Origin of the sequence: Sphaerisporangium sp. NPDC051017 (genome assembly GCF_040683095.1) — a bacterium.
Taxonomy (GTDB): Bacteria; Actinomycetota; Actinomycetes; order Streptosporangiales; family Streptosporangiaceae; genus Sphaerisporangium.
Genome location: NZ_JBFBCI010000009.1, coordinates 1 through 57,671, shown reverse-complemented (window position 1 = coordinate 57,671; position 57,671 = coordinate 1). Strand labels below are relative to the sequence as shown.

General features: G+C 71.7%; 47 protein-coding genes and 3 pseudogenes (1 of these 50 running past the window's edge). 38 read left to right on the top strand and 12 right to left on the bottom strand.

The features are described from left to right. Window positions 1-1,191 carry the 3' portion of a hypothetical protein gene (locus tag AB0M95_RS10835; RefSeq protein WP_363761997.1) on the top strand. It extends 195 nt beyond the left edge of the window, so the window shows 1,191 of its 1,386 coding nt (coding positions 196-1,386); its start codon lies beyond the left edge, outside the window; it ends in the stop codon at window positions 1,189-1,191. Between the two features lie 8 nt (window positions 1,192-1,199). On the opposite strand, the gene AB0M95_RS10830 is transcribed toward AB0M95_RS10835, so the two are convergent. Both AB0M95_RS10830 and AB0M95_RS10825 read right to left on the bottom strand, forming a co-directional pair. After that, window positions 1,200-1,589 (bottom strand): SDR family oxidoreductase, encoded by a 390-nt coding sequence (locus tag AB0M95_RS10830; protein ID WP_363762210.1) that lies wholly within the window; start codon window positions 1,587-1,589, stop codon window positions 1,200-1,202. Window positions 1,590-1,713: 124 nt separating this feature from the next. Next, window positions 1,714-2,028 (bottom strand): annotated as a pseudogene (locus AB0M95_RS10825) (SDR family NAD(P)-dependent oxidoreductase); the annotation flags it as partial. Window positions 2,029-2,309: 281 nt separating this feature from the next. On the opposite strand from AB0M95_RS10825, the gene AB0M95_RS10820 reads away from it, so the two are divergent. From AB0M95_RS10820 to AB0M95_RS10725, 20 genes and pseudogenes are all read left to right on the top strand, one after another. Beyond that, a complete protein-coding gene (locus tag AB0M95_RS10820; protein ID WP_363761995.1) occupies window positions 2,310-3,221 on the top strand; it encodes an aldolase/citrate lyase family protein in 912 nt (303 codons plus the stop codon). Window positions 3,222-3,231: 10 nt separating this feature from the next. Continuing rightward, window positions 3,232-4,041: an aminoglycoside phosphotransferase family protein gene (locus AB0M95_RS10815; RefSeq protein WP_363761993.1), complete on the top strand. Its 810-nt coding sequence runs from the start codon at window positions 3,232-3,234 to the stop codon at window positions 4,039-4,041. Window positions 4,042-4,153: 112 nt separating this feature from the next. Next, the gene (locus AB0M95_RS10810; RefSeq protein WP_363761991.1) at window positions 4,154-5,026 is read left to right on the top strand and encodes a hypothetical protein; all 873 of its coding nucleotides are present in this window, start codon (window positions 4,154-4,156) and stop codon (window positions 5,024-5,026) included. A gap of 158 nt (window positions 5,027-5,184) precedes the next feature. Then, entirely contained in the window at window positions 5,185-6,177 is a 993-nt protein-coding gene (locus AB0M95_RS10805) for an Ldh family oxidoreductase (protein ID WP_363761989.1), read from the top strand. A gap of 67 nt (window positions 6,178-6,244) precedes the next feature. Beyond that, window positions 6,245-7,333: an LLM class flavin-dependent oxidoreductase gene (locus AB0M95_RS10800; RefSeq protein ID WP_363762208.1), complete on the top strand. Its 1,089-nt coding sequence runs from the start codon at window positions 6,245-6,247 to the stop codon at window positions 7,331-7,333. Then, window positions 7,330-8,850 (top strand): Gfo/Idh/MocA family oxidoreductase, encoded by a 1,521-nt coding sequence (locus AB0M95_RS10795; RefSeq protein WP_363761987.1) that lies wholly within the window; start codon window positions 7,330-7,332, stop codon window positions 8,848-8,850. Before AB0M95_RS10800 ends, AB0M95_RS10795 begins: the two co-directional genes overlap by 4 nt. Continuing rightward, window positions 8,847-9,848 carry a phosphotransferase gene (locus AB0M95_RS10790; protein ID WP_363761985.1) on the top strand — a complete coding sequence of 334 codons (1,002 nt, stop codon included), beginning with the start codon at window positions 8,847-8,849 and terminating at the stop codon, window positions 9,846-9,848. The genes AB0M95_RS10795 and AB0M95_RS10790 overlap by 4 nt, the downstream gene beginning before the upstream one ends. Next, window positions 9,845-11,146 carry a hypothetical protein gene (locus AB0M95_RS10785; protein ID WP_363761983.1) on the top strand — a complete coding sequence of 434 codons (1,302 nt, stop codon included), beginning with the start codon at window positions 9,845-9,847 and terminating at the stop codon, window positions 11,144-11,146. Before AB0M95_RS10790 ends, AB0M95_RS10785 begins: the two co-directional genes overlap by 4 nt. Continuing rightward, window positions 11,143-11,796, top strand: coding sequence for a PIG-L family deacetylase (locus AB0M95_RS10780; protein WP_363761981.1), 654 nt, complete (start codon window positions 11,143-11,145; stop codon window positions 11,794-11,796). Before AB0M95_RS10785 ends, AB0M95_RS10780 begins: the two co-directional genes overlap by 4 nt. Window positions 11,797-12,118: 322 nt before the next feature. Then, complete coding sequence (locus AB0M95_RS10775) at window positions 12,119-13,117, top strand: transporter substrate-binding domain-containing protein (RefSeq protein ID WP_363761979.1); 999 nt, start codon at window positions 12,119-12,121, stop codon at window positions 13,115-13,117. 29 nt (window positions 13,118-13,146) lie between these two features. Next, the gene (locus tag AB0M95_RS10770; RefSeq protein WP_363761977.1) at window positions 13,147-14,283 is read left to right on the top strand and encodes a CoA transferase; all 1,137 of its coding nucleotides are present in this window, start codon (window positions 13,147-13,149) and stop codon (window positions 14,281-14,283) included. Then, complete coding sequence (locus AB0M95_RS10765) at window positions 14,280-15,056, top strand: enoyl-CoA hydratase/isomerase family protein (RefSeq protein WP_363761975.1); 777 nt, start codon at window positions 14,280-14,282, stop codon at window positions 15,054-15,056. The genes AB0M95_RS10770 and AB0M95_RS10765 overlap by 4 nt, the downstream gene beginning before the upstream one ends. Further along, window positions 15,046-16,158: an aminotransferase class V-fold PLP-dependent enzyme gene (locus AB0M95_RS10760; RefSeq protein WP_363761973.1), complete on the top strand. Its 1,113-nt coding sequence runs from the start codon at window positions 15,046-15,048 to the stop codon at window positions 16,156-16,158. The genes AB0M95_RS10765 and AB0M95_RS10760 overlap by 11 nt, the downstream gene beginning before the upstream one ends. Next, on the top strand, window positions 16,155-16,643 hold the full coding sequence (locus AB0M95_RS10755; protein ID WP_363761971.1) for a PaaI family thioesterase: 489 nt from the start codon (window positions 16,155-16,157) through the stop codon (window positions 16,641-16,643). Before AB0M95_RS10760 ends, AB0M95_RS10755 begins: the two co-directional genes overlap by 4 nt. After that, window positions 16,640-17,692 carry an ABC transporter permease subunit gene (locus AB0M95_RS10750; protein WP_363761969.1) on the top strand — a complete coding sequence of 351 codons (1,053 nt, stop codon included), beginning with the start codon at window positions 16,640-16,642 and terminating at the stop codon, window positions 17,690-17,692. The genes AB0M95_RS10755 and AB0M95_RS10750 overlap by 4 nt, the downstream gene beginning before the upstream one ends. Further along, the gene (locus AB0M95_RS10745) at window positions 17,689-18,498 is read left to right on the top strand and encodes an amino acid ABC transporter ATP-binding protein (protein WP_363761967.1); all 810 of its coding nucleotides are present in this window, start codon (window positions 17,689-17,691) and stop codon (window positions 18,496-18,498) included. Before AB0M95_RS10750 ends, AB0M95_RS10745 begins: the two co-directional genes overlap by 4 nt. Beyond that, window positions 18,488-19,507 (top strand): ABC transporter substrate-binding protein, encoded by a 1,020-nt coding sequence (locus AB0M95_RS10740; RefSeq protein WP_363761965.1) that lies wholly within the window; start codon window positions 18,488-18,490, stop codon window positions 19,505-19,507. Before AB0M95_RS10745 ends, AB0M95_RS10740 begins: the two co-directional genes overlap by 11 nt. After that, entirely contained in the window at window positions 19,504-20,358 is an 855-nt protein-coding gene (locus AB0M95_RS10735; protein WP_363761963.1) for an ABC transporter substrate-binding protein, read from the top strand. Before AB0M95_RS10740 ends, AB0M95_RS10735 begins: the two co-directional genes overlap by 4 nt. Window positions 20,359-20,412: 54 nt before the next feature. Further along, window positions 20,413-20,889 carry a MarR family transcriptional regulator gene (locus tag AB0M95_RS10730; RefSeq protein WP_363761961.1) on the top strand — a complete coding sequence of 159 codons (477 nt, stop codon included), beginning with the start codon at window positions 20,413-20,415 and terminating at the stop codon, window positions 20,887-20,889. Between the two features lie 113 nt (window positions 20,890-21,002). Then, a pseudogene (locus AB0M95_RS10725) lies at window positions 21,003-21,608 on the top strand (molybdopterin-dependent oxidoreductase); the annotation flags it as partial. Between the two features lie 34 nt (window positions 21,609-21,642). On the opposite strand, the gene AB0M95_RS10720 reads toward AB0M95_RS10725, so the two are convergent. Genes AB0M95_RS10720 through AB0M95_RS10710 form a run of 3 tightly spaced genes read right to left on the bottom strand, consistent with a single transcriptional unit; the run spans window position 21,643 to window position 25,315 of the window. Continuing rightward, a complete protein-coding gene (locus tag AB0M95_RS10720) occupies window positions 21,643-23,472 on the bottom strand; it encodes a glycoside hydrolase family 15 protein (protein ID WP_363761959.1) in 1,830 nt (609 codons plus the stop codon). Beyond that, on the bottom strand, window positions 23,469-23,966 hold the full coding sequence (locus AB0M95_RS10715; protein ID WP_363761957.1) for a hypothetical protein: 498 nt from the start codon (window positions 23,964-23,966) through the stop codon (window positions 23,469-23,471). The genes AB0M95_RS10720 and AB0M95_RS10715 overlap by 4 nt, the downstream gene beginning before the upstream one ends. Beyond that, window positions 23,963-25,315 carry a molybdopterin-dependent oxidoreductase gene (locus AB0M95_RS10710; RefSeq protein ID WP_363761955.1) on the bottom strand — a complete coding sequence of 451 codons (1,353 nt, stop codon included), beginning with the start codon at window positions 25,313-25,315 and terminating at the stop codon, window positions 23,963-23,965. The genes AB0M95_RS10715 and AB0M95_RS10710 overlap by 4 nt, the downstream gene beginning before the upstream one ends. A 431-nt stretch (window positions 25,316-25,746) precedes the next feature. Here AB0M95_RS10710 and AB0M95_RS10705 point away from each other — a divergent pair, with 431 nt between their 5' ends. After that, window positions 25,747-26,733: an NAD-dependent epimerase/dehydratase family protein gene (locus tag AB0M95_RS10705; protein WP_363761953.1), complete on the top strand. Its 987-nt coding sequence runs from the start codon at window positions 25,747-25,749 to the stop codon at window positions 26,731-26,733. 31 nt (window positions 26,734-26,764) lie between these two features. Here the strand turns inward: AB0M95_RS10705 and AB0M95_RS10700 are convergent, their stop codons facing one another. After that, a complete protein-coding gene (locus AB0M95_RS10700) occupies window positions 26,765-28,162 on the bottom strand; it encodes a hypothetical protein (RefSeq protein WP_363761951.1) in 1,398 nt (465 codons plus the stop codon). 100 nt (window positions 28,163-28,262) lie between these two features. Here AB0M95_RS10700 and AB0M95_RS10695 point away from each other — a divergent pair, with 100 nt between their 5' ends. Together AB0M95_RS10695 and AB0M95_RS10690 are read left to right on the top strand one after the other, a co-directional pair. Beyond that, window positions 28,263-28,919, top strand: a complete 657-nt coding sequence (locus AB0M95_RS10695; protein WP_363761949.1) for a glycosyltransferase family 2 protein — start codon at window positions 28,263-28,265, stop codon at window positions 28,917-28,919. Beyond that, window positions 28,916-29,545: a TIGR04282 family arsenosugar biosynthesis glycosyltransferase gene (locus AB0M95_RS10690; RefSeq protein ID WP_363761947.1), complete on the top strand. Its 630-nt coding sequence runs from the start codon at window positions 28,916-28,918 to the stop codon at window positions 29,543-29,545. The genes AB0M95_RS10695 and AB0M95_RS10690 overlap by 4 nt, the downstream gene beginning before the upstream one ends. Window positions 29,546-29,626: 81 nt before the next feature. Here the strand turns inward: AB0M95_RS10690 and AB0M95_RS10685 are convergent, their stop codons facing one another. The 4 genes and pseudogenes from AB0M95_RS10685 to AB0M95_RS10670 all read right to left on the bottom strand — a co-directional run bounded on the left by AB0M95_RS10685 (window position 29,627) and on the right by AB0M95_RS10670 (window position 32,589). Continuing rightward, on the bottom strand, window positions 29,627-30,970 hold the full coding sequence (locus tag AB0M95_RS10685) for a DUF2398 family protein (protein ID WP_363761945.1): 1,344 nt from the start codon (window positions 30,968-30,970) through the stop codon (window positions 29,627-29,629). Further along, the gene (locus tag AB0M95_RS10680; RefSeq protein ID WP_363761943.1) at window positions 30,963-31,469 is read right to left on the bottom strand and encodes a DUF2397 family protein; all 507 of its coding nucleotides are present in this window, start codon (window positions 31,467-31,469) and stop codon (window positions 30,963-30,965) included. Before AB0M95_RS10680 ends, AB0M95_RS10685 begins: the two co-directional genes overlap by 8 nt. Window positions 31,470-31,499: 30 nt before the next feature. Next, window positions 31,500-31,611, bottom strand: a pseudogene (locus AB0M95_RS10675) (hypothetical protein); the annotation flags it as partial. 288 nt (window positions 31,612-31,899) lie between these two features. Then, window positions 31,900-32,589, bottom strand: a complete 690-nt coding sequence (locus AB0M95_RS10670) for a DUF2397 family protein (protein ID WP_363761941.1) — start codon at window positions 32,587-32,589, stop codon at window positions 31,900-31,902. A 396-nt stretch (window positions 32,590-32,985) separates the two neighbouring features. Here AB0M95_RS10670 and AB0M95_RS10665 point away from each other — a divergent pair, with 396 nt between their 5' ends. The 13 genes from AB0M95_RS10665 (at window position 32,986) to AB0M95_RS10605 (ending at window position 56,004) form a co-directional block, all read left to right on the top strand. Beyond that, the gene (locus tag AB0M95_RS10665) at window positions 32,986-34,419 is read left to right on the top strand and encodes an alpha-N-arabinofuranosidase (RefSeq protein ID WP_363762206.1); all 1,434 of its coding nucleotides are present in this window, start codon (window positions 32,986-32,988) and stop codon (window positions 34,417-34,419) included. Then, window positions 34,416-35,759, top strand: a complete 1,344-nt coding sequence (locus AB0M95_RS10660; protein WP_363761939.1) for an ABC transporter substrate-binding protein — start codon at window positions 34,416-34,418, stop codon at window positions 35,757-35,759. Before AB0M95_RS10665 ends, AB0M95_RS10660 begins: the two co-directional genes overlap by 4 nt. Next, window positions 35,756-36,688, top strand: coding sequence for a sugar ABC transporter permease (locus tag AB0M95_RS10655; protein ID WP_363761937.1), 933 nt, complete (start codon window positions 35,756-35,758; stop codon window positions 36,686-36,688). The genes AB0M95_RS10660 and AB0M95_RS10655 overlap by 4 nt, the downstream gene beginning before the upstream one ends. Further along, a complete protein-coding gene (locus tag AB0M95_RS10650) occupies window positions 36,685-37,524 on the top strand; it encodes a carbohydrate ABC transporter permease (protein ID WP_363761935.1) in 840 nt (279 codons plus the stop codon). The genes AB0M95_RS10655 and AB0M95_RS10650 overlap by 4 nt, the downstream gene beginning before the upstream one ends. 393 nt (window positions 37,525-37,917) lie before the next feature. Next, window positions 37,918-41,853: a Pls/PosA family non-ribosomal peptide synthetase gene (locus AB0M95_RS10645; RefSeq protein ID WP_363761933.1), complete on the top strand. Its 3,936-nt coding sequence runs from the start codon at window positions 37,918-37,920 to the stop codon at window positions 41,851-41,853. Window positions 41,854-41,873: 20 nt separating this feature from the next. Further along, window positions 41,874-43,160, top strand: a complete 1,287-nt coding sequence (locus AB0M95_RS10640; RefSeq protein WP_363761931.1) for a M1 family metallopeptidase — start codon at window positions 41,874-41,876, stop codon at window positions 43,158-43,160. 389 nt (window positions 43,161-43,549) lie between these two features. Continuing rightward, window positions 43,550-44,020 (top strand): hypothetical protein, encoded by a 471-nt coding sequence (locus tag AB0M95_RS10635; RefSeq protein WP_363761929.1) that lies wholly within the window; start codon window positions 43,550-43,552, stop codon window positions 44,018-44,020. A 672-nt stretch (window positions 44,021-44,692) separates the two neighbouring features. Continuing rightward, entirely contained in the window at window positions 44,693-50,392 is a 5,700-nt protein-coding gene (locus tag AB0M95_RS10630) for a ThuA domain-containing protein (protein WP_363761927.1), read from the top strand. 181 nt (window positions 50,393-50,573) lie between these two features. Continuing rightward, entirely contained in the window at window positions 50,574-51,272 is a 699-nt protein-coding gene (locus AB0M95_RS10625) for a TetR/AcrR family transcriptional regulator (protein WP_363761925.1), read from the top strand. A gap of 187 nt (window positions 51,273-51,459) precedes the next feature. Beyond that, on the top strand, window positions 51,460-52,575 hold the full coding sequence (locus AB0M95_RS10620; protein WP_363761923.1) for a hypothetical protein: 1,116 nt from the start codon (window positions 51,460-51,462) through the stop codon (window positions 52,573-52,575). Between the two features lie 36 nt (window positions 52,576-52,611). Next, complete coding sequence (locus tag AB0M95_RS10615) at window positions 52,612-53,778, top strand: toxic anion resistance protein (RefSeq protein ID WP_363761921.1); 1,167 nt, start codon at window positions 52,612-52,614, stop codon at window positions 53,776-53,778. Beyond that, window positions 53,775-55,388 carry a VWA domain-containing protein gene (locus tag AB0M95_RS10610; RefSeq protein ID WP_363761919.1) on the top strand — a complete coding sequence of 538 codons (1,614 nt, stop codon included), beginning with the start codon at window positions 53,775-53,777 and terminating at the stop codon, window positions 55,386-55,388. The genes AB0M95_RS10615 and AB0M95_RS10610 overlap by 4 nt, the downstream gene beginning before the upstream one ends. Next, entirely contained in the window at window positions 55,375-56,004 is a 630-nt protein-coding gene (locus AB0M95_RS10605) for a hypothetical protein (protein ID WP_363761917.1), read from the top strand. Before AB0M95_RS10610 ends, AB0M95_RS10605 begins: the two co-directional genes overlap by 14 nt. Before the next feature lie 128 nt (window positions 56,005-56,132). Here AB0M95_RS10605 and AB0M95_RS10600 read toward each other — a convergent pair whose 3' ends face one another. Together AB0M95_RS10600 and AB0M95_RS10595 are read right to left on the bottom strand one after the other, a co-directional pair. Continuing rightward, a complete protein-coding gene (locus AB0M95_RS10600) occupies window positions 56,133-57,074 on the bottom strand; it encodes an EamA family transporter (protein ID WP_363761915.1) in 942 nt (313 codons plus the stop codon). Window positions 57,075-57,397: 323 nt separating this feature from the next. Beyond that, window positions 57,398-57,544: a hypothetical protein gene (locus AB0M95_RS10595; RefSeq protein WP_363761913.1), complete on the bottom strand. Its 147-nt coding sequence runs from the start codon at window positions 57,542-57,544 to the stop codon at window positions 57,398-57,400. Window positions 57,545-57,578: 34 nt separating this feature from the next. Between AB0M95_RS10595 and AB0M95_RS10590 the strand changes: the two genes are divergently transcribed. Next, a partial coding sequence (locus AB0M95_RS10590; RefSeq protein ID WP_363762204.1) for a helix-turn-helix domain-containing protein occupies window positions 57,579-57,671 on the top strand: 93 nt, incomplete at its 3' end.

Sequence of the window (57,671 nt, the reverse complement as noted above, 5' to 3'; positions counted from 1 at the left end):
TACATCGCCGAAGCCAAGTCCGGCTTCTTAGGCCGCCCTGTCACCCCGGCGGACCTCGGATTCGCCGAGCAAGCCCAGCGTCCCGTTGTAGCACGCGCACTGACGTACCGTGAAGACGTGGGTGAAACGCTGCACACGCTCGCGGAACTGGGCTCCACGGACATCTCCCGCCGCAGCCTGCTGGGGGCGGTTCCGTTCGTCGCGAGCGCTCTGATGGACCCGCAACGGCGGTGGCTCCTCTGGCTGCTCGAAGACGAGCACGCACCCCGCCTCGCTGCTGTCGCAGGAGGCGGACCCGTCGACCAGGTCGAAGCCATGATCGAGATGTTCGATCTGATGGACAATCGCTTCGGCGGTGGCGGGGTCCGGGCAAGCATCGTGCACTACCTGAGCACCCAGCTCACCCCCATGCTCCAGCAGCGCACCGTGCCACCGCAGCAGCGCCGACTCCTCTGCACCTACGCCGCCAAGCTGGCGGCGATGGCCGGCTGGTGCTCGTACGACACAGCGGACTACGGCCTTGCAGAGCGGTACATGATCCAGGCGCTGCGGCTGTGTGCCGAGGGCGGCGACCGCGTTCTTGGAGGGCAGATCCTGGCAGGCATGTCGCACCTGGCCACCAGCCTCGGCAACCCGTCCGAAGGCGTCGCTCTCGCCCGCGCCGGCGTCGCGACGGCGCAGAGGGCGGGCAGTCCTCTCGGGCTCATGCGTCTGCACGCCATGGCCGCCCGCGGGTACGCCGTACTCGGCGACTCCCAGCAGGCAACGTCCTCTCTGGTTGCGGCCGGCGAAGCGCTGGATGCGAGCCGAGGGCCGGACGAGGAGTCGCCGTGGGTGCACTTCCTCGACCACCACTACCTGGAGGCGGAGGCGGCCCTCGTACACCGCGACCTCGACGAGGCGGCCCAGGCCGAGCAGCTCGCCGCAGCCTCCGTGGACGCCAACTGGGACCGCCGCCGCCAGGCGATCAGCCGCTCGGTGCTCGCAACCTCCTACCTCCAGCAGAGGCGGCTCGACGAGGCGGTCGACACCGCGAGCACAGCCCTGGAGCTACTGGCCGGCGTTCACAGCGAGCGTTCCGTCCAGGCCCTGCGCGATTTCCGTGCCCGCCTGGCTCCGTATCGCAACGAACCGATCGTGCGAGAGTTCGAGCGCAAGGCTCGCCCGATACTCGGCGCCTCAGTCGCGTGAGCAGACCGTCAGTATCCCTGCGGGGTCGGAGCGTTCTGCCCCTTGTCGACAGGAATATTGACCCCCGTCACGCCTCGGGACTCGTCTGAGAGCAAGAACGCGATCACATCCGCCACCTCGTCTGGCTGCACCAGCTCCCGTCCCGGGAACTCCTCGCTGAAGCGTTGGAAGGCGGCTGGGTCCTCTCGGCGCATTCGGTCCCACCGCTTCCCCGGGATCAGCATGGACCCGGGGGAGACGGCGTTCACCCGCAACCCGAAGCCACCCAGTTCGCGGGCCAAGGAGGAGACCATGTGAAGCTGGGCGGCCTTCGCTGCTCCGTACTGAGCCTGGGGACTCGGCTTCCAGCCCGAGATCGACGACACCACGACGATCGCACCGCCACCAGCTGCTTGCAGGTGCGGGGTGCTGGCCGCGGTGAGGCGAGCGAAGTGCCCGGCGTTCAGCGCCCAGGTGCCCGGCGTTCAGCGCCCAGGTGTCCGCCCAGTCCTGCACCGTGGCGTCGCTGATTCCGCGACCTCGTGCACCTCCTGCGCAGGCGACAGCACCATCCAGACCGCCGAACTCGGCGGCGGCCCGGTCCACGAACTGCTCAAGAAGCTCCGGGGCCGCGACATCAAGCGGCTGAGTGAACAGCGCATCGGGCGCGCCGACCGAGCGGCGCAGAGTCTCCAGCTGCTCGGCCTGCCGTCCGCACGTCGCGACGCTGGCACCCTCCGACAGCAGCAGGCGAACGACGTGCTCGCCCAGCCCCCTTGAGCCGCCCGTCACCACGATGCGTCGCCCTGCGAACCGCCCTGTCGCCGCCTGCGTGCGGCCGTCCTCGGAGTCCGCCATCTGTGCAACCTCCCGCCAACCATGCCAACCCGTGTGGCCGAAACCAACCTCTGTGCCCCCTTCTTATCGCGTTGTGGTCGCGGTTCTCTTGGGACGTACCCGCCCCGTGGCCTCGTTCAGCCAGCGCTCAGCCGGCCACGATCCTGCGAGCTCGGGACGGCACGAATCCTGAACGCCCGTCTGGCCCGCGCTGCACGGCCGAGCCCGGTGCCGATGGCCCCACCGTGAATCGAGCGAGAGCCGGCGACCCAGCGCTCCTCTCCCTACCCGGAGGCACCCCAATGTCCCAGGTACAACCTCTACGCGACAGACTCGGCCTTGGTCGCAGCAGCTGGCTGGTCACGCCCGGGGCGTCTCCCGGCCGGTTCGCGACGGCGGCCGACTCAGGTGCTGATGTCGCCCTGCTGGATCTGGAGGACTCGGTGCCCCGGCCGCTCAAGGACGAGGCCCGCACCGACGTGCTCCGCTTCCTGCGCCGCGTCGGCCAGGCCGAGAACAGGTCCTCGGCCATCGTGGGCGTGCGGGTGAACGCCCCGGACACCCTCCACGGTCTGGAGGACCTCACCGGGCTGGCGGAGCACAGCCTGTGGCCGGCCTTGCTGCTGGTTCCGAAGGTGGAGTCCGCCCGCGACGTCGAACTCGTCTCGCGGATCACGGGCGAATCCACGGCGCCGTCCGAAGTCTGGGCTCTGATCGAATCGCCGCGGGCGCTTCAGAACCTGACCGGCATCCTGCGTGCCCCGCGACTCGCCGGGGTGGTGTTCGGGGCCGCCGACTATGCCGCCGAGGCAGGCTGCAAGATCACGAGCAGGGCCATGTGGTACCCGCGGGCGATGCTCGCCGCTGCGGCAGCCACGGCCGGCCTACCCGCAGTCGACTCCCCCTACTTCAGCCTGCCCGACCTGGACGGGCTGCGGCGGGAGGCCGAGGAGGCCGCGGAACTCGGATTCGTCGGCAAGGTCGCCATCCACCCCGCACAGCTTCCCGTGATCCAGGCGGCGTTCCGGCCGAGCCAAGGCGACCTGGACGCCGCACGCGCCGTCATCAGCGCCGCCGACGCCGCCGACGGTGCGATCACCACCATCGGCGGCGCCATGGTGGGCCCGCCCATCGTCGCCGCCGCCCGCGCCCTGACCGCCCGAGCGGGCCAGGGGCCCGCTGTGGGTCGCCAGCAACCTGCCCGGCCTGGATGAGGTCACGGATGTGTCCTGGCCCCGGGGCAGCTCCCGGGTCTGGTGCGTGACCGCCGGCCCGACCGCGGCCTTCGTGAAGCTCAGCCCGACCGAGACCGACTACGACCGCGAGGTCGTCGGCTACGCCTACGCCGCACGGATCCTGGCCTGCCAGGAGGCGCCCCGGCTCCTGGCCACGGACCCCTACCTGAAGGCGATCATGAGCTCGCCGCTGCCGGGAGAGGTCGTCCGGGGCCTGCCCCTGGAGAAGGAAGTGGAACTGCGCGTGCACGGGCTCGCGGGCCGCCTGCTGCGCCGCTGGCACGACCAGTCCGACCCGGGCACGGAGCAGGACCGCCAGGCCGTCCGCGCGGGGATGCGGGAGCAGGCCCGCGAGGCCGCCGCTTGCCTGGAGAGCACCGCCGAGCGCCTCAACGCCGAGCAGCGCGCCCTGGTGGAGGCCGCGTCCCGTGAGCTGCCGGAGCTGGCCGAGCAACTGCCGCTGGTCTACCAGCACGGCGACTACTCCACCCGCAACTGGATGTGGGACGCCGAGAGCGGCCACCACGGGCTGATCGACTTCGGGATGGCCCACCACGGCAACGCCGTCGAAGATTTCGTGTGGTTGTGCGGCGCGGTCTGGGCCACGCGCCCGGACCTCAAGGCGGCCTACTTCACCGGGTACGGCCGGCCGCTGTCGGACACGGAGGAGCGGCTGCTGCGGTTGCTGACCACGAGGCTCGGCGTCTCCTACCTGAACTCCGGCCTCGTCAAGGAACGGGTGGACCTGGTCGAGCGTGGCCACCTGATCCTCGACCGGATGATGCAGGAGTACCCGTAGCCGCGCGGGCGGGCGACGCAGTCGGCTGCCGCCCGCCACACCGCACCTCACGGCCCGGCGCGCCGTTGCGCCACCGCCGATCCGTCCCGCTAAGTCCACGAAGGGGGTGGCCATGGCGCTGCAGCCCGGCATACCCGGCAGCGTCCCGGGTGCGCACTGCGCGCCTTCGGGCTCGGGGCGCGTGGACTGGGGCAGCGCACCCGACGAGGTGCGCCGCGCCGTCGAAGCCCTGACCGGCCCGGTCCACGCCGCCGTCACCGCGTCGGCCGGTCGGAACGCGCAACTCGCGGCCATGCTCGATGTCCCGGGCGGGAAGGTGTTCGTCAAGGCGATGCCGCGGGCGCACCGGGGCGCGTTCACCCTGGCGAACGAGGCGCGCATCGCGCCGAGCGTCCTGAGGGTCTCCCCCCGGCTGCTGCACCACGGTACTGCCAGGGGCTGGGAGTTCCTGCTGTTCGAGCGCGTGGACGGTCGGCACGCGAACCTGTCGCCCGGCACGCCCGACCTGGACGCGCTGGCGCGGGTGCTGCGGCGGCTGCTCGGCGTCGCCAAGCACGACACGTCCGCCTCGGTTGCGGTCGAGGAGCGGTGGGCGCGGTTCGGCGGCGACCTGGACCTCGGCCTGCTGACCGGCGACCGGCTCGTCCACTCGGACCTGAACGCGGGCAACATCCTGATCGGCGAGGGCGGCGCGATCCTGGTGGACTGGGCGCTGCCCGCCAGGGGAGCGACCTGGCTCAACGTCGGCCTCCTGCTGGCCTCGCTCATCGGCGCGGGTTTCGCCCCTGCCGAGGCGGAGAGCCGGGCGAAGCGCACCTTTCCCGAGTGGTCGGCCGCCGGGAAGGCGGCCGTCGACACCTTCGTCACGGCCCTGGCCCGCCGCCGCGCCGAGCAGGCAGCCAACTGCCCCGAGCCGCGGAGAGCGGAGCGGCAGCGGCAGCGGCTCCACGCGCAGCGGTGGCTCTGCTACCGCAGCGGCTCATGAGCCATCCGGCGACCACGCTTTCCGGTGCCCAAAGGCCGCCACGCTCACCCCGTTGACCCGCCCCGAGGGAGACCCGTGCCTCAACGCCGTTGCTGGACAGCAGACTTCACCTGGCCGCCGCTGGCGCGGCCCGAGCAGAACCCGGGAGGGCGGTAGCCGTGCGCGTGGCGATCGAGAAGTTGAGGGCGCTCATGTCCGCCGCCTGCCGCGCCGCCGACGTCCCGGAGCAGGAGATCGCCCTGGTGGTGGAGCACTACCTGGCCGGGGAGCTGCGCGGCAAGACGTCGCACGGCGTGGCGAAGTTCTGCTTCGAGTCGCGGTTCTTCCGCGAGCGCCAGGCGCCGCCGGAGGTGGTGCGGGAGCGCGGCGTTTTCGCGGTCATCGACGCGCACCGTGAGATCGGGCCGCTAAGCGCCGCATTCGCCGTCCAAGTCGCTCTGGACAGGGCCGCCCGGCACGGTGCGGGCTTCGTCGGGGTGATCAACACCCAGCGGTACGGCATCCTCTCCGCCTGGAGCGAGGAGATCGCCCGGCACGGCCTGCTGGGCATCGCCACGAACACCTCCCGGGCCGAAGCCGTTGTCGCGGGCGGCCGGACGCCGGTGCTGGGCGTTAACCCCCTGGCCTTCGCCCTGCCGACGCTCGGCGAGCCGCTGTCAGCGGACATGTCCACCACGCTGGCGCCGATGGGCGTGCTGTGGGAGTGCCGATGTGCCGGGCAGCCGCTGCCGGATGGGTGCTTCGCGGACGCCGACGGCAGGCTCACGGACGACCCCGACCGCGCCGTCTCGGCGGTCGTCTTCGGTGAGCACCGCGGCTACGCGGTCTCCCTGCTCCTGCAAGCCTTCACCGGCTCCCTGTTCGGCTTCCCGATGAGCAGCGAGGTGGCTGACACCTGGACCACCGGCTACACCTTCATCGCCCTCGACCCTGCCTTCGCCAACCCCGACGGCCAGGCCGCCGCCGCCAACAGCCACCTTGTCGAGCAGTTGCGCGCCGCCCGGAACGCCGACGGCGGCGCGCTGCGCCTTCCCGGCGAGCACGGCCGGGCCCGTGCCGCCGCCGCCCTGGCGGCCGGCACCGTCGAGGTTTCCGAGCAAGTCCTTGCCCGCCTGCGGTCCCGCGCCAGCGGCGACTTCAATTCGAACTGACCCCTGGAGACATGCTGTGACGAAATTCCACTGGTTCCTGCCCACGGCCAGCGACGGCCGCTCCCTGATGGTCGGCACGCGCGGCACCCACGGACCGGGCCACGACGCGGACCTGGCCGCCAACCCCGGCGCCGACCGGTTCCGCGCCCCCGACATCCGCTACCTGACCCAGATCGCCCAGGCCGCCGAGCACATGGGATTCGACGCGATCCTCACCCCGACAGGCACCTGGTGCGAGGACGCCTGGCTGACCTGCACCGCGCTCGCCCAGGAGACCGAGCGGCTGAAGTTCCTGGTCGCGTTCCGGCCCGGCTTCATCTCTCCCACGCTGGCCGCGCAGATGGCCGCCACGTTCCAGCGGATCTCCCGCGGCCGGCTGCTGCTGAACGTCGTCACAGGCGGCGAGGCTGACGAGCAGGCCCGCTTCGGCGACCACCTGACCAAGGCCGGGCGGTACGAGCGTACCGGTGAGTTCCTCACCGTGCTGCGCGGGGCCTGGTCCGGCGCACCGTTCACCTTCAAGGGCGAGCACTACGACGTGCGCGCCGCCACCGTCCTGGCGCCCCCGGACCCGATACCCCAGCTGTACTTCGGCGGTTCCTCCGCGGAGGCGGGCCTGGTCGCGGCCCAGCACGTGGACACCTACCTCACCTGGGGCGAGCCGCCCGAGCAGGTCGCGCAGAAGATGGACTGGATCCGCGCCCTCGCCGCCGCTCAGGGCCGCACCCTGCGGTTCGGCATCCGATTCCACGTCGTGGCCCGGGACACCTCCGCGCAGGCGTGGGAGGCGGCCGAGCGGCTGCTGGCCGGGGTGGACCGCGAGCACGTCGCCCGCGTCCAGACGACGCTGGCCGCCAGCCAGTCCACCGGCCAGACCCGGATGAGGAGTCTGCACGCCGGCTACCGCGAAAGCGCGCGGATGTCCGACCTGGAGGTCTACCCCAACGTGTGGGCCGGGGTGGGCCTGCTGCGCGGCGGCGCAGGCACCGCGCTGGTCGGCTCCCACCAGGAGGTCGCTGACCGCATCGCCGAGTACGCGGCGCTGGGCATCGACGAGTTCATCCTGTCCGGCTTCCCGCACCTGGAGGAGACGTACTGGGTCGGCGAAGGCGTCCTGCCCCGGCTCGCGCACCTCGAGCAGGCGGAGCAGCGGTGACGACAAACCTGCTGGTGGTCGGCGTCGGCCCGCACGCCCGCCTCAACCACCTCCCCGCGCTCGCGGCCGGCCAGGACGCGGGCCTGACCGGCACGGTGACCGGCGTCGACCTGCCCGCCGTGGCGCAACAGCCGGTGTCCTACGGGCCGCCGGGCCGCCCCCGCCTGCTGCCGATGGTCGGCGTGGAGCCCTTCCCCGCCACCTGGCAGGTGCTACCCGCCGCGGTGCGCAGCGTCCTGGACAGGGTGGTGGTCCGCGAGCGGATCGGTGCCGTCATCGTGGCAACCGAGCCGTCGGTCCACCTCCCCTACGCCCTGTGGGCGCTGGAGCGGGGCCTGAGCGTGCTGCTGGACAAGCCGCTGAGCGTGCACGTCGGCGCGTCGGTGGATCCCGTGGCCGCGTCGGCGATCGCGGAGGACTTCGACACGCTCATGGACGCCTACCGGCAGGCGCGCCATCGCGACCCGGCCGTAGTGGTGAGCGTGATGAGCCAGCGCCGCTACCATCCGGCGTTCCAGCGGATGCGGGACCTGATCGCCGAGGTCGCCGAGGAGACGAACTGCCCGGTCACCTCCATCCAGTCGAGCCACGGCGACGGGCAGTGGCGCCTGCCGGACGAACTGGTGAACCTCGGCTACCACGGCTTTGACCGCGGGTACGGGAAGGCAGCGCACTCTGGTTACCACGAGTTCGACATCGTGCCGTGGCTGCTCGCCGCAGGCGAGCGGCCTGGCAAGGAGCTGGACAAGGTGGAGATCCACGCGCACGTCGCCCGCCCGGCCGACACCCTCGCCCAGCTCACCGTGGCCGACCATGAGCGGCTGTTCCCCGGCTTCGCCGAGCGCAACCCCTACGGCCACAGCGAACTCCAGCAGCTGACAGAGGCGTTCGGGGAGATGGACGTCTTCTTGTCGATGGCCTACCGCAGCGGCGGGCGGATGATGACCCTGGGCAGCATCAACCTCGCGCACCACACCTTCTCCCAGCGCGGCAAACTCGAACCGGCACTGGCATGCCTCTACAAGGGCAATGGCCGCATCGGGCAGGAGACCCACATCATCCAGCAGGGCCCCTTCCAGGCCCTCCACTTCCACTGCCTGCAGACGCTCCACGATGACGAACCCGGCATCGACCCGGCGACGGTCGGCGGCGCGGACCACGTCACCGTCCACGTCTTCCGCAACAACCGGCTGCGCCCCGACTGGGACCGGCACACCACCTTCGACTTCGCCGGCCTGACCCAGGGCTCCGGCCCCGAGGCGGCACTGCCCACCCAGAGGTCGTCCCGCGGCCGCGCGGTGGCCGAGTTCCTTCACTACCTCGCCGGGCAACTCCCTCAGCAGCAGTTGGCCTCCGACCTGCCCACCCACCGCCGCCCCGCCCAGCTGATGGCCGGTGCGTACCTATCGATGGCTCACCGGTTCAACAGCGGCAGCCCGACCGCCGCGACGCTCGACTTCCGCGCCGCCCCTACCAGCGCGGAGCGCCACCTCGTCCCGCTGGAGGCAGCACGGTGACCAACGCCCTCCCCGCACCCGGCCCCGCCGATCTGCTCGGCCCGCACCTGGAAGACGTCCTCGCCGCCTGCCGCCCGCACATCGGACCCGTCACGCGGGTCGAACCCTGCATCGGCGGCAACGTTAGCCACGTCTTCCGCGTCCACGGCGAGCGGGCCAGCGTGATCCTCAAGATCCGCGGCAACCGCTTCTCGGGCATCCCCGAGATCGCGACCGACCCGAAACTGATCGCCGACGAACACCGTGCCCTCGTGCTCTACGGCCAGGCGTTGCCCGACCTCTTCCCGCGGGTCCTCGCGTTCCTGCGCCACGCGCACGCCCTGGTGATGACCGACGTCTTCCCCGACGGCCGAACCTGGCGCCAGCACCTGGACCAGCGACCGGCCACCCCCACTGAGGTCGCCCGCCTCGGCCGCGCCCTGGCCCGCGTCCACCACGCCACCGCCACAGTCCGCACCCCGATCCGCACCCGAGGCGGCGACGACCGGTTCCGCGAGCTCACCTTCGACTTCTGCCTGCGCCCCACCGGTCACCCGGCGTTGCTCGACGCCTGCACGAACCTGGTCGCGCTGCCTGGCCAGCAGCTCGTCCTCGGCGACATCGCACCGAAGAACCTCAGCCTCGCCCACGGCCGCGTGGCCTTCGTCGACCTCGACAACGTCCACTACAACGCCCCCCTGTACGACGTTGCCTACCTCCTCGCGCACCTCCTCCTGCACCACCTGCGCCAACCGGCCGAAGTTCACTCCCTGACCGCCGCGCTGCTCGACGCCTACGCCGGACCCGCACCGGCCAGGCCCTGGCAGCAGGACCCGCTGCTAGCCACGGTCACCGCCGGGGTGGTCCTCTACCGGCTGGCCACCCACGTCGTGCCCTACCCACCCACCGCACCCGCAGCAGTCGGCGAGCACTACCGCGACCGGGTCGTACGCCTGCTGGACACCGGATCCTTCACCGTGCCGGACCTGCTGCGCGCCGCCGGAAAGGCCCCTGCGTGAAGGCCCCCGCCACCCAGGCACCCGACAAGGAGGACCAGTTCGCGATCGCCGTGCTGCGCGCCCGCGGCATCCAGGTCGCCGACATCCAGGCCCTGGCCCGCGACCAGACCCCCTTCGCCCGGCGCACCACCCTCTGGAGCCGGAACCCCGCACCGGGCGTAGCCCTCACCGCCCGGATGGTGGAGCTGGGCGACGGCTGCTTCACCAACGCCTTCACCCTCACCGTCGACCTCGACCGGGCCCGATGCCGGGCCGCCAGTTCCCCGGCCGGATTCCACCTGCGCGACCTCGTCCACGGTGACGCGGTCGCCGCGGTCAGTGGCTCCTTCTCCTACATCTCCGACGACCCCGCCTACCAGCCGGCCGAGCCCTGCCTCGACCTCGCCGTCCGCGACGGCCGGGTCGCCAGTCTGCCCACCATCACCAAACCCGCCCTCCTTATCTACCAGGGGCGACCGCTGGTGCGCACCCTCGCCGCCACCGGCACCCTGACCATCACGGGCCGCACGCACATCTGGACCGGTTCCAAAGACCCCCAGCCGGGCCACCGACCCGGCCACCTCACCATCTTCGGCGCCGCCAACTGCCACGTCCGCTACCGCGACGAACCCCGCACCGGATTCCTCCGCGACGTCGACCCCGCCACCAACACCACCTCCCGCACCCCCGACGGCCTCGACTGCACCGTCAGCCCGACGGCGACTGGGCTGCGGATCACCGCCCTGCGCCCCGGCGGAGGCGCGGACCTGTTCACCGGAGCCTTCGTCCTGCGTGCACACCGCCCCTGGCCCGCCCACCTCACCGTCGGCGCACCCGTCCACGTGACCAGCATCGACACCCTTCACACCCGCGACGTGGAATCTGCGCTATCCCTCGGCCCGTCCGCCGCGGACGCCGCCGCCGGCCGCACCCGCGCCTGGGACCTGAGCCTGGGCACCTCCCCGTTCCGGGTGACCGCCCGCTACGCCCGCACCCTGCTGGCCCTCCGCGGCAACCGCCTCCACCTCCAGGTCCTCGACGGCGCACCCCTGACCAGCACCTTCCAGGGCACCACCCCCCAGGAGACCGCCGACCTGTGCGCCCAATCCGGGATGGACCCCGCCCAGGTCTTCCACCTCGACGGCGGCCAGACCTCCAAGATCGCCTACACCCGAGAAGACCAGGAACCCGACGTCGTCGGCAGCCTGCACTACCTCCAGTGGCCCGCCACCACCGACGCCCCGTTCCGCTGGCAGGGCATCGACGGCCGCCTGCTGCGCAGCGCCCTGGTGATCAGCACTCCCAAGGAGCCGAGATGAACGTCCTCATCGTGGTCGCCCACCCCGACGACGCCGAGATCGCGATGGGCATGCGAATGCTCGCCTACGCGCAGAACGACGCCCGCGTCCGCGTCCACGTCCTGACCACCGGCAGACCCGATCCCGGTGGTCAGGACGTGCGCCGCCAGGAGTGCCTGGCTGCCGGAGCGCTCCTTGGCGTCGCTGACTACACCTTCTCGGCCATCCCCGACAGCCGTTTCACCGATCACCGCGGCGACATCAACGGCGAACTCTTCCGCGTCTTCCGACAGGACAGGCCCGACATCGTCTACACCCACTACCCGAGCGACCAGCGCCTCGACCACGTCGCCACCGCCCAGGAGGTCACCGCCGTCGCCCTACGCGAAGCCGCGAACTTGAGCTACTTTCGCTCTCCCTACAGTGTCGGCCTCGAACCCAACGAGATCTTCATGGGCACCCGGGAACTCCTCGAAGCCAAAGAAGCAGCGCTCAGGTGCTTCGCTTCACAGGGGCAGCTCGACATGACCGCCTTCACGCAACTGGCCGAGGTGGCCCACCGCCAGCACGTGCACCACCGGGTCGTTGAGCGCTTCCCGTCCCGCGTCACAGTCGCCGAACTCTTCACGATCGCGCGAAGGATTGAGATCACCGCCGCCACCAGCAGGTGATGCTCCTTACCTTCGTCTCCGCGTGGTCGCCACGCTCCACTCCGCCGGACCGGCCCCCTCGTTGACCTAGGCGACAGCTGACCCCTACAAGTGACCGGATCGCAGTGCAGCTCGGTCTGGTGGGCGATGCCGGGTCGGCCTTGAACACCACCTCGCGGGCGGACCGGCCGGCCCCCGGACACCGGGAGCAGACCCGTCCCCGCTGGTGGCGCGTGTCGCCATCCACATCGTGAGACGGGATGGCGCGGCAATATCAAGGCCCTTTATATTGGGATTCCCCCTATTAACTATAGGTTTTACCTGCTTTTGAAAGAAGATCGCTGTGCGCTCCTCCATGTCAGTGACGCCGCGCGTCCGCCGCCGTCTGATCATCGGGCTCGTCTCCTTCGGACTCGCCGGCCTGACCGCCTGCGGGTCAAGTGAGACCTCGGCGAACGCCGGTCAGACCGGTGCCGGAAAGGCGGCCACCCCGTCGAGTCAGACGACGAGCCTGGCCACTCAGGCGCAACTCGCCCCCCACTACACACCCGCTGACGACCTGCGCGCCAAGCTGCCGAAGAGCGTGCTCGACTCCGGTGTGGTGCGGACCGCCACGAGTGTCGGCCTTCCTCCGATCAACTTCCCGGGCGAGAACTCCAATGAGGTCAAAGGGCTCAACGCCGACCTCGTCAACGCCGTCGAGCAGCTTCTCGGCGTGAGGTTCGAGTCGCAGAACTATCCGAGCACGGCGGCCCAGTTGCTCGCCCTCGACTCCAAGCGGATCGACCTGACCACCTCGACCAACGGCGACACCAAGGAGCGGCAGGCGAAGTACGACTTCATCGACACGCTGCTGTCGCGCAACGTGCTGATGGTCAAGAGGGGCGACCCCGCCGCCATCGCCTCGGCCGCCGACGTGTGCGGCAAGAGGTTCGGCGAGGTCAAGGGCTCGTTCTCGGTGCTGGCGATCCTGCAGGGCGTCTGCCGGAAGGGCGGCAAGGCCGACCCGGTCCTGTCGAGTTTCGAGGACATCCCGTCGATGCAGCTCGCGCTGGTCTCGGGCCGGATCGACACGTACGTGGGCAGCGACTTCAACGTGGTGTGGGACCAGTCGCAGGGCAAGCCCGTCGACGCCGTCCAACTCCCCGAGGCCGGCACGCTCGTCCTCGGCTGGACCGTTCCCAAGGGCGCGGACGGCCTGCGCGACGCGGTGCTCGGCGCCCTGCGCAAGCTGCACGCGGACGGCTACTACGACAAGGCGTTCGCGCACTGGGGTCTGTCGGGCAACGAACTCGAGCCCGGGGTCAACATCGGCCATCTCGGAACGGGGTTCGGGGGTTGAGCGCCCCCTCCGGTCCCCTGTCAGGGTGCGTGATCGTCGACTTCACCCGATTGATCGCCGGCCCGTGCGCGGGCGACCTGCTCGCCGCGATGGGAGCGGACGTGATCAAGGTGGAGGACGCCACGGGCGACCCGATGCGCGGTGCCCGCTCCCGGCGGGTCGCTCCCAGCCTGACCGCGCCCTCCTTCGCCGCGTACAACGTGCACAAACGCTCCGTCGCCCTGGACCTCAAGGATCCTGAAGGCCGGTCGGCGGCCCTGCGCCTGTGCGATCGCGCGGACGCGGTGATCTCCTCCTTCCGCCCGGGCGTCATGGAACGGCTGGGGCTGGGGGCGCGGGAGCTGCGCGCCCGCAATCCCCGGCTCGTGGTGGCGCGGCTGTCGGCCTTCGGCGAGTCCGGGCCCGGGCGCGACCGTGGCGGGGTCGACATCGTGCTCCAGGCCGAATCCGGGCTCATGTCCGTCACCGGCGAGCCGGACGGGTCCCCGACCAAAGTCGGGGTACCCATCATCGACGCGGCCTCCGCGTACGTGCTCGCCCTGGGAGTCGTCGGCGCTCTGCTGGGCCGCGAGCGCGGGACCGACCCCGGTGAGGTGACCGTGTCGATGCTGGATGTCGGGCTGCATCTGCAGGCCCAGCCGCTGGCCGAGTACCTGGAGTCCGGGGTGGAGCCCGAGCGGGCCGGCAACCGCGCGCCGTACGCGGCGCCCGCCGACGTCTTCCGGGCCGCGGACGGCTCGCTCGTGCTGTCCGCCCACCTGCCGGAGCACTGGGCGAGGCTGTGCGATCTGCTGGGACGCCCGCAGTGGCGGCGGGACCCGCGCTTCGTCACGGTGGACGCCCGCGTCGCCCACCGGGAGGCGCTGACCGCCACGATCGAAGAAGTGCTGCTGGAGCACCCGGTCGAGCACTGGCTCGGCCTGTTCACCGCCGCGGGCCTGACCGCCGGCCGGATCCGCACCTACGCGGAGGTGGCCGGCGACGGTGCGCGGGGGGCCGTCCTGGACGCCGAAGACGTCGACGGCAGTCCGATCCGCCTGATCCGGTCGCCGCTGCGCTTCTCCGGATGGGACGACACCACGCTCACCCGCCGGGTCCCGCGCACCGGTGAGCACACTACGGCGATCCTCGTCGCGCAAGATCCAGGTGACAGGGAGTCCGCATGAGTGCGGCCGATGCCCCCATCCTGCGATCGGAGACTCTGGAAGAAGGCGTGACCGTACTGGAGATGGCCCGGCCCGACCGGCTGAACGCCATCTCCCGGGCCCTCGCCCGAGAACTCGCCGAAGCCCTGAGGCGGCTCTCCGCCGATGGCACCACCCGCGCGGTCGTCCTGACCGGGGCGGGCGAGCGGGCCTTCGGCGCCGGCATCGACGTACGCGAGCTGGCCGAGCAGACCCCCGCCGAACGCGACGAGCAGCAGCAGCTCATGATCGGGCTGCAGCGGTCGCTGAGCGACTACCCCCTGCCGACCATCGCGGCCGTCCACGGGATCGCCGCCGGCGCGTCACTGCAGCTCGCGCTGCACTGTGACCTCCTGCTCGTCGGGCCGGGGGCGCGCCTCGGCCTGCCCGAGCTCAGCGCCGGGCTGCCCGGCATCCTGGGCGCCTGGCTGGCGCACTCGCGGGTCGGGCCGCAACTCGCCGCCGACATGCTGCTCACCTCGCGATGGCTGTCGGCCGAGGAGGCCGTCACGGCCGGCCTGGCCGCGCGCCTGGTGCCCGCGGGGCAGGAACGCGCGACCGCCGTCGACCTCGCCCGGAAGATCGCCGCGCACCGGCCCGAAGCCCTGGCGGCCACGCACGCGTGGCTGCGCCGGCTACGCACCTGGGGCTCCCCGGTGACCTTCACCGGCGCCGTCGAGGCCGCCGACGAGATCCTGCGCGCGTCCAACCGATCCGCGCCGATCACGCCCCGCGGGGGCGGCCATGATGGCTGACGTCACCCCGCTCGACGTGACCGCGCTGCGGGCCGGCATACCCGCGCTTGCCAGGCTCGTCTACCTCAACACCGGGACCGCCGGGCCGCTGCCCCGCGCCGTGCGCGACGCGATGCTCGACGCCCTCGACGCCGACCTGGACAGAGGGCGCGCCTCCGCCCGGCGGTTCGCCCGCATCGCCGAGGGATTCGAGGAGGCGCGCGCCCTGCTGGCCGGCCTCGTGCGCGCCGACGCCGGGGAGGTCGCCCTGACCGGCGGCACGACCGACGGCATCGAGCGCGTCCTGGCCGCGATGCCGTGGTCGCGCGGCGACCGGCTCGTGACGTCCCCTCTGGAGCACCCGGACGTCCTGGAGGCCGCACGCGCCACCGCACGCCGGTACGACCTGGATCTCGTGGTGGCCGGGCCGGCCGGCCAGACCCCGGAGGAGATCGCGGAGGCCCTGGTCACCGCGACCCGGGGAGCCCGGCTCGTCGTCGTCTCCCACGTCACTTACGGGGCCGGAGTTGTGCTGCCGATCGGGCGCATCGCGGCGGCGGCGCGGGCGCGAGGAGCGCTGGTGCTGGTCGACGGCGCTCAGGCGGCCGGCGCGCTGGACGTCGACGTCCACGCCCTGGGCGCCGACTTCTACGCCTTCCCCGGGCAGAAGTGGCTCCTGGGTCCCGAAGGCACCGGAGCCCTGGTCGTCACCCGTGCGGCGGACCGCCGTCCCGCCTCCGCCTTCGAGCCGGGCGCGAAGTCGGCGATGCTCTGGGCCGGGCTGCGCGCCGCCGTGCGGTGGCGCGTGGAGCACGGTCACGAACGCCTCGTCGAGGCCGTGCGGCGGGGCGCCGAACTGGCGCGCGCCCAGCTGGCCGCCATCCCCGGCGTGCCGGTGCTGACACCGGCCCGGCACGCCGGCCTGGTGGCCTTCCGGCTGCCCGGCGCCGACCCGCTCGCCGTCGCCGCCGCGCTGGGCGCCCGCCGGATCGCCACGCGGGGCATCCCCGAGATCGGCGCCGTACGCCTGTCCTGCGGCCCCTTCACCACCGACGGCGAGCTCACCTTCGCGGCCGAGACGGTGCGGAGCCTGGCCCTGGAGAAGGCGGTGAGCGCGCAGTGAGCACACCTCCCGCGCTCGGCGAACCGCTGCTGCGCGACAGGCTCGGCATCGAGGTGCTGTCCGCCACGCCCTCCCGCGTCACCGCTCGAATGCCCGTGCGCGGCAACCGGCAGCCCAGCGGGCTGCTCGCCGGAGGCGCCTCGTGCATGCTCGCCGAGAGCACCGCGTCACTGGCCGCGAACCTGCACGCCGCCGCGCTCGGCGCGAGCGCCGTCGGGCTTGAGCTCAACGCCAGCCACCACCGCGCGGTCCGCTCCGGGAGCGTCACCGCGCTGGCCACCGCCATCCGCCTGGGGCGGCGGGTGGCGAGCTACGACGTGGTCATCACCGACGACGCCGGCGAACAGGTGTGCACGGCCAGGGTGACCTGTCTCATCGTCGGCGCGCCGGAGGACCCGGCGAACGCCCGGCACATCACCTCCGCGACGCCCGCGGGGGAACCGGAGGCGTCGCGCCACGCCTCGTCGCAGGAGACACCGCGATGAGCGCCCGCGACATCCCGCTCGAACCCGCGGCCGCAGTGCCGGAGACCATGCCAGACACCGTGCCCGAACAGGCCCGGCCCAGACCGCGGACCCGCGCCGGACTGGCCGGGTCCGCTCCCGGGACCGGTCTCGCGCCCGGAGTGCCCCGTCCGGACACCCCCATACCGGCGGGCAGGGCCCACCCCTGGCGGTGGGCCGCCGGTGCGCTCGCCCTGGCGATCGTCGGAGCGGGCGGCTACTCCCTGGCGCACAACCGCGCCATGCAGTGGGACGTCGTCGCGGAGTACCTCCTGGCCACACCGGTGCTGGAAGGGCTGTGGCTGACCGTATGGCTCACCCTGCTCGTGACGACACTGGGGTTCCTCGCGGGCATCGGCGTGGCCGCCATGCGGCTGTCGGCCAACCCCGTCCTGCGGATGATCGGCGTGGCGTACGTCTGGTTCTTCCGGTCGGTGCCTGTCCTGGTGCAACTCCTGTTCTGGTTCAACATCGGCTACCTGTATCCCACTCTGTCCCTCGGGATCCCCGGCGGGCCGACGCTGATCTCGGGCAGCGCCAACGACCTGATCAGCGCCACGACCGCGGCCGGGCTCGGGCTCACGCTGCACGAGGCCGCGCACGCCGGCGAGATCATCCGCGGCGGCATCCTCGCGGTCGATCCGGGCCAGGTCGAGGCCGGCACGGCGCTCGGACTGAGCCGATCACGGATCTTCCGCCGGGTCGTGCTGCCGCAGGCGATGCGCGGCATCGTCCCAGCGACCGGCAACCTGCTCATCGGCACGCTCAAAGGCACCTCGATGGTGAGCGTGATCGCGGTGAACGACCTGCTCTATTCCGTGCAGTTCATCTACAACCGCACCTACGCCATCGTGCCGCTGCTCACGGTGGCCACCGCGTGGTACCTCATCGTGACCTCACTGCTGTCGGCCGCGCAGTACCACGTGGAGCGTCACTTCGCGCGGGGGGCGCGGCGCGAGCCGTCGCCGTCGCCGTGGCGGCGGCTGCGCACGCTCGGGCATGGGGCGCGGACCGCATGGAGGAGCCGATGAGCGAGCATCCCATGATCCGCCTGGTCGACCTGCACAAGAGCTATGCCGGCACACCCGTGCTGCGCGGAGTGGATCTGGAGGTCGCGCGCGGCGAGGTGGTCTGCCTCATCGGGGCATCGGGGTCGGGCAAGAGCACACTGCTGCGCTGCGTCGACCACCTCGAAGTGCCCGACGCAGGATTCGTCGAGGTGGACGGCGAGCTGATCGGCCACCATCCCGCCGGCCCCGGCCGCCGATTGCGTGCCCTTCCCGAGCGGCGCATCCGCCGCCAGCGCGCGGGCATCGGCATGGTGTTCCAGAGCTTCAACCTCTTCACCAACCTCACGGCCCTGGAGAACGTGGTGGAGGCGCCGACCTCCGTACGCGGCCTGTCCCGGGCCGAGGCGGCCCGGGAGGCCCGAGAGCTGCTGGCCCAGGTCGGCCTCGCGGGCAGGGAGGACAGCTACCCGCGCCAGCTGTCCGGCGGCCAGCAGCAGCGGGTCGCGATCGCGCGGGCGCTTGCGATGCGGCCGAAGGTCATGCTGTTCGACGAGCCGACCAGCGCCCTGGACCCGGAACTGGTCGCCGAGGTCCTGAACACGATCCAGACCCTCGCGGGCCGTGGCATGACGATGCTCGTCGTGACCCACGAACTGGCCTTCGCCCGGGATGTCGCCGACCGGGTCGCGTTCGTCGACCAGGGCCGCATCCTCGAACTCGGCCCCCCGCAGTCCGTCCTTACGGACCCCCGCCACACGCGTACCCGAGCCTTCCTGGGCCGCCTGGCCCGCCCCCAGACCCCGGCAGGGAGCCGAGATGACCGATGAGACCACGATCTGGTACACGCGCTGCCCCGTGCCGACCGCCTCCGGGATCGCGCTGGACACCGGCCGCCTGGCCGCCTCGCTGTCGGCCGCCGGGCTCGCCGTGGCCCCGATACAACAGGCGGGCTTGGACGAGGCGCACTTCGACCACCGGCTCCCGGCCCTGTTCCGCGAGGGCGGCAACGTGCCGGCGTTGTGGGCACGCTCGCGCGGGGAACGCACCCGCCTCGTCGGCCTGACCTGGGTCCCCGAACTGCAGGCGATCGTCACCCGCCCTGGCACGGGCGTCACCGGCCTCGACGACCTGAAAGGGCGGCGCCTGATCCTGCCCACGCACGGCGGTGAACGCGTGGACTTCTTCCGGGCCATGGCCCTGCGCGGGTTCGAGGCCGCCCTGCGGCACGCGGGCCTGTCGCTGGACGACGTGCGGCTCGTCGACGCCCCCGCCCCGCTGCCGGGGACCCGGGATGTCGGCGCCGACGGCTTCTACCGCGCCACCGTCACCGCACTGCACGCGGGTCTCGGCGACGTCGCGTACGTGAAGGGCGCCCCCGGGGCCGATGTGATCGCCCGCGACGGCCTCGTGTGCCTCCACGACCTCACCGATACGGAAGATCCGCGGCTGCAGGTCAACAACGGCACCCCGCGGACGCTGACGGTCAGCGAGGACCTCCTGGCCCGCCGTCCCGACGTCGTCGCCCGCTACATCGGGGCGCTGCGCCAAGCGGCGCGATGGGCCGCCACCCATCCACACGACACCGCGCGGATCGTCGCCGCCGAGACCGGCTCCACCCTCGCCGGCGTCGCCCGCGCCTACGGCGGCGCGCTGCACCACCGCCTCGAACCCGAGCTCGTGCCCGAATGGATCGATCATCTCGACGACCAGAAGCGCTTCCTGCTGCGCCACGGCGTGATCCCCCGCGACTTCGAGATCGGCGAATGGATCGATCCGGATCCGCTCGCCGCATCGGACGCCTATCTCTCCCCCGAGACGACGGAGGTCATCTCTTGAGCATCACCATCGGTACCCACCCCAACAACCTGGCCACCTGGATCCTGAGCCACGTGGAGGCACTGCAGGAACCGCTGCGCCGGACGCGCGGGGAGGTCCGGTTCGTCCGCTACGACGACGGGCGCCGCACCACCACGCTCCTCGTCGAGGAGACGATCGACGTGGGCGCGACCGGGTCCACGCCACCGATCGTGGCCCAGGCGCAGGACTTGGACGTCGTCTACCTGGCCGCTTCCGCACCCCACCCGGACCCGGGAGGCATCGTCGTGCCGGCGGACTCGCCGATCCGCGATCTGGCCGGCCTGCGGGGACGGAGCATCGCCTTCACCGTGGGGTCCTGGCAGACGCACGCGCTGGCCGTGGCGGTCGACCGGGCGGGCCTCGCCTGGGACGACGTGACGATCGTGGACGTCCCGGCGACCGCCCGCGGCGAGGACTTCCTGGCCGCCGGGACCGACGCCTGGCTCGTGGTCGACCCGGCCTACAGCGGCCTGCGCCGGCTCGCCGACGTACGCGTCGTCGCGCCGACACACGACCTGGTGCGCAACCGCTCGGTGTTCTTCGGCCGCGGCGGCTGGGTACGCGAGCATCCCACCGAAGCCCAGGCCTTCGTCGAGGCCGTCACCGCCACCGAGGCGTGGGCCGCCGCACACCCGGACGAGGTCGCCTCCCTGCTCTCGCGCAGCAGCCGCGGCGGCAGCCCGGAGACCTGGCGCGCCGCCCTGGCCACGCGGCACTGGGGCGTGCACGCCGTGGACGAGGACTTCCTGGCCGAGCAGCAACACGCGGCCGACCTCTTCCACCGCTTCGGCGTGATCCCGAAGCGGATCACCGTGGCGGCGGCACGATGAAACGGCGGCGGGGCGTGCGACGATCAGCGCGCCCCGCCGTTGTACCTTCCCTACGTGTCGAAGCCCTCGGAGAGGAAGATGGACGATGCCGTCTCCCCACAGCAACTGCGGTTACTGTACGCGATCGGCCGCCTCGATCGCGGCATCCAGCGGGAGCTCGAGCAGGGGCTGAAACCGCTCGGACTGTCCCCCCACCAGTACGCGACGCTGACGGTGCTCCGCGCGCGCAGCGGCCTCAGCAACGCCCAGCTCGCCCGCCGCGCGTACGTCACCCCCCAGGCCATGAGCCAGGTCCTCGCCTCGCTCCTCGACGCCGGCCTCGTCTCGCGCACGCCGTCCGACGACAACCAGCGCGTGCTCGAAACCCGGCTCACCCCCGAGGGGCTGAAGGTCACGGCCACGTGCGATCAGATCGCCGACGAGATCGAGGATCGCATGCTCGAAGGCGTCCCGCAGGCCGAGCGCCACGCCCTGCTGGCCGCCGTCCGCGCCTGCGTGCAGCGGATCAACGCCGGCCTGCCCGGCGCGTGAGACGAACGTGATCCCCGCCGGCCGCTCAGGCGTGGGATGTGACGGGCAGGAGCCGTTCCAGTTTGGAGGCGGCGGCGTCGGCGCCTCCCGCGGCGCGCAGCCGCGCCCCCACGTACTGGCTGGAGCGGGTCGAGCGGATCACGGGCGTGCCGGTGGCCGCGCAGCGGACGGCCGCCCGCCTGCTCGGCGAGTCCCGCGCCACCTACATCCTGACCGCGCGCGGCGCCGAGCAGCACAGCAAGGGCACCGCCACCGTCCTCGCGCTCATCAACCTCGCGCTCGCCCTCGGCCTGCCCGGCCGCGCGGACGGCGGTTTCGGCTGCCTGACCGGGCAGGGCAACGGCCAGGGCGGGCGCGAGCACGGGCAGAAGGCCGACCAGCTCCCCGGGTACCGGCGCATCGACGACCCGGCCGCCCGGGCGCACGTCGCCGAGGTGTGGGGCGTCTCCCCCGACTCCCTGCCCGCGCCGGGCCTTCCCGCCTACGAGCTGCTCACCTCGGACGCCATGCGGGCGCTGCTGGTGTTCGGCAGCGACCCCGTGGTGTCGGCCCCGGACGCCTCACGCGTCCGGGGCCGCCTGCGGGGCCTGGACCTGCTCGTGGTCGCCGACATCGTGCCGTCGGAGACGGCGGAGCCGGCCGACGTGGTCCTGCCCGTCACCCAGTGGGCGGAGGAGGACGGCACCACCACCAACCTGGAGGGCCGGGTGATCCGCCGCGGGCTCGACGGTGCCCCTCGGATGGGCGGGCCCGTCAGCCGGTCACGCGGCCGGGTGAGGGGCCCGCCGACGAGATCGCGCGGGCGGCGTTGATCAGGCCGATGTGGCTGAGAGCCTGCGGGAAGTTGCCGATCGGCTCTCCGGTGGCCGAGTCGACCTCCTCGGTGAGCAGGCCGACGTCATTGGCGTATGAGACGGCGGTCTCGAACACTTGTCCGGCCGCGGGCCGCTCGCCGGTGAGGGCCAGGGCGTGCGCGAGCCAGAAGGTGCACAGCAGAAAGGTGCCCTCCTGTCCCACGAGCCCGTCGGCGGCGCGATAGCGGTGCACCAGGCCACGCGGGTCGACGAGGCGGGTGCCGATGGCGCGCACGGTGGAGCGCACCCGTGGATCGCCGGGGGCGAGGAATCCGACCAACGGCATCACCAGCAGCGCGGCGTCCAGGTCCGTGCCGCCGAACGTCTGTGTGAAGGCGCCGATCCTCTGGTTCCACGCCTGGCTCAGGATCGCGGCGCGGATCTGTTCTCGGACGCGCGTCCACTCGCCGACGCGCCCGCCCGCTCCCAGCACGGGGGCCAGCCCGATGGCCCGGTCCAGCCCGACCCAGCACATCAACTTGGAATGCGTGAAGTGCCGGCTGGGCCCGCGGACCTCCCAGATGCCCCGGTCCGGCTCCCGCCAGCGGCGGGCGGCGGCCTCGGCCACCCCGACCAGCATCGCACGGGTGAACGGCTCGAACGGCCCGGTGTCGCAGTAGGTCTCGTGGGCGGCGTCCAGCAACTCCCCGTAGACGTCGAGCTGGGCCTGGCGCCAGGCGTCGTTGCCCACCCGCACCGGAGAGCTGCCCCGCCAGCCGCGCAGGTGCGGCAGACGCCGTTCGCTCAGGTCGCGTTCGCCGCCGACGCCGTACATGATCTGAAGGTCGGCGCCGCGATCGAGCTGGGTGGCCGAGGCACGTGCCAGGAAGCCGAAGAAAGCGGTCTCCTCGAACTCGCAGGCGGCGGTGGACAGGGCCTGCAGGGTGAAGCTGGCGTCCCGGATCCAGGTGTAGCGGTAGTCCCAGTTGCGCTCCCCGCCAATGCACTCGGGCAGGGATGTGGTGACCGCGGCGACGATGGCCCCGGTGGGGGTGTACGTCATCGCCTTCAGCACTCTGCCGCTGTGCTCGACGAGGTGCCGCCAGGGACCTTCGTAGTTCTCGTGCAGCCGTGACCAGGAGCGCCAGCCCCGGATGGTGTCCTTGACCCTGCGCCGTACCTCGCGGGAGGTTCGGCACGGCGGATCCGGGTCCCACGCCCAGCCGGCCTGCAGGGCGAAGCCGAGGCTCTGCCCGGCGCGTAAGGTGACGGTGGCGCCCGCGACCGAGCCGCTGACCCGCGACTCCACCGGACTGGACAAGGTCAGCACGGTCGCGCCGCCGCGCGCGATCAGACCGCCGCCGACCGGCTGCATCAGCGGGTGGACCAGACCGAACTCCGGACGCGGCGTGTAGGTCATCTCCACGGGCACACTGCCCTCGGCGCAGGTCACGTGCCGCAGCAGCAGCCCGGCGGATGACGCTCCCAGGTCGTGCCCGCGCTCCCCGGCGCCCAGAGCGAGCGCGTCCGTCAGGACCAGGGTGCCCCCACGGGTACGGAAGGTGGTCTCCAGCACCAGGGTGCCGGGAACGTAGCGGCGGGTGACCTCGGCCGGGCAGGCCGGGCAGATCGCCCATTGACCGGCATCGTCGTCGAGCAGCCTGGCGAAGATCGCGGGGCTGTCGAAGCGAGGCACGCACAGCCAGTCCACCGAGCCGTCGCGGCTCACCAGGGCGGCCGACCGGCAGTCCGACAGCAGCGCGTAGTCGCCGATCGGCCGGGTGCTCACCGGTGCGCCTTGCCGGTCCGGCGGCCGCCGGCGGCGCGACGCACGACGTAGACGAGTGCGGATCCCGCGAAGAGCGCCAGGGTCACCAGCAGCCACCGGCCGAGGTACGGAGCGGTGCTCAGGGCCGTCGCCTTCCGGTAGTTGTGCTCGGACGCGCGCAGGATGAGGGGGAACCAGATGAGCAGCAGCAACCCTGACAGGCCCGCCGGTACCCGCAGGTAGTTGATCGACGGCCCCTGTCGCCGATCGGCCGCCGGGGGAAGGCGCTTGAGCGCGCGGTCCGCGCCGGAGTAGAGGGGAAGCACGACGAAATCGTGCAGGATCACGGCCCCGAGGAACCACAGCAGGAAACCCGGCAGGATCCCGGCGGCGATGACGCGGGTGAGGGCGTAGGCGGCCACCACGAAGCAGGCGAGCAACGCGAACAGGTGCCACAGGCCGGCGCCGTAGCGCTCTCGCGCCCGCCGGCGCGCCTCGCTGACGCGGCCCCTCATGGCGGAGCCCGGAAGTCGAGCTCGCGCACCCATTTGGTGTTGTGCACGCCGGGAGCGTTGGGCACCATGATCCGGGCGGGGAACCCGTGGTCCAGCGACAGGTCGGCTCCGTTGACCCGCAGCGCCAGCAGGGAGCGGGGATCTGTCGTCTGGCCCGGGCTCAGCGACACATGGCTGAACACGCCACCCCTCTGCAGCGAGCGGACGTAGACGCCCGCGCTGCCGTCCGCCCCGCTCAAACGTGCCAGGTCGGTCAGCCGCACGCCCGTCCACACCTGTTCGGTCGACCATCCCTCCACGCAGGCGATCGGCAACCGGTAGGTGTACAGCGGCATGGCCAGCAGTTCCGCACGCGACAGCCGCACCTGACGGGAGCCCCGTACCGTCAACCTCCATTCGGGGCCGGTCTCGGCCGCGAGGACGCCCACGCTCGCCGCCGTCTTGTTCACCTGGAAGTCGTTCGGCCCGGGCCCGTAGTACCGCCCGTGCGGGGCCAGCAGCGCCGTGCCGCGTATCGGGCCGTCCATCGTCTGCCCTGCCGACAGGCCGAGCACGGCCAGTGAGCCGCCGCCGACGAAGGCCAGCAGGCCCCGGCGTGACAGGGTCGGCGGCGCCGGAGCGGCGGCGACCAGGCCGTCGGGGTCGGGCGGTTCCGGGCGCGTGTCGCGCAGGGACGTGCGCAGCTCCCGGCGGAAGCCGCGGGATCGCAGGGATGTGACCAGCCGGGGCAGCTTGACGGCGATGTGCACCGCCAGCGCGGCCAGGAAGATCCACGCGCCGTACAGGTGCGCCGGGTAGAAGGAGAAGGGGAAGACGTAGAAGAGCTGGATGTTGAGGATGCCGGTGACGAACTCGAAGACCGCGCCGCCGACCAGGAGGAGCAGGCCGGTCCGTTCGAGCGCCTGCGCCGGGGTGCCGACCGGCGGCCAGGCGAACAGTTTGGGGATCACCGACCACAGCTTGGCCAGCAGGATCGGCACCAGCGTCAGGCCGAGGATGACGTGCACGCCCTGGGTGACGCGGTAGAGCCAGACCGGGCTGGTCGGCCAGTCGAAGAGGTAGAAGCCGAACAGCCCTCTCTCCGGCGTGATGTCGTTGCCCGGCAGCCGCGGATCATAGGCGGCGTACGAGATCAGGCCCGTGATCGCCACGAGCGGAAGCCCGACGAGCAGCACCAGCCCGAACACCGATGTGAGCCACGGGCCACGCAGCGGACTGCGCCAGAACTCCGGCCGGAACGGGCCCGGCGGACGTTCCCGGCCCCGCATGTACGCCCTCAGCCGGGCGCCGGCTCCGCGTCCAGCACGTTCACCTGGATGGCGGCGGCGCCCGTCTGACGCATCCGACATGATTCCTCCGAAGCCGGCGCAGGGACGGGCCGGCCGCTGACTACTGCCTGTTCTCACCGCAAAGGCCCTCGGCCAAAGTCGAACTACTTTCTGTTTTCCGTCATGCTCTGTTTCCGGGGGAACGGCTTTCCTCAAGGGAGAGCAGCGGAAAGAGCCGGGCGCCTTCTCATCGGTCGGCCGGCAGGGTCGCGACGGCGTCGAGGATGGCGTGCTCCGCACCCGCGGACCGGCTCGCCTCACCCGGTCGCCCTGCTCGGCCGTGTCCTCTGGTTCCGTCCTCGCAGTGCCGCGCGGAGCCGGGGAACGGTCTGGGCCACCGCGCCGGTGGGTTCGGGCATCAGTTGCCGCTGTCGGCCAAGAATTCTTACGGCCTTCGAATGCTCCTGGGCCATCGCGCCCCGGCCGGTGGAACGCGGCCTACCGTCGGCCGGGTGAGGGTACTCGTGACCGGCTCGGCCGGGTTCATCGGAAGTCATGTCGTCGAGGCGCTGGAGGAGGCCGGGCACGACGTGCGGGGTATCGACCTGCGGAACGGGGACGACGTGCGCGACGCCGCCGTCCTGGACCGGGTGCTCCCCGGCGTGGAGACGGTGGTGCACCTGGCCGCCAAGGTCGGGCTCGGCGTGGACGTCGCCGATCTGCCGGAATACGCGTCGGTCAACGCCTATGGCACCGCCGTACTGCTCGCCGCGATGGCGAGGCATGGCACCGGGCGGCTGGTGCTGGCGTCCTCGATGGTCGTCTACGGGGAGGGGACCTACGAGTGTCCCCGGCACGGGAGGGTGCGGCCGGGTCCACGTGCCGCCGCGGACCTGGCACAGGGGTCCTTCGAACCGCGCTGCCCCCGGTGCGGCTGCCCCGTGGCGCCCGTCACGATCGGCGAGGACGCTCCCGCCGACCCGCGCAACGCCTACGCCACCACCAAGCTCGCCCAGGAGCACCTGTCCGCCAACTGGGCACGGGAGACCGGCCGCACAGCGGTCGCGTTGCGCTACCACAACGTGTACGGGCCGAGGATGCCCAGGGACACGCCGTACTCAGGCGTGGCGGCGATCTTCCGGTCCGCGCTGGAGGCGGGCCGCGCGCCGAGGGTGTTCGAGGACGGCCGGCAACGGCGTGACTTCGTGCACGTCCGCGACGTCGCCCGGGCGAACCTCGCCGCCCTGTCCGGCGGCACACCGGGAGCCCTCGCCGCGTACAACATCGCCAGCGGCGAGCCGCACACGGTCGGCGAGATGGCCGCCGCGCTCGCCGCCGAGCGGGGCGGCCCGGACCCGGTCGTCACCGGCGAGTACCGGCTCGGCGACGTCCGTCACATCGTCGCCTCACCCGGCCTGGCCGCCGAGGACCTCGGCTTCCGGGCGCGCACCACCTTCGCCGAGGGCATGAAGGAGTTCGCCGGCGCTCCTCTGGCCTGACCCGCCCACGTGAGGCCCCGGCGGGGACGCGTCACCAGGGAGAGGCGACCAGCCCCTGCAACAGCAGGCCGGTGACCACCTGCGCGGCGAGCATGCGGCGCCCCTGCGCGTACGCCGCCGCCAGGCCGATCCACACGGCGAAGGGCACCCAGATGCGCTCCACCTCCCCCCGCGTCACCCCGCTGACGTCCAGCGCCAGCACCGCCACCAGGGCCGCCGCCACAACGGCTGCGGTGCCGTGACGGCGCGCCGCCTCGGTCACGACGACGGCCGCGTGGAGGGGTGTGCGGCCGGGTGGAACGGCGGCGAGGCGGCCCGTCGTGAGCTCGCGTGCCGCGCGGACGAGCCCCGCGGTGGTGGCCGGGCCGGTGATCAGTGCGAGGACGGCCAGGTTCGCCACCAGGAAGTACAGATAGGGGCGGGCCGCGCCCGGGTCGGCCGCCCACTCCGCGTGGGTGGCCGCCACCCCGGCGAGCCACGAGAAACCCGCCGCCGCGAACACGCCCGTCACGGCCGCCGCCCCTGCAAGGGCCGCGAGCAGCGCCGAGCGCGGCAGCCGGACCAGCAGGGCGACGGTCACCGGGATCACCAGATAAGGGACCAGCCCGTAGCTAAGGTACGGCAGAGCGCCCAGCAGCACCCCCGCACCGGCCGCGAACCACGTCCTGGCCGCGGTACCCCGGCCGAGCAGCAGGAGCGCGACGCCCCACGCGCCGACGCCCGCGAAGAAGGCGTCCATCGTGGTGGCGATCCAGACCGAGACCGGGGTGAGGGCGAGGTACGGCAACGCCCGCCGGGCCGCCTCCTCCCCCGCCAGGCGGCGTACGGTCAATCCGATCGCCACCGTGGCCGAACAGCCGACGAGGACCACCAGTATCGCCGCCCGCAGGGGCCCATCCAGTCCCACCGCGGCCGACGCCCAGACCACGAGCACGGATAGCGGCGGATGCCCCCGCACGTGCGTCGGGTATTCCGGCAGCCGCTGTGTGAAGGTCGCCAGCCAGCCGAGCGGGTCGTGGCCCACCGCGGGCAGCACCGCCAGGTACTCCTGGCGGTGCGTGAACGGCGCGGCCAGTCCGTCGGCCGACACCGCCAGCACGATGGTCCAGGCAAGTGCGAAGCCGTAGGCGACGAGCGACGCCCGCCCGAACCCGCCCCGCCCGACCAGCTCCGGGAGGACCCGCACGGCGACTGCGGCGAAGACCGCCGCCGGCAGCAGCGTGAGGGCCGGCACCCGGAAATGGGCGTGGAGCGGCGGCAAATGATCGATCCGCAGCACGCCCAGCCCGTGCAGCACCGCGCCGAGCGCGAAGCAGAAGGCGATCAACGCCCCCCACCAGGCGAGCGCCACACGTGTCCAGCGGCCGTCCGCGGCGGCAGGGTGGGCCTGCCGGGTGCCGGGCGTCCCCCGATCCGATCTCTCCGCCACTCCGCAACAGTAGGACAGCGGGTCTGAACTGGGCTTATTTTGAGGGCGGCGTCACCACTCCGTAAGAATCTCCAGACGTTCCCTCCCTTAGCGTCGGAGCATGGAGATCGACGTGGTCCTGCCGTGCCTGGACGAGGAGGCCGCCCTTCCCTGGGTGCTGGGACGCATGCCGACCGGATACCAGCCCATAGTCGTGGACAACGGGTCGACGGACGACTCGGTGAAGGTCGCAGCCCGGCTCGGGGCGCGGGTGCTCGTGGAGCCGCGGCGTGGCTTCGGCGCCGCATGCCATGCCGGGTTGCTGGCCGCGACCTCCGACATCGTCGTCTTCATGGACGCCGACGCCTCCCTCGACCCGCGACAGCTCCCGCGCGTGGCCGAGCCGGTACGCTCCGGAGACGGCGACCTGGTGCTCGGCCGGCGGATCGCCCGGTCGGTGCTGGCCTGGCCGCCGCACGCGCGTGCGGCCAACGCTCTGCTGGCCCACCGGCTGCGCCGGCGCACCGGAGCCGTGGTGCACGACCTCGGCCCGATGCGCGCCGCGCGCCGCGCCGACCTCATCGCCCTGGAACTGCGTGACCGCAGGTTCGGGTACCCGCTGGAAATGGTGCTACGCGCCGCCGCGGCCGGGTGGCGGATCGCCGAGGCAGAAGTGGACTACCTTCCGCGCGCGGGCCGCTCCAAGGTCACCGGCACGGTACGCGGCACCGTTCGCGCCATCGGCGACATGCGGCGGGTCATGCGGGAAACGGCGTGACGCGGATCCTGGTCATCGCCAAGGAACCGGTGCCCGGCCAGGTCAAGACCCGGCTCTGCCCGCCCTGCACCGGAGCGGAGGCCGCCCGGCTCGCGGCCGCCGCCCTGGAGGACACTCTGCACACCGTGGCGGCCGCCCGTGTGCCGCACCCGGTACTCGCCCTCCAAGGGCTGCCGGGCCCCTGGCTGCCTGCCGGTTTCACGGTGATCCCGCAACGCGGGCGTGGGTTGGACGAGCGGCTCGCGGCGGCCTTCACCGACGCGCTTCTCCTGCGCGCGGCGCCCACCGTCCTCATCGGCATGGACACCCCTCAGCTCACCCCGGCCCTGCTCGAGGCCGCCGCCGACGCGCTCACCCGGCATGACGCGGTGTACGGCCCCGCCGCGGACGGCGGCTTCTGGCTCCTCGGCCTGCGCAGTCCCGACCCCGCGCTGCTGCTCGGAGTGCCCATGTCGCAGGCGGGCACCGGAGCGGCCCAGCTCCAGCGCCTGCGCCAGGCGGGGCTGAGCGTGGCCCTCATGCCCGAACTGCGTGACGTCGACACCTTCGCCGACGCCTGCCACGTCGCGGCACAGGCACCCGGCACCCGGTTCGCCGCGACGTTGAAGGCCCTCCGCCCGGACTGATATTGAAGTGAGACGGGGTGAGATTCCACATGGCCATGACGCACGGCTCTGTGTTCGATCGTCTACAACCGGCTCCGTTGGTCAGGCCGGGGCGCCTGCTTCGAAGATGTCGAGCTGGCCCTTGGCCGGGGACGGGATCGCCAGGGTGATGTTGCGGTAGCGGACGGCGGCCGGCAGGACGTGGGCGCCGCCGGGCACCGGGCGGATCAGGCGGAGGTCGGCGAGCAGGGCGAGCGCGGCGTCGAGCAGGCCGTACGGGTCCTGCTGCCAGGCGCCGGTGAAGGACGCCGCGCCGAACTTCTCGTACAGCTCCTGGATCAGCTCCTCCAGCCGGTGCCGTTCCAGGAACGCCAGCGGCTCGGGGCGGGACGGCGGGGCGGGGACGCGTTCGGGCGGCGACCACGCGAGGTCGCGGACGACCCCGGCCTCGGGAAGCGCGGCGTCCACGCGCGCGAGCAGGTCCGCCTGCACCTCGGACTCGACCGGCGGCTCGGCCCACGCCAGGGCGTCCTCCTCCAGGAGGTCGGCGATCCTGGCCAGCAGGAGTCCGGCCGCCCGGTTGACGACCCCGCCCCTGCCGGGGAACGGCTTGTCGGTGAAGCGCCCGCCCGGGTCGGCCAGCAGGACGCCCTCGGCCCGGCGTTCCACGACCAGGCCGGTGAGCCGGGCGAGGTTGTCGGTGACGTCGTCGCGGCGCAGCACGGCGGCGGCCTCGGCGTCCAGGTCTGCGTAGTACACCACCGGGCGCTCCAGCAGCAGCCTGCGCACCCGGGCCTCGGGCGAGCCGCCGAGGCCGTCGAGCAGGCCCGCGGCGCTGGTCAGGTGCTGCACGGGCCGCGGCGGCCTGAACAGGGCCGCGCACACGTCGTGGTCGACGTCGTAGAGGGCGTCGCCGCCCTCGTCGCGGGCCCATGCCTCGGCCGAGCCGTCCGACAGGGTCAGCGCCCCGCGCTCGACCAGCCAGCCGACGACGTCCACCACCGCGCCCTTGTGGCCGGGGACCACCGGGTCGAAGCCGAGGCCCGCGATCGAGTTGGCGACCGGCGCGAACAGGCGGACCAGGTCGGCCAGGCTGATCTCGACGCGCGACCGCTGGAAGGAACCGAGGATCAGGCACAGGTAGGCCAGCCGCCTGCGGTCGAACGGCCTGCCCGCCCTGCTGGTGAAGATCTTGCCGTGTGAGGGGTCCAGGGCGTCCAACCGGCGGATCAGCCGCACCTGGCGGGTCGTCGCGATGAGCGTGTAGCCGAACAGGTCGCGGAAGTCGCGGGTGAGCTGGTCGGCCCAGGGCAGCACCCGGTCCAGCATCCCCGGCCGAGGGCGGACGGCCGTGATCAGGTCGCTGGTGAGCACGAGCCGGACGGCGTCCTGGTAGGTGCCGAGGTCGCCGGGGGCGACGTCCGCGGCCGCGCGCGGCTCAGCCATCGGAGCCCCCGGCGCGCGGGACCAGGCGCAGCGAGAACCCCGGCAGGTGCAGGACGCCGTGCGGGGTGCGGACCGCGCTGCCCTTCGGATCCGGGACCAGCCGCATGACGACGGTGCCCTCGCTTCCCGCCCCGGAGCCGAGCCGCCCGGAGACGACCGTCCTGGCCTCCAGCGCGCGGGTGAGCAGCGTGAGCAGCACCCGGGTCTCGGCCTCGTCCAGGGCCCTGTCGTGGGCGCCGCCGTGCGCGAGGTTGTCGGCGGCGGCGCGCTCGGCCGCCCGGGCCGCGACCTGCCGCCGCCGCAGATCCGCCCGCATCCGCGTGTCCACCCGGACGGGCTGGGGCAGCCCCGGGCCCGCCTGCCGCCCGGTGCGGAACTGCGTGAGCGCGACCTCGATGCCGGGCGCCTCCCACCATGTGGCCCGGGGCGAGATCTGCTCGGCGTCGTCGTGCGCGCCGCCCAGATGCCGAGCCGATCCGACGTTGAACGCCGCGGCCATCAGCGCGTGGGCGGCGTCTGGCGGCAGCCGCCCGGGTCAGCATCGTGGCGGCGCCGCTCGCCTCGACGTGCCGCACAGCCCGGTTGAGCCGGGGCAGGTAGCGGTCAAGCTCGGCCATGAAGTCGCTCATGTGCGTGAGCAGGGCGTTCTTTTGACGCGCTCCCCGGCCTGAAGGGCCGGGGATTCAGCCTGTTGCCGCGCATGCGGCACTTCTGTGGCTTCCTGCTTCACCGACCTGAGCCATCGCGGGGATGGTCTTATTGGGTCTCCACAGGCTTTCGAGCCTTCCGGCCCCGTTCCCGCCCGCCCGGCGGTACCTGACCGGCTCACCGTACCAGACGCCGATCCGCCTTGGCGGCGGATCGGCTTTCCCCGCCCCACTACGCGGGAGAGTCCGCTTCACCCCCGGCCTGAAGTGAAGGCCGGAGCACTACGGACGAAGCCGGTAGCGCGGGAGCAGCTCCGGCGAGGCCTCCGTCGAGGTGACGATCTCGCCGAGGGTGACGTGGAAGTGGGCGGACCGGCGCACCATGTCCTCCATGACCTGGTCCAGCCGGGAGAGCCGCCGGTAGACCTGCCGCTCGTCGCCGGCGCGGTTCGCCTCGGCGAGCGACCGCAGGTCGTCCAGGATGTCGGAGAACACCAGCCGGGACAGGTTCGCGTCCTCGACCCGCGCGGCGAGCACGTCCTCGACGGCGAGGAACGCCCGGTAGCCGAGCTCGCTGAACTGGTAGACGGACTGCCGGTTGCGGTAGCGCGCCAGGGACCCGGCCCGAGAGGCGTCCTCCAGCCGGTGGATGATGCGGTCGGCGGCCAGCGAGTCCAGCCGGTCGCGCAGGGACGCGCCGGGCTCGGGGACGTCGTCGTGGGCCGGCGCGAGCTCGGCCAGGGCCGCCGCCACGTCGTCGGTGTCGACCCGGACCCGGTGGACGGCCCGCAGCCGGTCCATCGCCCGCAGCACCCACAGGTAGACGATGTAGTCGTCGCGCTGCGTGAAGTTGAACAGCCGGAACCTGTCGCCGACCGCGGGCGCGTTCAGGTCGAGCGCGCGCCGCGCGCGATCCGTCCGCCGTGCCGGTCCTGTCGGCCGTGCCGGCCGCCCGCTCGTCGCATCCCCCATGACAGGGGCAAGTATCCCGCAGACGGGGGCCGCGCCCGACCCGTACCCTGCGGTGGCCGCCCACGCGGCGCGTGCCGGACGGCCGCGGCAGCGGAGTCCTGCCGCGGCCGTCGCGATATGTCACATCATGCGAGCGGGCCCACATGGGCGCCCCCTCCTGTCACGGAGCCGGTCTCGTGCTCCGGCCGTACCGGCGCCGTGGAACGTAACGGCACGGTATCGACCGGCTCAGCCCCCGTTTACTACGTTGGAACAACGTTGTACAAACACATACCACCGAACCGTGCGACGACACAGGGAGGTCGTGCCTTGGCACCGGCTGCTCATATCACCCTGGACCCCTCCTTCCGGATCGGACCCGTGGAACCACGGCTGTTCGGATCGTTCGTCGAGCACATGGGCCGTTGTGTCTACACCGGCGTCTTCGAGCCGGGCCACCCACGCGCCGACGCGGACGGCTTCCGCACCGATGTGCTGGAGCTGACCCGCGAGCTCGGCGTGACCCTGGTGCGCTATCCGGGGGGCAACTTCGTCTCCAACTACCGATGGGAGGACGGCGTCGGCCCGGTCGAGGACCGGCCCGCGCGCCTCGACCTCGCCTGGCGGAGTCTGGAGGACAACAGATTCGGGCTCAACGAGTTCATGGCCTGGGCGGTCAAGGCCGGCGTCCAGCCGATGATGGCGCTCAACCTGGGCACCCGCGGCGTGGCCGAGGCGCTGGAGCTGGTCGAGTACGCCAACTACCCCGGCGGCACCCGCCTGTCGGAGCTGCGCCGCTCCCACGGCGTGGACAAGCCGCACGACGTCCGCCTGTGGTGCCTGGGCAACGAGCTGGACGGTCCCTGGCAGATGGGGCACAAGACCGCGGCCGAGTACGGCCGGCTCGCCGCCGAGACGGCCAGGGCGCTCAAGCGCTTCGACCCCGGCCTGTCCCTGGTCGCCTGCGGCAGCTCCAACAGCGGGATGGCCACCTTCGGCGCCTGGGAGGCCGAGGTGCTGGAGGCGACCTACGACATGGTCGACCACATCTCGCTGCACGCCTACTACGACCCGAGCGACGGGGACGTGGACTCCTTCCTGGCCAGCGGTGCCGACATGGAGCACATGATCCGGTCCATCGCCGCGACGGCCGACCACGTGGGCGCCAAGCTGCGCAGCCGCAAGCGGATCAAGCTCTCGTTCGACGAGTGGAACGTCTGGTACCAGAGCCGCTTCCACGGCGAGTCGTCGCTGGAGTGGGCCGAGCACCCCCGCCTCATCGAGGACGTCTACGACGTCACCGACGCCGTCGTCGTCGGCAGCCTGCTGATCACGCTGCTGCGCAACGCCGACCGGGTGGGCGTCGCCTGCCAGGCCCAGCTCGCCAACGTCATCGCGCCGATCATGACCGAGCCGGGCGGCCCGGCCTGGCGGCAGACGATCTTCCATCCGTTCGCGCTGACCGCGCGGCACGCCCGTGGCGAGGTGCTCAGGGTCGAGCCGGAGTGCCCGACGATCGACACCGGCAGGTACGGCGAGGTGCCGGCCGTCTGGGCGACCGCCACCCGGGACCCGGAGACCGGCGAGATCGCGCTGTTCGCCGTCAACCGCGACCGCCGCGGCCCCCTGCCGGTCGAGATCGCGCTGCCGGAGGACATGCGCGTCGCCGAGCACCTCGAACTGGCCGACGACGACCCCTCCGCGCGCAACACCGCGGCCGACCCCCAGCGCGTCGTCCCACTTCAGGGCACGGGCCTCGCCCTCGACGGCCGCCGCGCCACCCTCACGCTTCCGCCGGTTTCTTGGACTATTGTCCGCTTCGCTCCCCTCACCGCCAGGAGTGCGCTATGACCCGTCCCCTGTCCCGCCGTTCCTTCCTCGGCATGTCCGGGGCCGTCGGGCTGTCCGCGACCCTGGCCGCCTGCGGCGGCGGCACCAAGATCGGCGCGCCGGCGTCCGGCGCGCCGGCCTCGGCCGCCCCCACTTTCTCCGGCGGCGAGTACAACGGGCCCAAGGTCACCCTGGAGTTCTGGAACGGCTTCACCGGAGGCGACGGCCCGCACTTCCGGGCCATGCTGGACGCCTTCAACAAGGAGTACGCCGGCCGGATCGAGGTCCGCAACGTCACCCGCCGCTGGGAGGACCTCTACCCGGCGCTGCCCACGGCCATCGCCGCCGGCAAGGGTCCGGACGTGGCGGTCATCCACATCGACTGGATCGGCACCTTCGCCGCCCGCTCGGTGCTCACCCCGCTGGACGACGTCGTCGCCGCGCTCAAGCTCAGCGACGCCGACTTCATCCCCGCCATCTGGAACGCGGGCGTCTACGACGGCAAGCGCTACGCCGTCCCACTGGACATCCACTGCCTCGGCGACTACTGGAACATGGCGCACCTGGAGAAGATCGGCCTGAGGGACGCCCCCAGCGACAAGGCGGGCTACGAGGACGCCCTCGCCGAACTGGCCAAGGCCGGGGTCGCCCAGCCGTTCTGGATGCCGAACAAGTGGCCCGCCCATCTGATGTTCATGTCGCTGCTGTGGCAGAACGGCGGCGAGCTGTACAGCCAGGACGGCACCAAGACCCTGTGGGGCGGGGCCGAGGGCGAGCAGGCGCTGGCCTGGATGATCGAGCAGATCGACAAGGGCCACAGCCCGGACAAGGTCGCCATCGACAGCCAGTACGCCGCGTTCAAGAACGACAAGGTGAGCTTCACCTGGGACGGCATCTGGCAGATCAACGACCTGAAGGCCAACGCCCCGAGCCTGAAGTGGGGCCTGTCCCCGGTACCGGCCATCGGTTCCAGCCCGGCGGTGTGGAGCTCCTCGCACAACTTCGTCATGACCGCCCAGGCGGCCAAGGACGCCGACAAGGTGCAGGCGGCGAAGTTCTTCATCGACCACATCAGCCGCCAGTCCACCGAGTGGGCCAAGGCCGGGATGATCCCCGCCCGCAACTCGGTCCGCCAGGACCCGTCGATCGCCGACCTGCCGCAGATCAAGCTGGCCGCCGACCCGGGCGTCTTCCACTTCCTGCCCGCGCTGCCCGGCGTCGGCGACGTGCAGTCCAAGGCCCTGGAGCTGGCCGTGGCCAAGGCGGTGCTCAAGCAGGCATCCCCGGCGGACGCGCTGAAGGAGGGCGTGGCGACGGCCGACAAGCTCCTGGCCGAGAACAAGAGGAAGTACACGCAGTGAGCGTGCTCACCCGCACGGAGCGCCTCGCGGGGGCACCCGCCGCCCCCGCGAGCCGCGCCCGCCGCATGCGCTGGTGGACGCCGTACGCCTTCCTCGCCCCGTACCTGGTGCTGTTCGCCGTGTTCATGGTGCTGCCGATCGGGTTCGGGTTCTACACCAGCCTCCACGAGTGGGACATCAGCCTGCCGGCCAAGCCGTTCGTGGGCCTGGACAACTACGCCGAGCTGTTCGACCCCTCCAGCGTGGACGGCTCGCGCTTCTGGTCGGCGATGCGGGCGACCGGGATCTTCACCGTGTTCTCCGTGCCGCTGCTGATCCTGCTGCCGCTGCTGGTGGCCCTGCTGATGAACGGCCGGTTCCGGGGCCGCAACCTCTACCGCGCCGTCTACTTCGCCCCCTACGTGCTGGGCGTGGCCGTGGTCGGCTTCGTCTGGCGCTACCTGCTGGACGGCAACATCGGCCTGGTCAACCACTACCTGGGCCTGTCCGTCCAGTGGACCACCGACACCCCGCCGGCCTGGATCGCGCTGATCGGCGTCACCGTGTGGTGGACCCTCGGCCTGAACGCCGTCATCTTCCTGGCCGGGCTGCAGGACATCCCCCACGAGCTGTACGAGGCGGCCATGGTGGACGGCGCCGGCCCGCTGGCCCGGTTCCGCGCGGTGACCGTCCCCGGGCTGCGTCCGGTCATGGTCTTCGTGGTCAACGCCACGATCCTCGCCTCGGCCAACATGTTCGGCCAGTCCTACCTGATCACCGCAGGGGCGCCCGCGGACGAGACCAAGACGGCGATCTACCTCATCGCCGAGACCGGCCTGCGGCGGTTCGACATGGGCACCGCGTCGGCGATGAGCTTCATCCTCGCCGGGTTCCTGATGTGCGCCTCGGCCCTGGTCTTCGGCGCCTTCCGCGACAGGAGGAAGCCATGACGTCCACGGCCCCGCGGCGGGTGCGGCGCGCCCTGCTCCACCTGGTGCTGGCCGTCGTCGCCGCGCTCTACATCAGCCCGCTGGTGTACATGCTGCTCACCTCGTTCAAGACCCGCGAGGGCGCCGGGTCGACCGAGCCGCAGTGGATCCCGAGCCCCGCGACGCTCGGCGCCTACCGGGAGATCCTGAGCAGCTCCGACAGCCCGATTCTCACCTGGTTCGCCAACAGCCTGATCGCGGCGACCGGTCACGCCGTCCTGGTGCTGCTCACCGCGGCCCCGGCCGCGTACGCGCTCGCGCGGCTGCGCTTCCGCGGCCGGTCGGCGATCTTCACGGTGATCGTCGCGACGCTGTTCGTGCCCCCGGTGGTGCTGCTCATCCCGAACTTCCTCATCGTCAACGAGCTGTCCTGGGTGGACAGCCTGCCCGCGGTCATCGTGCCCGCGGCGGCGGGCGCCTTCGGGGTGTTCTTCCTGCGGCAGTTCTTCCTCACGCTGCCCGGCGAGCTGGAGGAGGCGGCCGAGCTGGACGGGTGCAACCGCTGGCAGATCTTCACCTCGATCGCGCTCCCGCTGGCCAGGCCCGCGCTGGTCACGCTGTTCCTGCTGTCGTTCCTGACCAACTGGAACGACTTCCTGTGGCCCATCTACGTGCTGCTCAACCCGGACTCGCTCACGCTGCCCGCCGGCCTCGGCAACTTCCAGAGCGCCAACAGCATCCGCTACGACCTGCTCATGGCCGGCGCGGTGATCGCGAGCCTGCCGGTGATCCTGCTGTACCTGGTGGCGCAGCGCTGGGTCATCGAAGGCATCTCCCGGTCCGGCCTCAAGGGGTAGGCGCGGGGCGCCCGGCCATCACGCAGAGCGAGCCCCGCCCACCCTTTGTCACGATGGCCGACCGGCAGCGCGACCTGGCCGAGGCGTTCCTGCCACAGGGACCGATAGCCCCTCCGCGACCAGCGAGTGGGGTCAGGGTGGCGATCCCGGCGAGCGCCAGGGCTTCCGGTACGACTCTTCAGGCTATCGTTCGCGGGGTCTGCGGCGATCACCGGCAAAGTGAAATATATGATTGTTCGGGAAATGTTCATGTACGCGTGGCGCGGAGCGTCACGGCGGCCCCGATGCGCGTCCGAGGTTCCCGGTCTTCGAAGGGAAACGCGCAGGTCACGGTGACCCGGGGGTCGCGTCGTCGACGCTTGGGGTGATTTCTTGCCGCCGAACGGTGGATCCGTGCTGCCTGACGCCGTCCCGTCTCTCGATGAGGCCCTGATTCCTTCCGGCGAGGCCCTCCCTCCGCCCGCCGAGGCCGTGTACCTGTCCGAGGGGGAAACGCCGCCCGCGCGCACGCTCGTGGAGGTCCTGGAGGAGACGACCCGGGCGCACCCCGGCGAGCCGGCCCTGGACGACGGTCGTGCGGTGCTCTCCTACGCCGAGCTCCGTGAGCAGGTCGAGAGCCTTGCCGGGCGGCTCCGCTCCGCCGGGGCGGGGCCGGGCGCGCGGGTGGGCGTGCGCGTCCCGTCCGGAACCGCCGACCTGTACGTCGCGATCCTCGCGGTGCTCACCGCGGGCGCGGCGTACGTGCCGGTGGACGCCGACGACCCGGACGAGCGCGCCGAGCTGGTCTTCGGCGAGGCGGGCGTCCGCCTGGTGATCGGCGAGGGCCGCGCGTTGACGTTCCGCGACGGCGAGCCCGCCGGGCCGTCCACGGCGGGATCCGGGCGGGCGCCGCGGCCGGAGGACGACGCGTGGGTCATCTTCACGTCCGGGTCCACCGGGAAGCCCAAGGGGGTCGCGGTCAGCCATCGCAGCGCCGCCGCGTTCGTGGACGCCGAGGCCCGGTTGTTCCTCCAGGACGCTCCCCTCGGGCCCGGGGACCGGGTGCTGGCCGGGCTATCGGTCGCGTTCGACGCCTCTTGCGAGGAGATGTGGCTGGCGTGGCGGCACGGCGCGTGCCTGGTCCCGGCGCCGCGCGCGCTGGTGCGCACGGGCATGGACCTCGGCCCCTGGCTGGTCGAACGCGGCGTCACGATCGTGTCGACGGTCCCCACGCTGGCGGCGTTATGGCCGGTGGAGACCCTGGACGAGGTCCGGCTGCTCATCTTCGGCGGCGAGGCGTGCCCACCCGAGCTGGCCGAGCGCCTCAGCGTCCCCGGGCGCGAGGTCTGGAACACCTACGGCCCGACCGAGGCCACCGTCGTCGCCTGCGCGGCGCCGCTGGGCGGGCCGGGTCCGGTGCGCATCGGCCTGCCGCTGCACGGCTGGGACCTCGCGGTGGTCGGCCCGGACGGCCGGCCCGTCGCCTCCGGTGAGACGGGCGAGCTGGTCATCGGCGGCGTCGGCCTGGCACGCTACCTCGACCCGGTCAGGGACGCCGAGAAGTACGCGCCGCTGCCGTCCCTCGGCTGGCAGCGGGCCTACCGCAGCGGCGACCTGGTCGTCGCCGACCCCGAAGGGCTGATCTTCGTGGGGCGCGCCGACGACCAGGTCAAGCTGGGCGGGCGCCGCGTCGAGCTTGGCGAGATCGACGCCGCGCTGAGCGCCCTGCCCGGCGTCGCCGGCGCGGCGGCCGCCGTCCGCGCCACGGCGGGTGGCCACCGGCTCCTGGTCGGGTACGTCGTGCCCGGTGACCCGGGCGCGTTCGACGCGGCGGCGGCACGCGAGCGGCTGGCGGGCGCGCTGCCCGCGGCGCTCGTGCCGCGCCTGGCCGTCGTGGACGCCCTGCCCACGCGGACCTCGGGGAAGATCGACAGGGCCGCGCTGCCCTGGCCGGTCGCGGCCCTGGACGCGGGCACGTCCGCCGGCGACCCGGGCGAGATGACCGAGACGGAGCGGTGGCTGGCCGAGCGGTGGCAGGAGGTGCTCGGGGATCGGGTCACCGGACCGGGGGCCGACTTCTTCACCGCCGGGGGCACCAGCCTGGCGGCGGCCCGCCTGGTGTCCGCGCTGCGCGCCCGCCACCCGTCCGTCGCGGTCGCGGACCTGTACGACCGTCCGACGCTGCGAGGCCTGGCCGGCCGGCTGGACGAGCTGGCAGCGGCCCACGACCACGAGAACGCGGACGACGGCCGCACGGTGGTGCCGATGCCGCTGCGCGCGTCGCTGATCCAGACGGCGCTGACGCTGCCGCTGCTGACGGTCCGCGCGATGCCGTGGCTGATCGGCGCGGCCGCGGCCGGCAACCTGCTCGACTCGCCCTGGACGCCGGCGATCTCGTGGTGGTGGGTGCTCGCCGGGGTCCTGCTGTTCATGACGCCGTTCGGACGCCTCGGCCTGGCCGCGGCGACGGCCCGGCTGCTGCTGCGCGGCCTGCGGCCCGGCCACTACCCGCGCGGCGGGGCCGTCCACCTGCGCATCTGGTTCACCGAGAAGCTCACCGAGATGCTCGGCGTCGCGGGGATCTCCTCGGCGCCGTGGATCGCCTACTACGCGCGGGCGCTCGGCGCGCAGGTCGGCCAGGACGCCGACCTGCACACGCTTCCCCCGGTCACCGGCATGCTGCGCCTCGGCAGGGGCGCGGCGATCGAACCCGAGGTCGACCTGACCGGCCACTGGCTGGACGGGGACGTGCTGCACGTCGGCGAGATCCGGGTCGGCGCGGGGGCCGGGGTCGGCGCCCGCTCCACGCTGCTGCCGGGGACCAGGATCGGCAAGAACGCCCACATCGCCCCCGGCTCGTCGGTGAGCGGGCCCGTCCCGGCCGGGGAGCGCTGGGCGGGCGCCCCCGCGACGCGGCAGGGCAAGGCGGCCCCGCGCACGGCCCGTCCACCGCGCCTGCGCCGCTGGACCGCGATCTACGGCGTGTCGGCGTCGCTGCTCGGCCTGGTGCCGCTGGTCGCCGCGGTCCCGGGGCTGGCCGTGCTCGGCGCCGCCGTCCAGGACTCCCCCGGGCCGGTCGCGGCGCTCGGCCCGGCCCTGCTCGCCGTTCCGGTCTCCACCGTCGTGTCGATGGCGGCCATGGCGCTGCTCCTGCTGGTGCTCGTCCGGCTGCTCGGCATCGGCCTGCGCGCGGGCGACCACCCCGTGCACAGCCGCACGGCCTGGCAGGCGTGGGCCACCGAGCGGCTGATGGCGATGGCGCGGGTGTGGCTGTTCCCGCTGTACGCGAGCATGTTCACGCCGCTGTGGCTGCGGGCGCTCGGCATGAGGGTGGGACGCCGGACCGAGCTGTCCACGGTGCTGGCGCTGCCGAAGATGACCGCGGTCGGCGACGGCGCGTTCCTGGCCGACGACACCATGATCGCGCCGTACGAGCTGGCCGGCGGGTGGATGCGCGTCGACCACGTGCGCATCGGCAAGCGGGCGTTCGTCGGCAACTCGGGCATGACCGCGCCGGGACGCAAGGTGCCCAAGGACGGCCTCGTCGGGGTGCTGTCGGCCGCGCCGAAGAAGGCCAAGGCGGGCTCGTCGTACCTGGGGATGCCCCCGGTGAAGCTGCGCAGGACCGCGCAGCGGGCGGACACGAGCCGCACCTACGACCCGCCGGCCCGGCTGCGGGTGGCCCGCGCGCTGGTGGAGCTGTGCCGGGCGGTCCCGGCGATGGCGACGGTCGCGCTCGGCGTCGCGGTCCTGGCGGCGTTCCTGTGGCTGGCGGCGACGGCCGGCTTCGCGGTCGCCGCGCTCCTCGGTGGGATCGTGCTGGCGGGGGCCGGGGTCGTGGCGGGCGCCGTCGCGGTCGCGGCCAAGTGGTCGCTGCTGGGCCGGATCAGCCCGGGCGACCGGCCGCTGTGGAGCTCGTTCGTGTGGCGCAACGAACTGGCGGACAACTTCGTCGAGGTGCTTGCCGCGCCGTGGTTCGCGACACCGTGGCTCGGCACGGCGCCGTTCAACGCGTGGCTGCGCGCGCTCGGCGCCCGGGTCGGCCGCGGCGTGTGGTGCGAGACGTACTGGCTGCCCGAGATCGACCTGGTCAGCCTGGGCGACGGGACCTCGGTGAACCGGGGCTGCGTACTCCAGACCCACCTGTTCCACGACCGCGTCATGAGCATCGATACAGTCGAGCTGGCGGAGGGCTCCACGCTGGGCCCGCACGGGGTGGTGCTGCCCGCGGCCACGGTCGGGAGCAACACCACGATCGGCCCCGCGTCCCTGGTGATGCGCGGCGAGTCGCTGCCCGCGCGGACCCGCTGGTACGGCAACCCGGTCGCGGCCTGGCACAGCGCCGCGTGACCGGCATCGAGGGGAGGACAGTGGCAGCGGCCACCCGCTACTTCCCCGAGCGCGGCGATCCGGCCTACCACGTCCGGCACTACGACCTGGCGCTCGAGCACCGCCTCGGGCCGAACCGGCTGAGCGGCACCGCCCGGCTGACCGCGGTCGCGGCCGAGCCGCTCGACCGGGTGGTGCTCGACCTCGGCCCGTTCCGCGTCGGCCAGGTGCTCGTCGACGGCGAGCGCGCCCGATTCGTCCACCGCGGCGAGAAGCTGCGCGTCACGCCGCCCCGCTGGCTGCCGGAGGGCAGGACGTTCACGGTCGAGGTCCGGTACGCGGGCAACCCCCGGCCCGTGCCCAGCCACTGGGGCGGGCTCGGCTGGGACCTGCTCGACGACGGGGTGATCGTCGCGAGCCAGCCGATCGGCGCGTCGTCGTGGTTCCCGTGCAACGACCGGCCCTCCGACAAGGCGAGCTACGACATCGCGGTGACGACGGCCTCGCCGTACACGGTCGTCTGCAACGGCACGCCGGTGTCGACGCGGCGCGGCGGCTCGCGGACGACCTGGGTGTACCACCAGGCGGAGCCGACGGCCGCCTACCTGGCGAGCGTGCAGATCGGCCGCTACCAGCTCACCGGCCTGCCCGGGGAGGTGCCGCAGCGGCTGGCCGCGCCCGCCGCGCTGCTCTCCCGGGCGCGGCACGACCTCGGCCGCCAGGACGCGATGATGCGGGTGTTCGGCGAGCTGTTCGGGCCGTACCCGTTCGCGTCGTACACCGTGGTCGTCACCGAGGACGAGCTGGAGATCCCCGTCGAGGCCCAGGCCATGTCGATCTTCGGGGCCAACCACATGGACGGACGGCGCGGCTGCGAGCGGCTGGTCGCGCACGAGCTGGCCCATCAGTGGTTCGGCAACAGCCTGACGCTGCGCCACTGGCGCGACATCTGGCTGCACGAGGGCTTCGCGACGTACGCGGAGTGGCTGTGGTCGGAGGCCTCGGGCGGCGAGCCCGCCGAGGCGCACGCGCGGCGCTGGCACGCCCGGCTCGCCGCCCGCCCCGGCGGCTTCGTCCTCGCCGACCCGGGGGCAAGGCGGCTGTTCGACGACCGCGTCTACAAGCGCGGCGCGCTCACCCTGCACGCGCTGCGCCGGGTGCTCGGCGGCCCGGCGTTCACCTCGCTGCTGCGCGTCTGGACCGACGCCTACCGGCACGGCGTCGTGACCACCGGCATGTTCACCGAGCTGGCCGCCCGCTACACCCCCGAGCCCCTGGACGCGTTCTTCGCGTCCTGGCTCTACACCGAGACGCTGCCCCCGCTCTGAGCCGCGTCAGCGGACCGCCGTCCGGCGCCGGACGGCCGGGCCTTCGCCCTCCCTCTCCCCCAACGGGCCAGAGGCGGCACGGCGACTCCAGGACATAAAACGCTTTATCCGATATACCGCACAAGTGGCCCGTCGGGGGCGTATCCCATTTGCGGCATTAACCGGCAGTCGACACACTTGCCTGATTAATCATCTGTGTTGCCACCTCAATACGGGGTAGGTCACCCATGCGTCACCATTATGGTGATTCAGCGCTCGATTCTCTGCATTTACTAACTGGGGGTATTTAGGTGAGTCATCCACCTAGAGGCAGGAAGTCTCTGACGCGAACGATCAACGACCGATCCCTGCTCGCTTACATCGGCGCGGCCGTCACCGCCGGGGTGCTGATGGCGCCGGCGCTTCCCGCGCAGGCCAACGCCCACGCCGCCACGAACGGCGTCCACACCGGCCTCACGTTCCGGTCGACACCCGACGGAGGAGGGCCAAGCGGGGGCGAGGAAGAGGTTCCCGCCGTGAAGAAGCCCAGAAAGGAAATCCGGAAGCACCGCCGGATACGCCACATCGCCTACCGTCCGCAAAAACACTACGAGCATTTCCACAAACCACGACCGGAAGAGCACGTCGACGTCTCGGTCACCCCCGAGCACGGCGGAGGCGGCGGCTTCAGGAACCACCACAGGCATCACGGCCACCGCCACAACGGTCATTTCATCGACGACCTCTACCGCGCGCGGCACCTGCGCAGGCACCACAGCCATCAGGAGGCCTACCAGGCGGCCCTCCGAGAGGCGGACCGCTGGCTCAATCAACGACCGATGAAGCATCGCGTCAAGCACCACGACACGCGTCGTTCGTGAAGCACCCGGCGCTCTCCGGGATTCCGGCCGGAGAGGACGGTAAGGACCGCCGGGAACCCAGAGCCCAGGGGTGAGCCCGGCGCCCGGGGACCGGCCGGACCCGCGGGTCCGGCGGGTCCGGCGGGTCCGGCGGGCGCCCCGGGCTCATGGACCGCGATGCGATCGAACAGCCGGAACGACCGCGCGGTCCCAAGGATGACGCCCCGCCCGCCCTGGCCTTTCCACGCCAGGGCGGCGGGGCTTTCTCGCCGGATCCCCTGATCGTCGGCTCGCAGCCCTGAAGCATGGCGAACCGGCCGCCGACTCATCGGCCGGCCGGCTCTCGGAATTCGGGGCCTACAGTTTCTGACCGGCCTGGGGCTCCGGAGGAGGTGCGGGCCGCCTCCTCCGGGGCACTGTCATGTCGTGATCGTTTTGTGTCTATACATCCCTGTCTCGAACGTGTTAAAACCCGATTAATTAATCTCCTAGACATAAAAACCTAGCCGGCACGTTCCCATCCGACACCGAGACACCGACAGCACGACGGAGGCGGCGGCACCCCTCCGGCCCCGCATCACCCCCCGGCAACAAGCGCGGCGGCGCGCGCCTTGCCTGACTGGATCCTGAGGTCAGGAACGACATGCAGATGCATATCGGAATTCGCCTGCGCAGAGGCATGCGAGGTGTGGCATGAAACGAGTGCTCACCTCCCTGGTTCTGCTCCTCTCCACGCTCGTCATCCCTTCGCGGCTCCTGCTCCCCTCCCCGGCCTCGGCCGCCGCCACGACGGCCGCCGCAGAACCGCCGTTCTCCGCGCTGGTCTTCTCCAAGACCGCCGGGTTCCGGCACGACTCCATCCCGGCGGGCATCGCCGCGATCAAGAAGCTCGGCCAGGACCACGGCTTCACCGTGGACGCCACCGAGGACTCCGCGGCCTTCACCGAGGAGAACCTGGCCAAGTACCAGGTGGTGGTGTTCCTGTCCACCACGGGCGACGTCCTGAACGCCGCCCAGCAGACCGCCTTCGAGCACTACATCGAGGGCGGCGGCGGTTACGCCGGCATCCACGCGGCCTCTGACACCGAGTACGACTGGGCCTGGTACGGCAAGCTCGTCGGCGCGTACTTCAAGCAGCACCCTGCGCCGCAGCAGGCCGTCGTCAAGGTCGAGGACCCCGCGCACCCCTCCACCGCCGGCCTGCCCGCCCGCTGGACCCGCAACGACGAGTGGTACGACTTCCGCGCCAACCCGCGTGGCAATGTTCACGTCCTGACCTCCCTGGACGAGAAGAGCTACAGCGGCGGCACGATGGGGACCGACCACCCCAACAGCTGGTGCCAGAACTACGACGGCGGCCGCTCCTGGTACACCGCGCTGGGCCACACCAACGAGTCCTACGCCGAGCCGAACTTCCTGAAGATGCTGCTCGGCGGCCTGCAGACCGCCGCCGGTGTCGTCCCGGCCGACTGCTCGGCCAGTCTGGACTCGGCGTTCGCCAAGGTCACCCTGGACGACAACACGTCCAACCCGATGATGCTGGACGTCGCCCCCGACGGCACCGTCTTCTACATCGACCGGCTCGGCGACATGAAGGCCGTCAAGCCCGCGGGCGGCGTGGTCACCTCCGGCCACCTGAACGTCTTCACCGCCAACGAGAGCGGCCTGCTCGGCCTGGCGCTCGACCCGGACTTCACGACCAACCGCTGGGCGTACCTGTACTACTCGCCCCAGTCCAAGGTCGTGGACCGGCTCTCGCGCTTCACGATCCGCGAGGACCTGACGCTGGACCTCGCCAGTGAGAAGGTCGTGCTCGAGGTTCCCGTCCAGCGGGCGGAGTGCTGCCACCACGGCGGCGGCATGGTGTTCGACAAGGCGACCGGCGACCTGTGGCTGGCCAACGGCGACAACACCAACCCGTTCGCCTCCGACGGCTACACCCCGATCGACGAGCGCGCGGGCCGGTCGGCCTGGGACGCCCAGGGCACCTCCGCCAACTCCAACGACCTGCGCGGCAAGGTGCTGCGCATCCACCCCGAACCGGACGGCACCTACACCGTCCCCGCGGGCAACATGTTCCCGCCGGGCACGCCGAAGACCCGCCCCGAGATCTACGGCATGGGCTTCCGCAACCCGTTCCGGATCGGCATCGACCCGAAGACGCACAAGCTGCTGGTCGCCAACTACGGCCCGGACGCGGGGCAGCCGAGCGCGACCCGCGGCCCGGAGAACACCGTCGAGTGGGACATCCTCAACGGGCCGGGCTTCTACGGCTGGCCGTACTGCATCGGCGACAACAAGCCCTACATCGACTTCGACTTCGCCACGAACACCTCCAAGCAGGCGTTCGACTGCGCGGCGCCGAAGAACGACTCGCCCAACAACACCGGCATCACCGACCTGCCCAAGGCGCTGCCGGCCACCGTGTACTACCACTACGCCGCGGACCCCGCCTTCCCCGAGCTGGGCGGCGGCGGCGCGCCGATGGCCGGGCCGGCCTACCGCTTCGACCCGGCGCTGAAGTCGGACCGCAAGTGGCCCGCCTACTGGGACGGCAAGGCCGTCTTCGGTGAGTGGAACCAGAACCACCTGTACTCCTTCCAGCTCAGCGAGGACGGCTCGCAGCTCGTCGACATCAACACGATGCTCGGCACGATGAGCTTCAAGAAGCCGATGGACATGAAGTTCGGCCCCGACGGCGCCCTCTACCTCATCGAGTGGGGCTCGAGCTTCGGCGGCGACAACACCGACTCCGGCGTCTACCGGATCGACTACGTCCAGGGCAACAGGTCGCCGATCGCGCAGGCCAAGGCCGACAAGACCTCCGGCCCGGCGCCGCTGACCGTGAAGTTCTCCAGCGCCGGCTCGGCCGACCCCGACGGGTCGGCGATCACCTTCGCCTGGGACTTCGACGGCGACGGCCAGACCGACTCCACCGAGGCCGACCCGACCTTCACCTACAACACGGCCGGAAACTTCACCGCCGTGCTGACCGTGAAGGACGAGGACGGCAAGACCGCCAGCGCCAACGTGCCGATCGTGGTCGGCAACACGGCGCCGACGGTCAAGATCAACCTCCCGCCGGACGGCGGCCTGTTCGAGTTCGGCGACCAGGTGAAGTTCACCGTCACGGTCACCGACCCCGAGGACGGCACGGTCGACTGCACGGCCGTGAAGATCCAGGCGATCCTGGGCCACGACACGCACGGGCACCCGCTCGACCAGTACACCGGCTGTTCGGGCGTCGTCCAGACGACGCTGTCCGGCGGGCACAGCGAGGGCGACAACGTCTTCTACGTCCTCGAGGCGTCCTACACCGACAAGGGCGGCGCGGGCTCCTCGAACCCGTTGACCGGCCGCGCACAGGCGCTGCTGCAGCCCAAGCACAAGCAGGCCGAGTTCTACTCGTCGACCGGCCGCGCGCCGGACGGCACGGGCACCGGCGACCCCGGCGTCAAGGTGGAGACGACCTCCGACACGCAGGGCGGCTTCAGCAACATCGGCTTCATCGAGGACGGCGACTACTGGAGCCACGACCCCGTCAACCTGTCGGGGATCGAGAAGCTGAGCTTCCGGGCGGCCTCGGCCTCCACCGGCGGCACGATCGAGATCCGCGCGGGCGCCGTGGACGGCACCCTGGTCGGCAAGGCCGACGTCGCCAACACCGGCGGCTGGCAGACCTTCCAGGACTTCCCGGTGACGCTGACCGACCCGCCGGCCACCAGCGGCCCGCTGTACTTCGTCGTGCGCAAGCCGGCGGGCAGCACCAACACCGGTGGTCTGCTGAACGTCAACTGGACCGACTTCATCGGCAAGGGCGTCACCGAGAACCAGCGGCCGGCGGTCACCCTCACCGCGACCCCGGACCGGGGCCCGGCTCCGCTGACGGTCAGCCTGCACGCCGAGGCCGGCGACCCCGACGGCAACACCCCGCTGACCTACAAGTGGAACCTCGGCGTGGCCGGCGCGCCCACGCCCACGACCCCGGACGCGAGCTACACCTACCAGACGCCGGGGACGTACGACGCGTCGGTGTCCGTGACGGACGCCAAGGGCGCCGCCCGCACCGAGCACATTCCGATCATCGTGGACACCCCGGGGACGACCTGCCTGACCGGCAAGTCGGACGGCTTCGACGGCGTCGCGCTCGACCGCTCGCGGTGGAGCGTGCTGCGGGAGAACCAGGACCTGCGGATGGCCGGCGGGGCGCTGCACATCCCCACCTCGCTCACCGAGATCTACGGCACCAACAACAGCAACCCGGTGCCCAACCTGGTGCTGCAGCCCATGCCCACCGGGGCCTGGCAGGCCACGACCAAGGTGACGCTCGACGCCAGGGACGCCTACCAGCAGGCGGGCCTGATCCTGTACGGCGACGATGACAACTACGCCAAGATGGTCATCTCGGCGCGTGGCACCAACGACCCGGCGGCACGTATCTTCCAGTTCATCCGGGAAGAGGCGGGCAGCCCGAACGAGGTCGCCGCGTCCAACACGGCCAACCTCGGCGCGAACTACCCGACCACCGTCTACATCCGGCTCGCCGGCAACGGCACCACCCTCACGGCGGCCTACTCGCCCGACGGGGTGAACTGGACGACGATGCCGCAGACCGACAAGGCGATCGCCGGTATCACCGACCCGCGCATCGGCCTGACGTCCTTCGCCAGCAGCGGCAACAGGCCGGTCGTCGACGCCGCCTTCGACTGGTTCCAGCTTCTGCCGGACGCCACCGCGGGCCCGTCGACGCCGGACGACGAGTTCACCGGCGACTCGCTGGACGCCTGCCGGTGGAACACCATCGTCCGCCCGGACGCCTCGGCGACCCGGGTGACCGGTGGCAACCTGGAGATCGACACGAGCAAGGGTGACATCTACGGCAACGACAACTCGGGGCCGAAGAACTTCATCCTCCAGACCCCGCCTTCCGGGGACTGGACCGTGGAGACCAAGGTCGACGCGTCGGCCTTCAACGAGGCCTACCAGCAGGCCGGGTTGATGGCCTACACCGGCGACGGCGACTACGTGAAGCTCGACTACGTCGCGGACGGGGCGACGGCGCGCAGGCTGGAACTCCGCTCCGAGGTCGGCAACGCCGTGCAGAACCCGCAGCCGCAGCTCACCGACCTCACCCAGGGCGTGTGGTGGCTGCGACTGACCAAGACCGGCACGACGTACCGCGGCTTCGCCTCTTCCAACGGCACCACCTGGACCGAGATCGGCACCGGTGTGGCCAACACGGCGATCGGCGACGCCAAGGTGGGCCTGTTCGCCTTCGGTGTGAACCAGGCCGCGTCCAAGACGGCGAAGTTCGACTTCTTCCACGCCTCGTGGGGACGGCCGGCCGACACCACGCCGCCGACGGTCTCGGCGACGACCACCCCGGCCAAGCCCGACGGCGGCAACGGCTGGTTCGTCTCCCCCGTCACGGTCGCGGTGAACGCGTCCGACAGCGGCTCGGGCCTGGCCTCCACCGAGGTCAGCGTGGACGGCGGCCCGTGGGCGCCCTACACCGACCCGGTGACGGTCGCGTCCGACGGCCTCCACACCGTCGCCTACCGTGCCGCCGACAAGGCGGGCAACACCGCCGACGGCACGATCGAGGTGAAGAAGGACACCACGGCGCCGCTGACCACCGCGCAGTTCGCCCCGGGCAACGACGACGGCTGGCACGGATCCACCGTGCCGGTGACGCTCACCGCGTCCGACGGCGCCTCGGGCCTCGCCGGCGTCGAGTACTCGCTCGACGGCGGCGCGTGGAAGTCGTACACCGAGCCGGTGAACATCACCGGCGACGGCAGCCATGAGCTGCGCTACCGGGCGAAGGACAAGGCCGGGAACGTCGAGACCGAGAAGGCCGCGGCCGTCAAGATCGACGGCACCAGGCCGACGGTCCTGGTGTCCGGCATCTCCGACTCCCAGATCTACGGCGACAGCCAGGACCTGCGCATCACCTGGCAGGCGGTGGACGGCACCTCGGGGGTCAAGACGGTCACCGGCACGCTGGACGCCGCTCCGTACGCCTCGGGCAGGCTCCAGGCGCTTTACGAGCTCAAGCTCGGCACGCACGCGCTGGCGGTCACCGCGACCGACAACGCGGGCAACGTCACCAAGGAGCAGGTGACCTTCGGGATCACCACCTCGACCCGGGACGTCGGCCTGCTGATCGACCGGTTCGTGGCGACGAGCCGGCTCAGCCAGAAGAACGGCAACAAGCTCCAGGCCGAGCTCACCAAGGTCAAGAAGGCCGAGGCGACGGGCAACGACGGCAAGACCGTCAAGGAGCTGCAGAAGTTCAGGACCCTCGTCAACGACGGCACGACGGTCCCGGACGCCGAGATCCGCACCGTCCTCACCCGCGACATCGACGCCGTGATCGCACGGCTCTCGTGATCGCCTGAGGACCTGACAAGTTAACCCACTCCCAACGGAACGCGGACCCACCTCCCCGGGTCCGCGTTCCGCCTTTCGGGTGTGACAGGGAGGGAAGAATTCGTCCATTCGGCGCGAGCCGCCGGTACCACAGAAGTGGACTTCATGTCTCACATAACGTTGTAGGCCCTACCATGGACCCATGAGCGACAGGCTTGCCGGCGCCAACGGGACTCAGATGAACGGCCAGATTCCGACACACCGGACCATGACGGTCGGCATATCGGGCCGCGACCTCCCCCTACTGTCGTCCGCGATCATCGAGGTGACCCGGCAGCCGGTGCGCGAGCGCTCCGACGCCGCGCGCAACCGCGCCCGCGTCCTCGCCGCGGCCGAACGGCTGTTCGCCACCATGGACGCCCGGCAGGTCACCATGGAGGAGATCGCGCGCGCCGCCGGCGTGGGCCGGGCCACCCTGTACCGCCGCTACCCCGACCCCGCGTCCATCGCCATCGCCCTGCTCGACGAGCACGAGCGCCGCCTTCAGGAGCACATCCTGCGCGGCGACCCGCCCCTCGGCCCCGGCGCCTCACCCACCGAGCGCCTCGCCGCGTTCTACGAGGCGTCGGTCGACCTGCTGGAAGGCCACCTGCACCTGGCCCTCGGCGCCGAGGTCGGCAAGGCCAGGTTCACCACCGGCGCCTACGGCTTCTGGCGCACGCACGTGCGCATGCTGCTGGAGCAGGCCGGGGCCCCCGTCCCCGACGACGCGGTGGACGCCGTCCTGGCGCCCCTGGCCCCCGAGCTGTACCACTTCCAGCGCCACACCCTCGGCCTGCCGAAGGAACGCATCACCGAGTCGCTGGTCTGGCTCGCCCGCCGCCTCACCGACGACCGCTGAGCTCGGGCCGCCTAAGGGGCGTCCCGGACACGCCATCGGACCCAAGGGCGATTATGGCCAAACGGTGAACGGAAGCTGAAATGTGGACGCGCCGGGGATGCCTCGGCCCGCCATGTCGTCATAGCTCACATAATTCGGTGGTGAACGCTGATTCGCAGCGAATACGGGGCGAGGTACGAGGAACCAGATGAAGCGTTGGATCGGCATCGGGCTGGCGCTGCTCCTCGGTGCGGCCGTGGTGGTGGCGATCGTGGTGGGCAACCGCGGCGGCGGCACGGAGACGCGGGAGCTCACCGTGGTCAGAGGGGTGATCGGCTCGGAGAAGAAGCCCTTCTTCGACGATCAGAGGGTGCGGGAGGTCTTCGCGCGGCACGGCCTCCGGGTGGAGGTCGACACCGCCGGCTCCCGCCAGATCGCGGACTCGGTCGACCTGAAGAAGTACGGCTTCGCCTTCCCGTCCAGCGCGCCGGCCGCCGAGAAGATCAGGCGCGACCAGGGCGCCACCCGCACGTTCGCGCCGTTCTCGTCCCCCATGGCGATCGCCACCTTCGAGCCGATCGTGGGCGTGCTCACCAAGGCGGGCGTCGTGCGGGACTCCGGCCAGGGCTATCAGGTGTTCGATGTCCAGAAATATCTGGAACTGGTGGCGAAAGGCACCCGCTGGGACAGGCTTCCCGGCAACACCGCCTATCCGGCGCGCAAGCGGGTCCTGCTCACCACCACCGACATCCGCACCTCGAACTCCGCGGCGATGTACCTCGCGATCGCCGGCTACGTGGCCAACGGCGACGACGTGGTCACCTCGGACGCGCAGGCTTCCAAGGTCGCGGAGACCGTCGCTCCCCTCTTCCTCGACCAGGGCTACTCGGAGACCTCCACCGAGGCGCCGTTCGAGGACTACCTGTCGCTCGGAATCGGTAAGACGCCCATGATCATGGTCTACGAGGCGCAGTACGCCTCGCGCCTGTTCTCCGGCGACGGCTCGATCCGCCCGGACATGCGGCTGCTCTATCCCTCGCCCACGGTCCTCAGCAAGCACACGCTCGTCCCGTTCAGCGCGCAGGGCACCGAGGTCGGCCGTCTGCTGCAGGAGGATCCGGAGCTCGGACGCCTGGCCGCCCAGTACGGCTTCCGTACCGCGCACGCCAAGGCGTTCGACGACCTGGTGGCGAAGGCCAAGGCCCCCTTGCCGGCCAACCTCATCGACGTGGTGGAACCGCCCGACCACGAGCGGCTGGAGGCCATGATCACCACGATCGAGCAGCTCTACCGGTCGGGTGCCGTGCCCACCCCCACGCCCTGACCTCGCCTTCCTACCGCTTCAAGGAGAGAGACCACCGTGAGCGATCTCGTGCTCAGCCCGCCCGAACCCGTGGCCAAGGTGCCCACGGAGAAGGCGGCCACCATGCTGCCCGTGCAGGAGGAACGGAGCACCGAACTGGCCGAGAAGGCCAAGGGCTTCGCCGAGGAACTCGGCGGCCTGGACCCGCGGTCGCCCGAGTTCACCCGCAAGGTGCACGACATCACCTCGATGGGCGATTCGGAGATCCGGGCGTCGTCCCAGGTCGCCAACCGCATGCTGAAGCGTCCGGTGGCCGCGCTGGCGTCCGCCAAGGGCGAGGGCAAGGACGCCCAGGCGGCGGTGGCGGGGGAGCTCGTCGCGCTGCGCCGGACGATCGTCGACCTCGACCCCAAGCAGGCGTCCAACCCGGCGAAGAAGCTGCTGGGACTGATCCCGTTCGGCGACAAGCTGCGCGACTATTTCGCGAAGTACCAGTCGGCGCAGAAGCACATCGACGACATCATCCGGGCCCTGAAGTCCGGGCAGGACGAGCTGCTCAAGGACAACGCGGCCATCGAGGGCGAGAAGGTCAATCTGTGGGAGTCGATGCAGCGCCTGCAGGAGTACGCCCTGCTCGCCGCCGCCCTCGACGCCGCGCTGGAAGAGAAGATCACGCAGGTCGAGACGGCCGACCCGGAGAAGGCCACCGCCCTCCGCTCGGACGCGTTGTTCGGCGTCCGGCAGAAGCACCAGGACCTGCTGACCCAGCTCGCGGTGTCCGCCCAGGGGTACCTCGCGCTGGACCTGATCCGCAAGAACAACCTCGAACTGATCAAGGGCGTGGACCGGGCGACCACGACGACGATCGCCGCGCTGCGCACGGCCGTGACCGTGGCCCAGGCGCTGGCGAACCAGAAGCTGGTGCTCGACCAGATCACGGCGCTCAACGCCACCACCTCGGACCTGATCGTGGCGACCAGCGAGATGCTGCGCACGCAGGCGGGCGACATCCAGACCCAGGCGGCCTCGACCACGGTCAACATGGACGCGCTGCGCAAGGCGTTCGACAACATCTACACGACCATGGACATGATCGACACCTTCAAGGCGCAGGCCGTGCAGAACATGGCGATCACCGTGGACAACCTGACCGTCGAGCTCGACCACGCGCGCACGTACCTGGATCGGTCGCAGCGCGGCGGCGAACAGGCGCTCCCTCGATGAGACGGCGAGTGCCGGCCGTACGGGCGGGCGTTCCGGCGCTCACGCGGGCGCTCGGCGTGCTGACCCTGCTGGTGGCGACGACCGCGTGCGGAGGGGCGGACACCCCCGGCCCCGTGGACGGCCCCGAGGTGCTCCGCGTCCTCGCGGGAAGCGAGATCAAGGACCTCGAACCGCTGCTGAAGCGGGCCCAGGACGCCGTCGGCGTGCGCGTCACGCTGTCGTACGCCGGGACGCTCGACGGAGCGGACCAGGTCGCGAGGGGCGGCGCCGACGGGAAGTACGACGCGACGTGGTTCTCCTCCAACCGGTACCTGTCGCTGATCGACGGGGCGACCGCGCGTCTGTCGACCCAGACCAAGGTGATGGTCTCGCCGGTGCTGCTCGGGCTGAAGGCGTCCAAGGCACACGAGCTCGGTTGGGACGTCAAGCCCGTCACCTGGAACGACATCGCCGCGGCCGCGCGGGCCCGTAAGTTCACCTTCGGCATGACCAGCCCCGCGGCCTCCAACTCCGGATTCTCGGCGCTGGTCGGCGTGACCGCCGCCCTCTCCGACGCCGCGGAGGCCGTGGACAAGGCCCAGATCGACGCGGCGACGCCCAAGCTGAAGGAGTTCTTCTCGGCGCAGACGCTAACCGCCGGCTCCTCGGGATGGCTCGCGGACGCGTACGCCAAGCAGGGCGCGGTGGACGGGCTCGTGAACTACGAGTCCGTGCTGCTCGGCCTCAACGCCTCCGGCACGCTCAAGGAACCGCTCACACTGATCTACCCCACCGACGGGGTGGTGACGGCCGACTACCCGCTCACTCTCCTGAGCTCCGCGGCGCCGGGCAAGAAGGAGCTGTACGGCAAGCTGGCGGCGTGGCTGCGCAAGCCGGAGATCCAGCGGGAGATCATGACCACGACGTTCCGGCGGCCGATCGTCCCCGAGGTCAGGCCCGACCGGCGTTTCGGATCCGCGTCGCTGGTGGAGCTGCCGTTCCCGAACCGGCGAAGCGCCGCCGACGAGCTGATCGGCGTGTACCTCAACCAGGTTCGCAGGCCGTCGCGGACGCTGTTCGTGCTGGACACCTCCGGATCGATGGAGGGCGACCGGATCGACGCGCTCAAGCAGGCGCTGACCGCCCTGTCCGGCGCCGACACCTCCGTCAGCGGGACCTTCTCGCGCTTCCGGGACCGCGAAACCGTCACGATGATCCCCTTCAACACGGCCCCCGGCACACCGCAGACCTTCAGGCTGCCCGAACACGACCCCGAACCCGTACTCCGGCGAATCCGCTCGTACGGCGAGGCGCTGCGGGCCGGGGGCGGCACGGCGATCTTCGACAGCCTTCGGGCCGCCTACGCGCAGGCCGGGTCGTCGGCGAATTCAGGGGACTTCACCTCGATCGTGCTGATGACGGACGGCGACAACACCGACGGCGGCTCCTACGACGACTTCGCGTCGTACTACAGGTCGCTGCCCGTGAAGTTCCCGGCGTTCGTCGTGCTCTTCGGCGACAGCGACGTCAACGAGATGAAGCAGATCGCCCAGCTCACCGGTGGCGCCACCTTCGACGCACGGTCGGGATCGCTGGCCGCGGCCTTCAAGGAGATCCGTGGCTACCAGTAGTCCGCGCGAGCGGATCCTGGCCTACGCCGGGTCGACGAAGAACATCACCGGGTGCGCCCTGGCGCTGGCCGGAGTCATCCTGGTGTTCTTCGGCGTCGCCGGATCGTTCTGGCCGGTCGTGGTCGCCGGGTTGTACGGCGTCGGGGCGCTGCTGGCCCCGGCGGACCGGGTGAGACTCACGATCTCGCACGCGGAGGTGGAGAGCCGGCAACTCCACGCCGACCTGGAGACGCTGCTGGCCAAGGTCGACGGGAACCGGTTCCCCGGCGACGTGGTGGCCAGGGTCGGCGCGCTGGCCGAGGTGCTGCGCGACATCCTTCGCCGGGCGGACGCGCTCACCTCCTCGCCCGACCATCTGCACATCGTGTCGCAGACGATCAGGGACTACCTGCCGTCCAGCCTGGAGGCGTACGCGAACCTGCCCCGCTCGTACGCGCTGACGCGGCGCGGCGAGCGGGAGCGCAGCGCCCACGAGGAGCTGCTCGCCCAGCTCGACCTGCTGGACACCCAGCTGCGCAAGGTGGCCGAGTCCGTCTACCAGGGGGACGAGCAGGCCCTGCGCGACCAGGGAAGGTTCCTCCAGGACCGGTTCGGCGGCTCCGGCCTCGATCTCTGACCGCCCGGGCGCCCCCGGGATCCCGCGGTCCGCCGATCTGAACGGCGCGGGGCGGGCATGCCCCCTTTATGCAGGCCGAGCTTTATGCAGGCCGAGCACAGACCGAACACTGGAGACGCGCACGCGCTTCACCGCGAGGGGCGTCCGCCGCCCGCCTCGGCATGGGCCTCGCGGCGAGGCGTGGCGGGCGCCGCCGGTCGGGGGCGCAGGCGGGCGCGGAGCCGTTCGGCGACGGGCTGGCCGAGCAGGATGCCCACCAGGACGAGGCCCAGCCCCGCGGCCTGCCGGAGCGTGAGGACCTCGGCGGCGAGCAGGGTTCCGAGCAGCACCCCCGTGGCGGGGTTGAGCAGGCCGATCAGCCCGACCGTCCCGGCGCGCAGGTACTTCAGGCCCGCGAACCAGGCCGCGAACGCGACGGCGGTGGCCACGACCGCGACATAGGCGAACCCCGCGACCGCAGCCCAGTCCATCGCGGGCGGCGCGCCCTCGACGAGCACCGCGAACGGCGCGAGCACGAGCCCCCCGGCCACGAGCTGCCAGGACGTGGACGCGAGCACGCTCGTGTCGCTCCCCCACCTCTTGGTCAGCACGAAGCCGAGCGAGGACATCAGCATCGCCGTGACCGACGCCGCCACTCCCCACCAGTTCACGGCGGAGACCCCGCTGAACAGCATCAGGCACACCCCCGTGACGCCCAGCACCGCTCCGGCCGAGGCGAGCAGGCGCGGACGTTCGCCGAGCAGCGCCCAGGCGATGAGCATCATCACCACGGGGGACGACGCCATGATCGTCGAGGCCACGCTCGTCGGCAGGAGCTGCGCCGAGGTGTAGATCAGGGCGAAGAACGCCCCCATGTTCAGCGCGCCGAGCACCAGCGAGCGCCACCACCACGGCCCCCGGGGCAGCCGCCGGCACACCGCCAGGAGCAGCAGCCCGGCGGGCAGCGCGCGCAGCAGCGCGCCCCACAGAGGGTGCCCGGCCGGCAGGTACTCGTGGATGACGTAGTAGTTGGTCCCCCATGCCACCGGCGCGATCGCCGTGATCAGCGTCCACCGCAAGTTGTCGAGCATGTGAGCGCCGCGCCCCCTGGAAAGGCCGCATTCCGATTTAACAGATTCGTCCGCATCTTACCTATTGCCTGACTCCGCGTTGCGTGCGATGTTCCCTTCAGCATGAGTTCGGCTCATGTACAGCTCACCTTCAGGAAGGGCTACCCGTGCGACGTCCATCCCTGTTCGCAGCCCTGGCGTGCGCCGCCACCCTCGCCCTATCCGTTGGAGCCGACCCGCTACCGGGTTCGTCCGCAGTGCTCCGGCCTTCGAGCCGGGGGTGAAGCGGACTGTCCCGCGCAGCGGGGAAGGGAAAGCCGATCTGCCGCCAAGGCGGATCGGCGTTATCCTGCGGAGTCGAGATGATCGTGCTGTTCGATCCGCCGGGCGTGGCAGACGAGGACGGTGCGGGGTTCGCGGTGGCGTTCGGCGATGGCCGGCTTACCAGTGAAGTAGGTGCCCCAGGTGTCGCGGATTTCTCGAACACTCATTCGTTCGGTCCGGTACCAGGTTACCCTTGGCGCCGTGCAGCTCAGGTACAACTTCCGCCTCTACCCGACCGCTGGTCAGCGCGTCGCGCTGGCCAAGGCGTTCGGGTGCGCGCGGGTGGTGTTCAAC

Bases quoted from the DNA above. Each gene is read 5' to 3' on its own strand.
- AB0M95_RS10680 (WP_363761943.1), bottom strand. From the start codon at position 31,469: ATGGCCGCGGCGTTCAACGTCGGATCGGCTCGGCATCTGGGCGGCGCG.
- AB0M95_RS10660 (WP_363761939.1), top strand. From the start codon at position 34,416: ATGACCCGTCCCCTGTCCCGCCGTTCCTTCCTCGGCATGTCCGGGGCC.
- AB0M95_RS10780 (WP_363761981.1), top strand. From the start codon at position 11,143: ATGAACGTCCTCATCGTGGTCGCCCACCCCGACGACGCCGAGATCGCG.
- AB0M95_RS10765 (WP_363761975.1), top strand. From the start codon at position 14,280: ATGAGTGCGGCCGATGCCCCCATCCTGCGATCGGAGACTCTGGAAGAA.
- AB0M95_RS10670 (WP_363761941.1), bottom strand. From the start codon at position 32,589: ATGGGGGATGCGACGAGCGGGCGGCCGGCACGGCCGACAGGACCGGCA.
- AB0M95_RS10745 (WP_363761967.1), top strand. From the start codon at position 17,689: ATGAGCGAGCATCCCATGATCCGCCTGGTCGACCTGCACAAGAGCTAT.
- AB0M95_RS10820 (WP_363761995.1), top strand. From the start codon at position 2,310: ATGTCCCAGGTACAACCTCTACGCGACAGACTCGGCCTTGGTCGCAGC.
- AB0M95_RS10760 (WP_363761973.1), top strand. From the start codon at position 15,046: ATGATGGCTGACGTCACCCCGCTCGACGTGACCGCGCTGCGGGCCGGC.
- AB0M95_RS10620 (WP_363761923.1), top strand. From the start codon at position 51,460: ATGAAGCGTTGGATCGGCATCGGGCTGGCGCTGCTCCTCGGTGCGGCC.
- AB0M95_RS10685 (WP_363761945.1), bottom strand. From the start codon at position 30,970: ATGGCTGAGCCGCGCGCGGCCGCGGACGTCGCCCCCGGCGACCTCGGC.
- AB0M95_RS10625 (WP_363761925.1), top strand. From the start codon at position 50,574: ATGAGCGACAGGCTTGCCGGCGCCAACGGGACTCAGATGAACGGCCAG.
- AB0M95_RS10600 (WP_363761915.1), bottom strand. From the start codon at position 57,074: ATGCTCGACAACTTGCGGTGGACGCTGATCACGGCGATCGCGCCGGTG.
- AB0M95_RS10595 (WP_363761913.1), bottom strand. From the start codon at position 57,544: ATGAGTGTTCGAGAAATCCGCGACACCTGGGGCACCTACTTCACTGGT.
- AB0M95_RS10810 (WP_363761991.1), top strand. From the start codon at position 4,154: ATGGCGCTGCAGCCCGGCATACCCGGCAGCGTCCCGGGTGCGCACTGC.
- AB0M95_RS10630 (WP_363761927.1), top strand. From the start codon at position 44,693: ATGAAACGAGTGCTCACCTCCCTGGTTCTGCTCCTCTCCACGCTCGTC.
- AB0M95_RS10610 (WP_363761919.1), top strand. From the start codon at position 53,775: ATGAGACGGCGAGTGCCGGCCGTACGGGCGGGCGTTCCGGCGCTCACG.
- AB0M95_RS10715 (WP_363761957.1), bottom strand. From the start codon at position 23,966: ATGAGGGGCCGCGTCAGCGAGGCGCGCCGGCGGGCGCGAGAGCGCTAC.
- AB0M95_RS10740 (WP_363761965.1), top strand. From the start codon at position 18,488: ATGACCGATGAGACCACGATCTGGTACACGCGCTGCCCCGTGCCGACC.
- AB0M95_RS10750 (WP_363761969.1), top strand. From the start codon at position 16,640: ATGAGCGCCCGCGACATCCCGCTCGAACCCGCGGCCGCAGTGCCGGAG.
- AB0M95_RS10635 (WP_363761929.1), top strand. From the start codon at position 43,550: ATGGCGCCGGCGCTTCCCGCGCAGGCCAACGCCCACGCCGCCACGAAC.
- AB0M95_RS10710 (WP_363761955.1), bottom strand. From the start codon at position 25,315: ATGTCGGATGCGTCAGACGGGCGCCGCCGCCATCCAGGTGAACGTGCT.
- AB0M95_RS10650 (WP_363761935.1), top strand. From the start codon at position 36,685: ATGACGTCCACGGCCCCGCGGCGGGTGCGGCGCGCCCTGCTCCACCTG.
- AB0M95_RS10665 (WP_363762206.1), top strand. From the start codon at position 32,986: ATGGGCCGTTGTGTCTACACCGGCGTCTTCGAGCCGGGCCACCCACGC.
- AB0M95_RS10695 (WP_363761949.1), top strand. From the start codon at position 28,263: ATGGAGATCGACGTGGTCCTGCCGTGCCTGGACGAGGAGGCCGCCCTT.
- AB0M95_RS10800 (WP_363762208.1), top strand. From the start codon at position 6,245: ATGGTCGGCACGCGCGGCACCCACGGACCGGGCCACGACGCGGACCTG.